We start from the raw sequence: 57,175 nt of genomic DNA, 5'->3' as shown, positions 1-57,175 counted from the left end.
GCCGCCGCCGCCGCGTGCGGCAGCGACTCCGGCAGCGGCTCCGGCAGCGAGCCGGCGGCCCAGGGCAGCGCCTCGGCCGCCGCCGGCGGCGCCGCCAAGCCGCTGGAGGGCGAGAAGATCGAGATCGCCGCGAAGTGGACCGGCGACGAGCAGGCCAACTTCGAGAAGGTGCTCAAGGCGTTCGAGGAGAAGACCGGCGCCAAGGTCACCTACGCCTCCACCGGTGAGGACACCGGCGCCTACCTCGGCCCCCGCATCCAGGGCGGCAACCCTCCGGACGTCGCCATCCTGCCGCAGCCGGGCCTGGTGCAGCAGTACGCCGACGAGAACGCGCTCAAGCCGCTGTCCGCCGAGGTGCAGGCGCAGATCGACCAGAACTACACGCCGTACTGGAAGGAGCTCGGCTCGGCCAAGGGCCAGGTGTACGGCGTGCTCGTCAAGGCGGCGCACAAGTCGCTGGTCTGGTACCGCCAGTCGGCCTTCGACGACGCCGGGGCGCAGCCCGCGGCCACCTGGGACGACCTGATCAAGAACGCCCAGACGCTGTCGGACTCCGGCGTCGCGCCGTTCGCGCTCTGCGCCGCCTCCGGCTGGACGCTGACCGACCTGTTCGAGAACGTCTATCTCTCCACCGCGGGCCCGGAGAACTACGACAAGCTCGCCAAGCACGAGATCCCGTGGACCGACGCGACGGTCAAGACGGCCCTGGAGAAGATGGCGCAGATCTTCGGCAAGAAGGAGTTCATGCTCGGCGGCTCGTCCGGCGCGCTGCAGACCGACTTCCCGACCTGCGTCACCCAGGTGTACGGCCAGAAGAAGGCCGCGATGGTCATCGAGGCCGACTTCGTCGCCGCCTCCGTCGGCCAGTCGGGCGCGAAGGTCGGCGAAGAGGCGAAGGTCATGCCGTTCCCGAAGGCGGGCGACACCGCCCCGGTCGTCCTCGGCGGCGACGTCGGCGTGGCGATGAAGGACACCAAGGGCGCGCAGGCGCTGCTGGAGTACCTGGCTTCCAAGGAGGGCGGCGAGGTCTGGGCCAAGCAGCCGGGCTACCTGTCCCCCAACCGCAACGTCTCGCCCGACAACTACCCGGACGACCTGACCAAGCAGCTCGCACAGACGATCATCTCGGCCGGTGAGTCGGTGCGGTACGACATGTCCGACCTGGCGCCCAGCGCCTTCGGCGGCACCGACGGCAAGGGCGAGTGGAAGGACCTGCAGGACTTCCTCCGCAACCCCTCCGACGTGAAGGGCGCGCAGGAGAAGCTCGAGGCGGACGCCGCCAAGGCCTTCAAGTAAAGGAAGGACGGCCGTGACCGAACGGTTGGACGGCCCGCAGGCCGCCGGCGGCGGCGACTCCGCCGCCGGGGCCTCCTCCGGCCCGCGCGAAACCCCTGCAGATCCTTCCCCCGCCCCCTCGGGCTCCTCCGCCTCCTCGATCCCCTCCGGCTCGCCGGACCCGGAGACCGCCCCCTCGGGCTCCCCCGCCGCTTCGGATTCCTCCGCCGCGGAGGACCCCGTGGCGGCCGCGGACGAGCCGCCCGCGGGTCCGGCGGCGGCCGGGTACCCGACCGCGGCCCCGCCCGGCGCGGTCGCCCCGGCGGCCGCGGCGCAGGCGCCCGTACGGCTCGGCCCGTCGCCGAGGCTGGCGGTGATGTTCCTGCTGCCCGCGGTGCTGCTGCTCGCCGCGTGGGTGATCTACCCGGTCATCTACTCGATCTGGCGCAGCCTCTACGACGCCACCGGCGACCGTTTCGTCGGACTGGGCAACTACCTGTCGATCTTCACCGACTCCGCGACGCTCACCACGATCAGGAACAACATCATCTGGGTCGTGGTGGCCCCCATCATCGTCACCGCGCTCGGTCTCATCTTCGCGGTGCTGACCGAGCGGATCCGCTGGTCCACGGCGTTCAAGCTCGTGCTGTTCATGCCGATGGCCGTCTCCCTGCTCGCCGCCGGCGTCATCTTCCGCCTCGTCTACGAGCAGGACCCCGACAAGGGCGTCGCCAACGCCATCATCACCACCGTCCACGACACCTTCTCCTCCAGCGCCGGATACCCCGGCGCCCGGCCACGCGAGAACGACCAGGCGCCCGCCGTCGTCCAGGGCGGCGCGGTGGTGACCCGGCAGCAGGCGCAGCCGGGCACCCCGGTGCTGATCCCGCTCGTCGGCCTCAGCCAGGACGTGGTGAAGGACGCCGCGCCCGCCAAGGCCGCCCCGGCCGCCGGTGGCGACGGCCTGAGCGGCACGGTCTGGCTCGACGTGGTCCGCGGCGGCGGTGGCACGCTCAACCAGATCGACCAGCAGGAGAAGGGCCTGGGCGGCATCACGGTCGAGGCGGTCTCCGGCGGCGCGGTCAAGGCGACGACCGAGACGGCCGCGGACGGCACGTTCCGCTTCTCCGGCCTCCCGGCCGGCTCCTACGTCGTACGGCTGCCGCAGGACAACTTCACGGCGCCGTTCAACGGCCTGACCTGGCTCGGCCCGTCGCTGATCACCCCTGCGATCATCGGCGCGTACATCTGGGTGTGGGCCGGGTTCGCGATGGTGCTGATCGCGGCCGGGCTGTCGGCGATCCCCCGTGACGCCCTGGAGGCAGCCCGGATCGACGGCGCGACGGAGTGGCAGGTGTTCCGCCGGATCACCGTGCCGCTGCTGTCGCCGGTGCTGCTCGTCGTCTTCGTCACCATGATCATCAACGTGCTCAAGGTCTTCGACCTGGTGTTCATCATCGCCCCCGGGTCCGTGCAGCCGAACGCCAACGTCATCGCGCTGGAGATGTGGCGCGTCTCGTTCGGCGGCGGCGGCAACCAGGGCATGGGTAGCGCGTTGTCCATCTTCCTGCTCGTCCTGGTGGTGCCGTTCATGATCTTCAACATCCGCCGGTTCAGGAGGGACGAGGGATGACGACCCTGGCCGAACCCCGGCACGCGCAGCCGGTCGCCCGCGGCCTGATCACGCGGGTGACCGACCGCCTCGGCAGCGGTGTCGTGCAGGTCTTCATGATCCTGGTCGCGCTGTTCTGGCTGCTCCCGACCCTGGGTCTGCTGATCGTGTCGCTGCGCGGCGAGACCGAGAACAACTCCTCCGGCTGGTGGACGCTGTTCACCAAGCCGGCGCAGATCACGTTCGAGAACTACTCGAACCTCCTCGCGTCGGGCTTCAGCTCGTCGTTCTGGAACACGGTGCTGATCACGGTGCCCGCGACCCTGCTGGTGATCGGCATCGCGGCCATGGCGGCGTACGCGTTCGCCTGGATCGAGTTCCCCGGCAGGGACACGGTGTTCCTCGTGGTCATCGCCCTGCTGGTCGTCCCGGTGCAGATCGCGCTGATCCCCATCGCCAAGCTGTACGGATTCCTCGGGATCTTCGGCTCGATCCTCGGGGTCGTGCTGTTCCACGTGGCGTTCGGCCTGCCGTTCGCCATCTTCCTGCTGCGCAACTTCTTCGTGGGCATCCCGCGCGAGCTGCTCGAGGCGGCGCGGATGGACGGCGCGCCGGAGTGGCGGATCTTCGCCACCGTGGTGTTCCCGCTGGCCAAGCCCGCGATCGCGTCGCTCGGCATCTTCCAGTTCCTGTGGGTGTGGAACGACCTGCTCGTCGCGCTGGTGTTCGCCGACACCGACAACCAGCCGATGACGAAGGCACTCCAATCCCAGATGCGGCAGTTCGGCACGAACGTGGACATCCTCGCGCCGGGCGCGTTCCTGTCGCTCATCATCCCGCTGGTGCTGTTCTTCGCCTTCCAGCGGTATTTCGTGCAGGGCCTGCTCGCGGGCTCCGTCAAGTGACCCGACCGGAGGCCCCGGACCATCCCGGGGCCTCCGGCATCACCCCGGTCGCCATGGGAAATGTCCCGTGTGTGGCGAACCGTGCCGAGAGGACGTCGGATGCCCGCTTCACGGGGGTAAGCGGGCATCCGATCTTTCCCCCGCCGGGCCGTACGGGGACGGAAAAGCCGATAGAGTGCGCGGACATGTCAGGACGTCCGTTGCACGAACTCGTGGAAGCCGGATGGGCCGAGGCCCTCGCACCCGTGGCCGGGCGCATCGCCGCCATGGGCGACTTCCTCAGGCAGGAGATCGCGGAAGGCCGCCAGTACCTCCCGGCGGGGGAGAACGTGCTCCGCGCGTTCAAGCAGCCGCTGAACGAGGTCCGCGTGCTGATCGTCGGCCAGGACCCCTACCCCACCCCCGGTCACCCTGTCGGCCTGAGCTTCTCCGTGGCCCCGGACGTACGGCCGCTGCCGGGAAGCCTGGTCAACATCTTCAAGGAGTACACGGCCGACCTCGGCCACCCCGCGCCGACGAACGGCGACCTCACCCCGTGGACCGAGCAGGGAGTGCTCCTGCTCAACAGGGTGCTGACGGTGATGCCGGGCAAGCCCGCCTCCCACCGGGGCAAGGGGTGGGAAGAGGTGACCGAGCAGGCCATCAAGGCGCTGGTCGCGCGGGGCGGGCCGCTCGTGGCGATCCTGTGGGGCCGTGACGCCCGCAATCTGCGGCCCATGCTGGGGGACGTGCCGTGCATCGAGTCGGCCCACCCCAGCCCGTTGTCCGCGCGCAGCGGATTCTTCGGCTCCCGTCCGTTCAGCCGGGCGAACGCCCTGCTGGAGCAGCAGGGCGCGGCGCCGGTCGAGTGGAAACTGCCATAACGGCTTGCCGATAGGATCACCACCATGAGCGATGGAACGGACACCGGTCGCTATCTGCGGCTCACCGTCGACCTGGTGGTCGAGGTCCTCGATGTCGACGCGCTGCAGGCGGCGGCGCTCGCCGAGATCCGCGACCCCCAGGCCGAGCTGGACGACGCCGAGCGGCAGGAGCAGATCGAGCTGGTCAACTCCGACAAGACGGGCGCGGCGGCCCTGCAGTGGCTGATCGAGCCCGATCACGTGCTCGGCCTCGTCGAACACGTCACCGAGGTCGAGCCGCGTGAGGCGATGCTCGGCGTCGAGCCGTCGGAGGGAGTCCTCGAGGACGAGGACGACCATGACCACGACCACGACCACCACCACGACCACGACGAGCCGGGCCACATTCACTGAGGCGTGGCCGATTCACCGCGGCCGGGTCTGCTGCGGCCGGGCCGCTGTTCACCGGCTGACGCGCATCCGCTGCGGCCGGTCTGCGAAAGGGCGTCGGGCCGGCCGGCGGGCCGGGCCGGCGTGCCCTGATCGGGCGGACTACGCCCCCCTCGCGGCGTCCCGGTCGTGCTGCAGCCGCCAGGACCGGGCGGCGCACTCACCTGATACAGCGAACGCCCGCCGGACTCGCGGGCTGGACGGCGGCCATGGCCCGTACGCCGCTGCCCGGATCGTCACCGGCGTCACACGCCCGCGCCACACCCCCGAGATGACCTCGCATGGCCGACGTCTCTCTGAGCGGCCGGTCTTCGGGGCTCACACCACCTGAAGAGGGCGGTGGGGGCCGGTCGGCGGCTCGACGCGGATCGGGTCGCCGGGCCGGACCTCGCCGCCCGCGAGGACGACGCCCATGATCCCGGCCTTGCGCACCAGGTTGCCCTCCTCGTCGCGGCCCAGCACCGCCTTCAGCAGCCCGTTGCGGAAACCGTCGATCTGCAGGCAGGGGTTGCGAAGGCCGGTCACCTCGACGACGGCCGTCTCGCCGAGGTGCAACCGCGTTCCGGTGGGCAGCGCGAGCAGATCGACGCCCCTGGTGGTGACGTTCTCCCCCATGTCCCCCGCCCGTACGGCGAAGCCCGCCTCACGCAGTTCGTCGTGCAACTCCGCGTGGATGAGGTGCACCTGGCGCAGATTCGGCTGACCGGGGTCGCGGGCGACCCGCGACCGGTGCTTCACGGTCACCCCGGCGTGGGCGTCCCCCTCGACTCCCAGGCCGGTCAGCAGCCGGATCGACTCCAGCGACGTCTTGCCGAAGGTGTGGGTCGCGCTACGGCTGACCGCCGTCACCCTGCTCGTCATGGTCCCTCCTCGTGGGCCGATGGCTCCATTCCGCGCACGAGGGCGAGGAGACGGTCAAGCAGATATTCGTCATCCGGGGCCTGCTCGCTGACGCCACGGCGCGTACCGCGCGCCCGCCGGTGACTGCGCTGAGCCGGGCGGGAGCGGTCAGGACGCGAGGACCTCCTCGCGCCGTCGGGCGAGGGACTCCTGCTGGCGGGTCAGCTCACCGCAGCGGCCGGAGATCTGGTCGACCATCGCCCCGACCCACTCGGCGACCTCGCGCACCGCCTCCCCCGTACGGGCGATCCGCTGGTGCTTGATCGCATCGGTGATGATGTTGTCGAAGAAGACGTCGGCGAACCAGCGGGTGTCCACCTTCGGCAGCTGGGGCGCCGCGCTGACGCCGATGTCGGCCAGCTCGCGGGAGAACCGGTCGAGGGCCCCCTGCGCGTGCCAGGCCGCCTCGTCGGCCTGACGCAGGTGCCCGTGTTCGACCATGTCGGCGAAACCCCCGCCGTTGCTGAACATGTCCCAGGTCGAGGCGCCGCGGGCGCTGCCCAGATGCCGCAGGACGTAGCCGACCGCCTGGCCCGCGGCGGCCCCGGCCTGCTGCGCCTCCTGGTGCTCGCGCAGGTCGGCGCTCACGTTCGACAGCCGTGCGGCGATGTCGGCGAGCTCCCGGCCGCGCGGATCTCCCGACTCGACCAGCATCCGCTCCTTGCGGGCGAGCAACACCTCCAGCTCGTGGTGCGGGTTGCCGATCTCCGCGAGCGCCTGGTCCGTGGTGCGCAGGTCGCCGGTGAGCCACTCCAGGCGGGTCCGCTGGCCGGTGACCCGCTGGCGGGCCGCCGCCGCCTCGGCCCGTTCCCGCACCAGGCGCTCCTCCTTGCCCCCGGTCAGCCCCGCCAGAAAGGCGGCGAAACCGCCCTGCTCCAGCTTGGCGACGTCGCGATCCTCCTTGGCGAGCTGCCGCTCCAGGTCCGTGAGCACGCCACGGACCTCCTCGATTTGGGTCAGGAGAGTGGCACGCTGCCGGGTGAGCTGGTCCCGGCGCCTGGCGCGCTCCCGCGCGTCCCGGATCTCGTCGTCGACAGCACCGAAGAGGGTCATACTTCACAGACGTCTGATAGATAACCAAACGTTCCCTCCCAGGTCCGCGGCCCGCCGCAGCACCGGCCCACCCGTCCAGGTGGCGCGAGGCCGCGCGCCGAGGCATCCTCCCGACGCCCGCCGGGTCACGCGACCAGCAGACCGGGGGTGTGGCGGGGGTTCCCGTCGTGACCGCCCGGCAGCCGGAGTTTGAGACAGGAGCGGGCGGCGGCGTCCGGCGTGAGGCGCACGCGCAGAAGCCCACCCACATCGTGCGGCACGCCGGACAGGGGTCCGTCCCCGATGCCGGCGACGCGACCGCTCTCCCGAGACAGCGAACCCGTCCCCGGCACCCCAGGCCGTAAGCGCTGCCCCTCCGGCATGGCGGGCAGGGACCCGAACTGGGCGCCCGGGATGCGAACGGGACCGTTCTCCAGGTCCACTTCGCCGGACAGCACGGCGTACTCCGTCCCGGCCACCCGGAGACGGCGGGCGACGCCGCGGCAGGACGACCGGAGGCCGCTGGACAGCCAGGCGAAGTGGCCCGCGAGCAGCGCCTCTGCCACGGTGCGCAGAACGGTCACCGAGCACAGGCTGTGCGCACAGGCGAGGCCGGCCAGCGTGATCTCCGGCAGGCCGAAGCGCCGCAGGCCGCGCGAGGTCGTGACGAGGCACGAGCAACCGCCGTCCCCGTCGGTCGCGGCGTCACCGGCTCCGGCAGGAGCGGCAGCGCCGAGAGCGCAGGCGGGTCCCTCCTCGGCGCACGACACCCTCCAGCCCAGCCAGTCGTCGCCGAGGTGGAAGTCCCGCCGCTCCCCCGGGCAGTCCGCGCAGTGGTAGACGGCCGCCCCGGTGAGCGGGTCGTACAACGCACCGTGGTAGGCCTCCGCGATCCCGCGCGCGGCCGCCCGGGCGACCTGGGCGGCCTCGGGTTGTTCCTCGACCGGGGCGGTACTCGTCACCACCACGTGATGACGGGCCCGTCTCACCCGTTTGAGGTCCTCGGCGCCCAGGTCCATCCGCCGCCACGGGGACCGCGCCGACCGGAAGGCCTCCAGCGTCAGCCGGGGCGTGCCGACCGCGTCCCTGGCGGCGCGCCGATGGGACGGGCCCATCCGCCAGGGGACGATCGACGAGAGATCGGTCGGCGTCCGGTCAGTGACGACGACGAAGACCGACGAGGTCTGACCGGGCACGGGATAGGTGATTCGCATGGCTCCTCCTCCGCGACGTGCTGCACGTGGAACCGCCGTAGCGGCCGCGGGAAGTGCCGCAGGAGCAGCGGGCCCCGCACCCACCACTCCTCGCACTACCGCAGGGCCACAGCCTGCGCGAATCCATAGCCGCCCGCCCCTCCCGAACGCCGCTCTGTGGAACGGCGGACGGACAGGACAGGCGAATCCGCCCGTTTCGCAGCCGCGGTCCACAGGCCGGGACGGTCACAACCCCCCGGGCTGCCCGCCTTCGCCGAGGATGAGGAGCCGATGCGACTCAAGCAGCCCTTCCGGCAGATCGTCCGGTGTGAACCACCGCGCCTCCAGAATCTCCCTGGGGTCGATCTTCATCGCGCCGCCGGCGAACTCGGCCTCGTACGCCACCTCGACCCGCAGCCGGTAGCCGCTCCTGAGCCGCACGAGCTCGCCGACGCGCACCTCCAGACCGGTCTCTTCCCGCACCTCGCGGACGACCGTGTCCTGGAAGGTCTCCCCCTTGATCGCGGATCCGGTGGGCAGCCCCCACTGCCGGCCTTCCGGCCACAACCGATGCCGGAGCAGCAGCACCCGCCCGTCCCCGTCGCGGACGATCCCGGTGACGCCGACCATGAACTTCGCCTGCGAGAGCCACAGCAGCCGCCACTGCAGCGAGCCGCCGATGCTCCGCCACAGCCGGGCGACCAGATCGTTCACGCGACTCCCCTCGTCCACGGCGACCACGGCAGCGAGAAGGACATCATCACAGCTTCCGCCGTCCGGCGGACACCGGCGGCCGTCTGTCCGGAGAGAACCTGCGACCGTCTGCCCGGAGGGCACGGCTGCCGTCCTACTCCGCCCCGCCTTCGCTCCACGTCATGTCGATCCGGCGTCCGATGACCTCGTATCCGGCCCGGAGGAACGCCCGGGCCATCGGGACGTTCCCGACGTCGGTGGCCGCGCGGATGCGCGGGACGCCCTGCCCGGCGAGGATCCGCGTCCCCTCGGCCAGCAGGTCGTCGATGTAGCCGTTGCCCCGGTGGGCCGGCAGGACCCCGATGTACGCGATCATCGGGTTGTATTCGTTACGCGCCGGGATGACGAATCCCACCGGTTCGCCCTCGGGCGACGTGGCGATCCGCCACCATTCCCGTGGGCTCCGGTAGTGGGCGAGCTCGTCGTCGTAGTGCTCGGCCGCTGCCTGCTCGGCGGGCATGCGGGCGATGTCGGCGCGGCTGTGGGCGTCGAGCGTGCCGTCCAGGACGAGGGTCATCAGGGCGACCAGTTCCTCCCTGCCGGCCACGGGCCGGAAATGCAGCCGCCCACTCGGCTCGGCGACGGGAGCACCCGGGCGCCACTCGAGCCGCAGCCGTTCGACGAGCGGTCGCGCGCCGGTGCGCTCCAGCACGGCCATGCGGTTCTCGACGGCGCGCCGCTCCTCCGCGTCGTCACGCCACCGCGGTGGGATGAACGCGTTGTATTCCGGCGGGCGTGCCCCTTCGGGCAGCACCACGGCACTCGCGGTCTGGAACAACCGGACCCCGGCGTCGAGGATCGCCGGCCCGGGCGCGGCGTCGTCGAGGTCGAGGATGTCCAGCAGCGCAGGCGGCTCGCCCGCACGCGGGGCCCACCACGCCAGCCTGGCGACGAGGCGGTCGCCGCGCAGCGCCATCCACATCCACTCGGGCCGCCGGCGGCCGGAGGCCAGGTCGTCGTCCAGCTCGTCGTTCAGCACGTACGGCAGGCGGCAGAACAGGTCGAGTTCCGAACGCCCCGCGACAGGGCGCATGATCAAGCTATCGGGGTTCACGGCACTTCCTCGGGTGAGGCGTGCCCGTTCCCCCGGGGGTCAGCGTCCGGCCGTACCCCCGGAAGGAACCGGCACGACAATCTCGGCATGCATCGGCTCGTCCCCTCCTCTCGTCGTCAAGGCGTCCGCCTGTTCTATCGGATGCGCCGATCTGCGGGCCAGTCCTTTTCCGTCCCGAAACCGGCAGGCCAATGGCTCTCGGTGGACTCGTCCGGGTCGTCCCAGACCGCCCCGCGCCGCCGGCGGCGCTCCGCGGGCTTCTCCCCGGAACGCTGCCGGGGTGCCGCCAGCGCGGCCAGCGCGGTGGTCACGGGGACGGCCGTGATGAGTCCCAGCGTGCCGACGACGCTGCGGATGATCTCCTGCGCGAGCACGGGGTTGCGCAGCACGTCATCGAGCGGCTGGTCGCCGACGCTGAACAGCAACAACAGGGGCAGCGCGGCCCCCGCGTACGCGAGGACGATCGTGTTGATGACGGAGGCGATGTGGGCCCGGCCGACGCGGGCGGCGGCCCGGTAGAGACGCCCGAAGTCGTAGCCGGGGTTGGCCGTCGCCAGCTCCCGCACGGTGGCCGCCTGGGTCACGGTGACGTCGTCGAGGACGCCGAGCGCGCCGATGATGATCCCCGCGAGCAGCAGGCCCTGCCCGTTGATCCGGTAGTTGCCGTCGAGCAGGAACGAGCTGTCGTCGGTGACGCCCGTCAGGTGCGCGGCGTCGATCGCGAAGGCGGACAGCAGACCGGTGAGGGCGAGGCTGACCAGCGTGCCCAGCACCGCCATCGACGTCGTGATCGTGAAGCCGTGGGTGAGGTACAGGACCGCGAGCATGATCGCGGCGGAGCCGGTGATCGCGACCAGGGCCGGCGGCTCGCCGGCGAGGATCGCGGGGACGACGAAGGTCAGCAGCAGGACGAAGGTCACGGCCAGCCCGATCAGCGCGGTCAGCCCGCGCCAGCGCCCGAAGGCGACGACCGCCAGGGCGAACGCGGCGACGAACAGCCACAGCGGAGAGGACCGGTCGTGGTCCGACAGCAGATACTCCGGTGCGTCGAGCGCGCCGTCCGGCACATGGACCAGCACCACGTCATCGCCGGCCGCGAACCGCTGCGCACCGGGACCGGTGGGCAGCTCGGTGGTCACGCTCCGGCCCTCGTCGGGCCCGCTGGTGATCCTGACCCGGACGTCCGCGCAGGAGCCGGGGTCCGCCGCCGGACGGGCCGCCTGCTCACCCGGTACGGCGGGGCAGGGCTTGGGGACGATCTCGGTGACCGTCCCGTCGACCTGCCGGAGCGAGGGCGAGGACGGGCCGTCCGGCCGGCCGTCGCCCGGCCACAGCCCTATCAGGGCGGCCACCGTCGCCAGGGCGACGGGGACGATGACGGCCAGCGTCGCCACCAGGGTCCGGCGCGAGGCGGGCGTGGGCGGGGCGGTCGTGCCGTGACTGTGATTGGCGCCCATCTGGACGTACGTCTCCTCGCATCGGGTCGTGCCGCACCGATGGTAGAGGTCTGTGGGGAACGGCGAGGCCGCCCGGCACCGGCCGGGCGGCCCCTGGGTCCACCGGATCGGGCCGCGGTGACGGCCTCACGGGAGTCAGCCGCAGTTGCCCCACTTCAGGCGGCCACCGCTGGCGATCTCCCCGTCGACGCGCGTGTCGGCGATCGTGCCGTAGTACTGCACGCACTTGTCCCTGGCGTTCAGCTTCACCGGGCCGGCGTAGTACTTGTACTTCTTCGCGTGGTCGATCTTCTCGGCCGTCCTCGTGCCGGACAGCCGTACCTTGAGCTGGGCGGTGGCCCTGGTGGGCGTGCCGACGTACTTCGACTTGATCGTGACGACGCAGTTCTGGGCCGTCCTGCGGTTGTAGAGCAGGTAGACGTGCCCGAAGACCTCCCCCGACCGGGTCTTCACGGCTCGGGTGCCGTCACTGACCCGGCCGAAACCGGAGCCGCACACCCCCTCCGGTGTGTAACCCGCCGAGATCGCGTATGCCGGGTTGGCGGCGAGTCCTCCGACGGCCAGCGCCGCTGCGACGACGACCGTACTCGCGGACCTGCGCATACGTTGTCCTTTCCCAACCGCCGCCCTCGGTCCGGGCGGCGTCCAGGTGATCATCCTTGCGGATCATCGACCAGGAGATGACCGAAACAGTCAAATTGGGCAAGGCCAATCATGTCGACGCCGCCGCTCGCACGGACTCGTCGGTGTGTCAGGGCAAATCTCAGGGTGATCCCGGACGACACGCTGATCGATCTGACTAGAGTCACGAAGCATTGATCGCGAAGCAGACGATCCGGCGGCTCCGGCTTCCGGGCCGCGCGATGACCCGGTCACGGCGGGCGGGACAAGTACGGAAGCCCTCGAGAACGGGATCCGGCAGTACGTGAGCATCACAACGCGCTTTGAGGAGTAAGAGTGGCCAGGCCAGAACGCGAATTCAGCCACTTCGCCAACACTCGGCACAGAAACTGGACGATCATCGGAGTCGCCGATGCGCCGGATCACAGGGAGGTGCGGTCGGTCGAGATCTTCCAGGGCCCGGACGGCAACGAACCGCGACTGGTGCTTGCCCCCGAGGAGGTGCCCCAGTTCGTCGCGGGCCTCATCGCGACGGTCATGCCCGGCGACCTGACCGCGGAAGCGGAAGAAGACTGAGCGACGTCATCGGGCCCGCCGCCGTCCCCATTCCCCGGATGCGGACTCGCCTCGTTCCTTGCGTCAGGCCGGCTCGCTCGGCCCGCACGGCCGGGGGCTCGCGATCGCTCAGGCGTTCTCGCACCACTGGTGCTGGGCCCTCACTCCGTACGGCAAGTCCGTCTGGTGCCAACTCCGCGCCTGGCCCTGACGGCGCGGTTCCGGTCCCCAGAGGCGGCCGGGCGACCAGCAGCAGATCGCGGCACGCCGGCGGACCGGCATCTCACCAGGTCACGGGTAGCCGCTCGAGACCGTGGAATGCCGTGCCGGTCCGCACCGGGACCTCGTCGGCCGCCACGGCGAGCCGCAGGCGCGGCAGGCGCGTCAGCAGCGCGGGCAGTGCCACGGTCATCTCCAGGCGGGCGAGCTGCTGCCCCAGGCACTGGTGCGGGCCATAGCCGAAGCTGAGCTGCCCGCCGGCATCGCGCCTGATGTCGAGCGTGCCGGGCGCAGGGAACCGGGCGGGGTCGCGGTTGGCCGCGGCCAGGGACAGCGTCACCGACTGGCCTGCCCCGATCAACCGGCCGTCGAGCTCCACATCCGCGCACGCCGCCCGCACCGGACCGATGCGCACAACGCTCAGGTAGCGCAGCAACTCCTCGGTGGCGCCGGCGGCGAGAGACGGGTCCGCGCGCAGCGCGGCGAGCTGATCAGGGTGCCGCAGCAGCGCGAACGTTCCCAGCGCCAGCATGTCGGCCGTGGCCTCATGCCCCGCCACGAGCAGGAACATGGCGATCGCGGCCGCCTCCTCGACGCTGAGGCGGTCCCGCTCGCCGCCGCCCGCGAGGACGCTGACGATGTCGTCGGCCGGATCGTCCCGCCGTCGAATCACCAGGTCGCGGGTGTAGGCGAGCAGGTCCCGCATCGCCTCGCGGACCTGGTCCGGCGTCGAGTCGAGGCCGAGAAGCACAGTGGCGGACCGCTCGAATCCGGAGTGATCGCGGTACGGCACCCCGAGCAGCTCGCACAGCACCAGCGCGGGGACGGGCACGGCGAACTCACGCACGATGTCGGCCGGCGGTCCGAGGCGTTGCAGCGCGTCCAGTCGTTCGGTGGTGATCTGCCTGATCCTGGGCTCCAGCCGCCTCATCCTGCGTAGGGTCAGCGGACCGGCCAGGCGTCGCCGGAAGCGGGCATGCCCGGGTGGCTGGGCGATCGTGAGCAACCCCGGGATGTCCGCCAGGACATCGTCGATGCCGCGCTCGTCCGTCGGCGGATGCAGCAGCGCCGGATCGCCGCTGAACCTCGGGTCGGCGAGGACGGTGCGGGCGGCGGCGTATCCCGTTACCAGCCATCCCACGTGGCCGTCGGCGTACCGCAGTGGCCTGACCCGGTCCCCGTCCTCCCATCGCAGATGGTCGGCGGGCGGATCGAAGGCGTTCTCGCGGCCCAGCCTGATGGTCGCGGGGTTCGGCGCGGTGTCGGTCATGGTGACTCCTCTCGCCGCGCGGGCGGGACTCCGCCGGAACGCCGGTCGGCGATGCCGCTGAGACGACTACCTGCCCGCGTTGCCTGGTCTCGGCGAAGACGAGATGTGGCCGTCGTGTGAAGGAACCGTCTTAATTGATGGAGAACGCGCGTTGAAAGCTTGCCGTCGCGAGGTCTCCAAGGGCGTACACATTCGTACGTTGGCCTTCACCGTTTCTCCCATTCTGTCCGGCGGAGGCAGGCGTGAACCGTTTCCCGTGGGAGGTAATTCTCGCGGTCCTGGGTCTTCTTGTCCCCGTCGCCGCCTTCCTGTGGGAGTTCGGCGTCGGCCGCAAACGGCTCGGCTACCGGATACAGATGGACACCACCGCCACGGACGAGGTCCCTTATCACCACCCAGGAGCACTGCAAAGGTTGCGGGACCGGAACGACAGGCCGCTGGTCCATCCGTCGTTCGTCCTGCTGCGGATCGAAAACAGCGGCCTGGCCAACATCGACACCAGCGACTACGCCGTTCCCGACGGAACGAGGGCCGGCATCCGCGTCGAGTTTCCCGGCCGCAGGGTGGCCGGGATGGCGGTGACGGAGCTCAGTGACGACTTCCTGGCTCAGTCCTTCACGGAGGAAGCCGGACTCAACGTGGAAGACGGCGTCATCGAACTCCCCAGGGTGCCCCTGAACCGCCGCCAGCACTACAAGGTCCTGGTCGCTCTCGAAGACGTACGTGACGACACGCGCGGACGCCGGGAGCGGTTCGACGATCCCAGAGTCATCGGAGGGATCAAGGGCGGCGTCCCACGCCGACGGCGCGGGAGGATCTACCAGACGCAGAGCCACACGGGCATGCCCCGCTATGGGCTCGCCATGATCGGTTTCCTCGTGGTGATCATCACAGCGCAGCTCGTCGTCTTTCTCAACGGCGGTTCCGCCGCCCCCCTCGACTGCGCCCGGGGGAGACTCACTGTCACCGGGTCCACGGCCTTCGCACCCGCGCTGAGGGAAGCGGCGGACCAGTACACGAGGATCTGCCCGGAGGCCGACTTCGCCTTCGACACCACGGGTAGCCACAACGGACTGGTCAAGCTCGACGCGGTGGGCCGAGGCGACTCCGCGAACTCCGGCACCTGGCTGGCATTCTCCGACGGCCCGAAGGAGGACGGCGAGTTTCCGCAACTGCTGCCACGTCCCATCGCGTACGTGCTCTTCACGCTCGTCGTCAACGAGGACGCGGGTGTCCTGGACCTTCCCCTGCCGCAGATCAAAGACATCTTCAAGGGGAAGTACGACACCTGGAAGCAGGTGAACGGGCATGACGTGCCGATCCGCATCGTCGACAGGAACGGCGGCTCCGGCACCCGCAACGCCTTCGAGAAGCTCGTTCTGGGCACACTGACCTCCGGCCGTAACTCCAACGACTGCCGGATGCCGCTGCCCGGCGCCTCAAAAGGCGTCGTACGGTGCGAACGGGACAGCACCGAGGCGGTGCTGGACACGATCGCGAAAACCCCCGGCGCCATCGGCTACAGCGAACTCGGAGCCGCCACCGGGCGCCAAGACCTGAAGCTCGTCCGCATCGACGGCCAGGCGGCCACGCTGGACGGAGCCGAGCATGGTGCCTATCCCTTCGGCGAAACCGAGTACGCCTACACGTACGGCGAGCCGAAGGCCGATTCCCTGGCCGCCAGCTTCCTGCGCTTCCTGACGAAGGAGATCGGCCGCGACATCGTCCACTCCCACGGCGACCGCCCCTGCGCCGACCTGCAGGACCCGGTACGCTGCCGCCCCTCCTGACTCGTACGGACGCACCGGACGTCGCACCGGCGGCTGCTACGGGGTGACCTGGCGATCCGGCAGGTCGAGCCAGACGTACTGCTCCTCGGCCGTGACCGTCAGGCCGAACCGGTCGCGCCCCGGGCTGCCCAGGCAGACCCAGCGCAGGAAGGCGGCCTCCGCCTCGTCCCACAGGTCACGCGGCCCCCGCTGACGTACGACCGCCTGCCGGTCACCGGGCATGTGGCGCACCTCCGCCTCGGAGTCGGCGGACGACAACCACAGACGGAACTCGCCGTCGTCGACCTCCCCGAAGGCCCGGTTCACGCCGGGCAGCATGCCCCCCAGAGCGAGGTCCGCGTCCCGGCCCGGACGCGCGACCCGGCGCGGGTCGAGGTCCGTCCGCGAATCCCGGTAATCCCCCTCCACCTGGCCGCCGGCGCCACGCTGGGATCGCAGGAGCATGAAACCGCAGGGGTGATGGAAGCGGCCCACGGCGGTGCCGCCGGCCGCGACCGTCAGCCTGACCATGTGCCCGCCCCAGCCGGTCATCCAGGGCAGCACGATCGTTCCGCCCGGCCGGGTCTGCGCGATCCACGCGTGCGGAACCCTCCGCACGCCGCACGTCACATGGACGTGGTCGTACGGCCCGCCCTCCGGCCACCCCTCCGTGCCGTCGCCCAGGACGAGCCGGGGCGAGTGCCCCGCGCGCTTGAGGTTCTCCGCCGCCGCCTCGTGCAGGGCCGGGTCGATCTCGACGCTGGTCACGTGCTCCGGGCCGAGCCGGTGGGCCAGCAGCGCCGCCGTCCAGCCCGTGCCCGTCCCGATCTCCAGGACCTTGTCCCCCTCGTACGGATCGAGCAGGTCCAACTCGGTCGCGACGATGCCGGGCATGGACGAGGACGAGGTGAAGTCGTGGTGCCGGTTCGCCAGGTCGGCGATGTCGGCGGCGCCGTCGTCGACCTGCGTGACGATCGGGATGTTCGAGTAGACGGCGTCCAGCCAACGCTCGGGGTCGGCGGCCTGGTCGATCACTTGCCCTCTGCTGCCCGCGCCGGACACGCACCAGGCCCTCTCGGGGATGAACAGGTGACGCGGCACCGCCCGGAAGGCGTCCCGCCACCGGTCATCGATCTCCGGCAGGCGTTCGACAAGACCGGCGTTCCGCTCGTCAGCGTTCATTGGCCGTCTTTCTTCTCGTGTTCGCCGCCGGGCCCGTCGCGCGGACGCCACCGGGGCCCGCGGCGGAGCGACCGATCCCCCGGCACGTCGCCGTCAGGGTAAGCGGTCAGCTTGGGCTCCAACCAGCCGCCGAAAGAGCCAGCCTCACGTGACCACCGGGACAGCCGCAGGGCCCGCCCGCCCCGGGTGCGAGCGGAGAAACTACTCCGCGGTGAGCGGGGGCGCCTTCCTGGCGGATCCGCGATAGGTCTCGGGGTCATACCGGCGCTCGCTGTCGTCCAGCTTGGCGTTCGCGGCCTCCGCGAGGTCGACGCCCAGCACGTCGGCCAGCCTCACCAGATACAACGTCACGTCCCCGAGCTCGGCGCGAACCCTGCGCAGGGCGTCCTCGTCCAGGGTGCGCGACTCCTCGGCCGTCAGCCACTGGAACTCGGCCACGAGCTCCCCCGCCTCACCGGCCAGGGCCATCGCCAGGTTCTTGGGCGTGTGAAACCTTTCCCAGTCCCGCACGCGGACGAACTCGCGCAGCCGGGCCGCCAGGTGCTCCAGTTCACCGCTCACGGCACCCGACCCTACTCGGCCGGTCCCACCGCGCCGTGGGTGAGACCATCGGCCATCAGCCTGACCAGGTCCTCTCCGAGCGCCGCCGCCTCGCGCAGGGCCGTCCGGAACTCGGTCAGGCGCCGGAACGCCTCGCCGTACCGGCGCTGCTCCTCCATCGGCAGCAGCGGCACCTCGGCACGCCGTACGTCCACCCGATAGCGCGACGACATGGCGCTGTAGTGACGCACATTGATGGACGCGCAGAGGAAGCCGGCGAGGAAGTCCGGGTCGAGCGCCTCGGGGTCGGGCCGCAACAGCGACAGGTACGGGCCGAGCAGCGCGTCGCCCTTCGCCAGCACCCGCGCGACCGGGATGGTCACGACCTGGGGCACCACGACGTCGCCGGGCCGCGTGACGATCCGCCTCGCCCCGGCGTGCTCCGCGGAGCCCGTCGCGGACCGGCCTTCGAGCACGTCCTCGACGGTGAGCACCGGCGCCTCCCCCGGGGGTTCCTCCCCCGGCCGGGCCGGCGTCTGCTGTTCCAGGACGAGCATGCCGCGCCGCACCAGCTCGGGCAGCGGGACCGGGGCGAGCTCCTCCGACGGCGGCCTGCCCGCCATGGGCATCAGCCCGGCGACGGCCCCGAGCAGCCCGGCGAGCCGGGAGCGTGCTCCGGCGATCCGCTCGGGTGACAGGTCGTCGGCCGCCGTGGACAGATAGCGGGCGGGGGTGAGGTCCACGTCCTCGTCGAGCAGGTCGACGAGCGGGACCGACCTGCTGACTCCCGGTTCGTCCAGCTCGCGCCCCGCGCCGAACTCGCGCCACGCCTCGACGGCCACCCGGGCGTAGTCGTCCGGCCTGCCGGAGGTGTCGACCATCAGCACGCGGCTCGGCGCACCTCCCTCGGCCGGCTGGCAGAGGATCCACAGCGTCAACCCGACCGCCACGTTGGGCACGGTGCCCTGCGGGAGCGCGATGACCGCGCGCAACGCGCCGCGGCGCAGCAACTGGGACCTGATCCGCCGGCCCGACCTGCGGCCGGCCACCGCCGGGGGCATGAGCAGCACGGCCACGCCTCCGGGCGCCAGGTGCGCGAGCGCGTGCTGCACCCAGGCCAGCTCGGGCTCCACGCGCGGCGGCAGGCCGTACTCCCAGCGGGGATCGGCCGTCAGCTCCTCGTATCCCCAGTTGCGGTCGTTGAACGGCGGGTTGCACACCACCGCGTCGACGGACTCGCCGGGGAAGGCGTCCGCGCGCAAGGAGTCTCCCGCCCTGATCCGCGCGTTGTCGCAGCGCAGCGCGAGCCGTACGGCGGTGAGCCGGGCGGCCACGGGGTCGACGTCCTGGCCGAGCAGCCGGGCCCCGGGCGAGCGCTCCAGCGCGCGGCCGAGGATGCGGCCAGAACCGCAGGCCGGATCGAGCAGGGAGCCGAACCCGTCGCCCACGAGGTCGAGCGTGAGCGAGACGACCTCGGCGGGGGTGGAGTAGACGCGCCGCGTGTGCACCTCGAAGTAGCGCTCGCGCAGGAACTCGAAGGTGTCGCGGGCGCCGCGCTCGGCGGCCAGCCGGGCGATCGAGCGGACCAGCGGCACCCGGGTCACCGCGACGGTCTCGGGAAACGCCTCCGCGCCGGCGGTCTTCGCGCACGTCGCGCGCACCCGGGCCGGGAGTTCCCGCGCGACCGTCCCGTCGTCGGCGGCCGAGAGCCCGTCCCAGTCGTCCGCCTCGTGCTGCACGTACACGAGGAAGGCCCCGAGGTCGGCGATCAGGTCGGCGAGGTCGTCGTCGTCGACGGTCGCGCGCAGGTCCTGCCAGAGCCACTCGTCCGCGGGAAGTTCCCTGTCCTCGTCGTGGCCGCGCAGCCACTCCCGGATCTCCGCGAGGGAGAACACCGGGCTGGTGGACGTGCCTCCCACGGGCTCGGGGAAGTCGTCGTGCCGGCGCCGCCAGTTGCTGACCGCCGCGCGTCCCACGCCGGCCAGGCGGGCGATGTCCGCCGCGGTGACCTGTACGTCTCGCCGCACGCCGCTCCGCCTTCCCAGTCGTCCGATCAGACCGGACCATATCCGATGCACCGGACACGGGCAACGTCCCGGCAAGGGCTGGTTGATTGCGTCAACACATGCTCTAATGGACGCCAGGAGTCGTCATGGAAGGGAGCAAGGATCGTGAGCACCCCCACCACGCGCCTCAGATCGCTGCGCCGCGGGCGCGCGGTCCATCTCCTCGACATCGAGAACCTGACCGGGACCGCCCTCCCGACGACTCACGACGTACATCGGGTCATGAACGCCTACCAGCGGACGGTGCCGGTCGGGCCGCTGGACCAGTTCATCGTGGCGGTCAACCACAACGCGCTCGTCTCCGTGGGGATCGCGCTGCGCGGGGTGCAGTTGCTGGCCCGCTCGGGACGCAACGGCGCCGATCAGGCCCTTGACGAGGCGGCCCGCACGGCGCGGGTGGACCTGCGGTTCGAGCGGGCGGTGATCGGGTCGGGTGACGGCTACTTCGCCGACCTGGCCCTCTGGCTGGCGGGCTGCGGCCTGCACGTCACCGTCGTCGCCCAGCGCGCCTGCCTGAGCTGGCGGCTTTACACCGCGGTCCCCGACACCGTCACCTTCGAGCTGCCCGTCCCCCAGGCCGCCTGAGCACATTCACCACTTACGGCAACGCGGCGACGAAATAGGGGCAGCACGGCTTTCCGCGCAACGGCTCCTGGCGATACCGGCCGCCCGAATATCACACCGCCCCAAAGCATGGCACTCCAAATCACGATACATCTGGCGAGAATGAGAGAAGAGGGCCATACTGGGCGGCGCATGCGCCAGCGGCACCGAATAGCGCGCGGATATCGACCAGGCGAGAGCGCCCATGCCGGACGACAAGACCCAGGACACCCGAGGCGAATGGGGAAGTCCAGGATCCTCGGAACTCGACAAGTACCTGTCCGAACTGGTCGGGGCGACCTTGCGTGGAGACGCCACACGGGGTGGGACCACGGCACCGATCATACTTCCCGACCCCGAGGACCTTACGGTCCGATTGGTGAGCCAGCATTCCTTGAACCGGCTCCGGGACGCCGAGTCGGATAAAGCGGTCTTCGACAACCTTTTATGGTGCCTCCTGGGCGGCTTGATCGGCTTCTTCACCAATGTCGTCACCGGCGATAGATCCGTGGACGCTCCCGGCTACGTGTTCCTGACCTTCATCGCGGTCACCACGATCGCCACGTTCACGATGCGCAGGAGGCTCGTACGCCGGCTCACCCAGGCACGGAAGAGGGTGCACCATGGCGGCGATTGAGGTCCCTGACCCGAAGGCGGACGCACGGATCGCCGCCGCGCTGCGGGAGGACGGCTACGCCGTACTGGCCCTTCCACCCGACGTCGATCCCAGTTCATCCCGCGCCCTGGCCATCCTGGAGGATCGCCTGGCCGCCGTGGGGCGTCCCATCCAGGTGTTCGGAGAGCACCCGGCATGGCGCCCCATCGGAGTCCGGTTGGATCGCGAGGCGACCCGGTCGGAGGGCGCCGGCGAGTCTCCCATCCACATGGACTTCGTCAACGCGGAGGATCCGCCGGACATCGTCATGCTCTACTGCGAACGCCCGGATTCCCTGGGCGGGGGGCACAATCTGCTGGCACCCGTGCGCACGGCCGAGCGACTTCCCGAAGATATGCGCGAGCGACTCGGCCGGCGTGTCTACGCGGACGGCCACGTGAAGGATCTCCACAACGTCGGAAGGGACATCAACCCGTTCGCCGTGATAGCCGATCACGGCAGATGGAGATTCCGCTATACCGGACGCCTGCTGTCCAATGAAGCGATCAGCGCCGAAGAGAGGGCGGCGCTGCGCGCTCTCGACCGGGCGCTGAGACACGCCGCGACCCGTCTATGTCTGACGGCGGGCCAGGCGCTCGTCCTCGATCAGCATCGGATAGCGCATTCCAGACTTCCACTCGGAAAAGAGCAACATCGAGTGCCTCCGAATCGCCGGAGATTACTCTGGCAACGCTTCGCGCGTGCTAAGGATGTCTGAACCGTCTTATCACCCACCCAGCAGGCTGGTTCACCATGAACGATTTTGAAACCGGGCTCACGCCCGAGATTCGCAAAGACGTGGAGATCCTCTGGGGCTTCCATGTCGTCGACAGTGGACCGGTCGAAGCCGACGTACTCCTGGTACTCGGGAGCCACGACCTGCGTGCCGCGGAAAGGGCGGCCGAGTTGTTCGTACGCGAACGCTGCGCTCCCGTGGTGATCACCACGGGCGGGGCGGGCAAGGTGACAGGGACCGAATGGACCCGCGCGGAGGCGGAGGTGTACGCCGAGCGCCTCGTGGCCCTCGGGGTGCCGGAGGACGCGATCCTGGTCGAACCGAGAGCGAGGAACACGGGCGACAACTTCGACCTGTCCCGCGAGCTCGCGGCGGAGAAGGGCCTGCGGGTCACATCCGGCGTCATCGTCTCCAAGCCCTACATGGCCCGGCGGTCCCTCGCCGTCGCCCTGATGAAGTGGCCGGAGCCGACCTGGTTCACCAGGCCACCCCAGATCCCGCTACGGGACTACCCGTCCGACGAGGTTCCGCTCACCCGCATGATCAACCTCATGGTCGGCGACCTCCAGCGCCTGCGCGTGTACGCCGACAGAGGCTTCCAGGCGCCGGTCGACATTCCCGGCGACGTGTGGGCCGCGTACGAGCGCCTCGTCGGCGCGGGGTACGACGAGTTTCTGATCGACTAACCGCAGAGGCAGGGAGATGACGCGCGGCACCGGTTCTGACTGGGCGTTGCCCCTGATCGCCGGTGCCGGTTTCAGGGAGAGGCTGGCGAGCGACCCGGTCTTCACCGACACGTTCTTCCTGCTCGAACACCGGCGTCTGCGCCGGTTTTACCTGGATACCGGTGCTCCCCGGCTCGTCTACCTGTGCGGAGAGGGGCTCTCGGCGCTGGCCCACGACCTCGGCCTCGCCGGTTCCGCCGGAGTGGCCGTACTCGAGGTGACCCTGGCCGAGATGCTGATCGCGGGCGGAGCCTCGCCGGCCGACCTTCGGACGGCGGAGGACCACCTCGACCGCGGCTGGAATCACCTGAGCAGATCCGCGCACGCCACCGTCACGACGCGGGTGCTGCCGCAGTGGTACCTGCTACGCGCGATCGTCCATAAGGCGAGAGGCGAAACGACCGCCTACGAGAGCATCCTGACCGATGGCGTCCGCGACGCCTGGATCAGGGACCACGCGGGCCCTGGGGACCGGGCTCCGATCGTCCGGCAGCACGTCATGATGCGGCAGGATTCGCATCAGCACCTGACCCTGCTGGTGAGCGCGCGCGGCTACCGGGACGAGCGGCCGCTCGAGTACTACCGGACGATGAAACGCGTCATCGAGTTCCTCACCAACGCCGGCCTCGTGGAGGCCGCGTCCACGCTTGAACGTGAATTCGTCGCGCCCTTCGCCCGGGTGCGCCACGGCGTACCGCTGATTGCCCGCGTCTCGTTCGCCAAGAACCTGGCGCATCTGTCGGCTCTGCGCGGAGACCGGCAGTCGGCCGCTGAAGTGCTGCGGCTCGCGGCTCGCAGCGCCGACACCGCCGGACTGCACGGTCAAGTGCGGCAACTACGGCTGCTGACGAAGGCCGTCGAGGAGAACGACGTCCGAGGTGCCCTCGAAACCTTCCGTCTCCAGCCTTGATGCCGTTCATCGGACGTCGCCCGGGCCGCTCGAGGTCTAGCCCGCCGCAGTGGCGCGGGTGAAGATGAGGGCATGATCGACTATTTGGTGATCGGGGCCGGGTCGGCCGGATGCGTCCTGGCCAACCGGCTGTCGGAGGATCCGGCCGTCCGCGTGCTGCTGGTCGAGGCGGGCGGCGCCGACCGCCACCCGCTCTACCACGTGCCCAAGGGCTTCGGGAAGCTCTTCGACGATCCGCGGAAGGTCTGGCACTACCGGACGCAGCCGTTCGGTCCGGACGGGCAGGCCGAGATATGGCCGCGCGGCCGGGTCCTCGGCGGGTCGAGCTCCATCAACGGCATGGTGTACAACCGCGGCCACCGCGCCGACTACGACGAACTCGTACGGCTCGGCAACCCCGGCTGGGGCTGGGACACGATTCTGCCGATCTTCCGGGCGATGGAGGACAACGCCCTCGGTGCCACGGCCACCCGCGGAGCGGGCGGGCCGCTGCACGTGTCCCCGCCGCGCGACCCCGATCCCCTCTGCGACGAGATGATCGCCTCCGGCGCCGCGCTCGGCCTGACCGTCATGACGGACGTCAACGAGTCCGACGACGAACGCGTCGGCCACGCCATGGCGACCATCAAGGACGGGCGGCGGTTCAGCGCGGCCAGGGCCTTCCTGCACCCCGTACGCGACCGGGCCAACCTCACCGTCGTGACCGGGACCACGGTGACCGGGCTGCTGTTCGACGGTGACAAGGTCGTCGGGGTCACCGCCCGGGACGCCGGCGGCGCCCTGGTCGAGTATCGCGCCGCCCGGGAGGTCGTCCTGTCCCTGGGCAGCCTCGGCACGCCGAAGCTGCTGCAGTCGTCCGGCATCGGCCCCGCGGAGGTGCTGCGGCCGGCCGGGGTCGAGGTCAGGCTGGACCGTCCCATGGTCGGCGCGCGCATGCGCGAGCACCGGTGCCTGGCGCTGAAGTTCCGGCTGAAGGACGACCTCGGCTACAACCGCATGCTGTCCACGCCGCTGCGGCAGGGCGTCACCGCGCTGCGATACCTGGTGAACCGCGGGGGCCCGCTCGCCGCGCCGGCCTACGACGTGATCGCCTTCCTGAAGACCCGGCCCGAGCTGGACCGGCCGGACACCCAGCTCCTGATGGGGCCGTGGTCGGTCGCGACGTACCGGGCGGGCGAGACGGTCACGGTGGAGCGGCAGCCCGGAGTCTCGGTCGTCGCCGAGATCCTCCGCCCGACCGCGGAGGGCAGCGTGGCCATCACTGCCGCCGACCCGGACGCGCCGCTGCGCATCGAGCCCGGCTACTTCGGTTCGGAGCACGACCGGCGCGTCGGCGTCGACCTGTTCCGCCGCATGCGGGAGTACTTCGCCCAGGAGCCGATCGCGGGGCGGCTCACCCACGAGACCTTCCCCGGGCCGGGCGTGGACTCCGACGAGGAGATCATCGACGCGGCGCTGGGCGGCGGCTACTGCGGCTACCACGCCATGGGCACCTGCGCCATGGGCCCGGGCGACGACGACGTGGTCGACTCGCGGCTGCGCGTACGGGGCCTGGACAACCTGCGGATCGTCGACTGCTCGGTGCTGCCCACCATGATCTCGGGCAACCTGAACGGCCCCATCATGGCGATGGCCTGGCACGCCGCCGATCTCATCCTCGACCGGGCCTGACCCTCAGACCTCCGTGACGGCCAGGGAACGGCCGGGCAGTTCCAGAGCCTCTCCGGTGAGCCGGGCGGACTCGTCGGAGGCGAGCAGGATCCGGGACGCGGCCGGCCGTACGGCGACCGGGCCGTCGGCGAAGTTGGCGACCACCCGCAGCGAGCCGCGCTCGATCACCACGACGCGCCGGTCCTCGTCCACCTCGACCCGCACCCGGTCCAGGCGGGGATCGGTGAGGTCGGGGTGGGACCGGCGCAGGGCGATCAGGTCGCGATACCAGCCCAGCAGCGAGGCGTGCTCGTCCTTCGACAGCTCCTCCCAGTCGAGCTTGGAGCGCAGGAACGTGTCCTCGTCGCCCGGCTCGGGGGCCTTCCAGTCGTAGCCGAAGCCCTCGAACTCCTTCCTCCGCCGTTCGCCCTCGCCCTCGGCCAGGTGCGGCTCGAAGTGGTCGGTGAAGAAGTAGAACGGCGTGCTCGCCCCCCACTCCTCGCCCATGAACAGCATGGGCGTGAACGGCGAGGTCAGCAGCAGCCCGGAGGCGAGGCGGAGCTGCTCGGGCCGCATCCGGTCGCCCTCGGGGCGGTTGCCGATCTGGTCGTGGTTCTGGGCGCAGCAGACGAACCGGTGGCCGGGGATCCCGGTCGCCGGCCTGCCGTGGGAGCGTCCCCGGAACGACGAGTAGGTCCCGTCGTGGAAGTACCCCCTGGTCAGCACCTTCGCCAGCGACGACAACGTCGCGAAGTCGCCGTAGTAGGCGTTGGTCTCCCCGGTGACGTTCGCGTGGATGGCGTGGTGGACGTCGTCGTTCCAGCTCGCGTGCATGCCGAGGCCGCCGGCCTCGCGCGGGGTGACCATGCGCGGGTCGTTGAGGTCCGACTCGGCGATGAGCGTGAGCGGCCGGCCCACGGCGGCGGACAGCGCGTCGACCTCGGCCGACAGCTCCTCCAGGAAGTGGACCGCCCGCTTGTCGTGCAGGGCGTGCACGGCGTCGAGACGCAGCCCGTCGACGTGGTAGTCGCGCAGCCACTGCAGGGCGTTCTCGATGAAGTAGCGCCGCACCTCGTCCGAGCCGGGCCCGTCGAGGTTGACCGCGTCGCCCCAGTAGGACCCCTTCGCGTCGTGGAAGTACGGCCCGAACTTGGCCAGGTAGTTGCCCGAAGGACCGAGGTGGTTGTAGACGACGTCGAGGATGACGCCGAGACCGGCCCGGTGGCAGGCGTCCACCAGGCTCTTCAGCCCGTCCGGTCCGCCGTACTCCTCGAAGACCGCATAGAGCTCCACACCGTCGTAGCCCCAGTTGCGCTTGCCCGGCACGGGCGGCACCGGCATGATCTCGACGAAGTCGACGCCGAGGTCCACCAGGTGCTCCAGCCGGTCGGCGACCCCCCGGAAGGTGCCCTCGGGCGAGAACGTGCCGACGTGCAGCTCGTAGATCACCGCGCCGCGCAGGTCGCGGCCGAGCCAGTCCTGGTCCCGCCACGCGAACCTGTCGTGGTGGTAGACCCGGCTCGGGCCGTTCACCCCGTGCGGCTGGCGCCGCGTCCTGGGGTCGGGGAACGGCCCGTCGCCGTCCACGTGGAAGGCGTAGTCGAGGTCGTGCTCGTCGCCGGGGGCGGTCCACCAGCCGCCCTCGCCCCGTGTCATCGGGTGGCGGGAACCGCCGTGCTCGACCTCGATCCGCTCCGCCGCCGGCGCCCAGACCTCGAACATGCCGCATCTCCCCCTATCGAACGAAGCCGTCAGCCCTCGAGAATCGCGACCGGGTACGCGGACAGCAGGTCGGCCATCCGCACCTCACCGGTGTGCTCCGCGCCGGTGAGCAGGTCGCGCCAGCGCCCCGGCGGCAGCGTGATCGTCTCGCTCCCCCAGCCGCCCTTGCGCTCCAGGCCGACCGGCAGCCGGGTCGCGACCACGACCGCGGCCGTCCCCTGCCCCGGAACGCCCCGGCTGAACGCCACCGCGTGCTCCCCCGCCTCGACCGGCGCGTACGGCGCCTCGGGGTCGAGCCGCCGCCGCAGGCCGAGCGCGGCGGCGGTGACGCGGATCTTCTGGCCGTCCCAGCTGTCGTCGGGCTCGGCCAGAAGCCGGCGGCGCCGCTCGAAGTCGACCGGCCGCCGGTTGTCCGGGTCGACCAGGGAGAAGTCGGTGATCTCGTTGCCCTGGTAGACGTCCGGGATGCCCGGCATGAGGAGCTGCACGGCCTTCTGCCCCAGCGAGTTGACCCGGGCGTACCGGTCCACGACCTCGGTGAACGCGGCGACCGAGTAGCCACAGGCGTCCATGGCCCGCCGGGCGAAGTCCCTGATCCCGTCCTCGTACGCCGGGTCGGGGTTGAGCCAGGAGATCGCCGTCTTGGCCTCGCGCGCGGCCTTGAGCAGGTAGCCGGTGAAGCGGTCGAGGGAGATCGGCCAGGCCGCCATCAGCGACTGCCAGGCGAGGTAGTCGAGCTTGGGGTCGAACGACACGGCCGCGGCCCAGGAGTCGACGGCCATCGCCCACTCCTCGGGCATCTCCGACAGCACCGCCAGGCGGGCCCGCACGTCCTCCGACCGCTTGGTGTCGTGGGTGGACAGCGTGGTCATCGTCCGCGGCGGCAGGCCCGCGCAGAACTCGTGGAACTCGGCCGCCGACACCCCGAACCTGTCGGGCTCGCCGCCCACCTCGTTGAGGCAGGCCAGCGGATACCACCGATAGAGCGCCGTGTCCTCGACGCCCTTGGCCATGACCGGCCCGCAGGTCTGCTGGAAGCGGGTGACCGCCTCCGGCGGGCCGTACAGGACGAGGTCGGCCACCTTGGCCACCGCGGCGGGGTCGGTCCGGGTGGCCGCCAGCGCGGCCGCCTCCTGGATCGTCGCCTCGGAGGCGGCGGACGGCTGCTCGCCCGGGTTCACGTACGCCCGGTAGACGGGCATCGCGGCCAGCAGCTCCACGACGGCCTCGCGCAGCGCCGGATCGCCGAGGTCGTCGGTCAGCCGGTCGACCTCTCCCGTGAAGAACAGGTCGAGGACGTGCTTCTTTGCGTCGTGACGCACGGTCTCGTAGTCGTCGCGCACGCCGGTGTGGCGGCCGAACGTCTCGATGAGCGCGTCGCGGCCGGCCGGGTCGACGAACAGCCGGGTGACCATGTTGAGCGCGTCGTAGCCGGTGGTGCCGTCGCACGGCCAGTCTTCGGGCAGCCGCTCGCCGTCGATGAGGATCTTCTCCACCCACAGCGGGCCGGGCACGTGCGGGCGCAGCCACCGCAGATAGCCGCGGGGGTCGGCCAGGCCGTCCGGGTGGTCGACGCGCAGGCCGTGGATCAGCCCCTCCTCGATGAGGCGGAAGGTGACGGCGTGGGTGGCCTCGAAGACCTCGGGGTCCTCCACGCGCAGGCCCATCAGCGACGACACGTCGAAGAAGCGCCGGTAGCCGGGGCTCTCCCGCCAGTGGGCCAGCCGGTAGTGCTGGGCCTCCAGCAGTTCCGGCAGCGGCAGGTGCTCGGTGCCGGGCCTGATCGGGAAGGCGTGGTCGTGGTAACGCAGCACCCGGCCGTCCACGCCGTCGTCCACCCGCAGCGCCTCGTCGGCGTCGTCGCCGAGCAGCGGCAGGGTGACCGGCCACTGGAAGTCGAACCACCGGGAGGCCGGCGACCCCGGCCCGTCCCGCAGCGCGGCCCACAGCTGGGCGTTGTCCGACTCCGGCACCGGCACGGTCATGTGGTTGGGAACGATGTCGGACACCAGCGGCATGCCCTCGGCCGCCAGCGCCCGCAGGCCCTCCTCCCCGCCGAACTCCTCGCGTACGCGGCCGTGGTCGGTCACGTCGTACCCGTGCTGGGAGTCCGGGCAGGCCTGGAGGATCGGCGACAGGTAGAGCCGGCCCACTCCCAGCTCGCGGAGGTAGCCGACGAGGCTCGCGGCCTGGGCGAATCCGAAGTCGGGCGTCAGCTGCACCCGATAGGTAGAGGTCACCGAACCGCCTTTCACAGCGCGTTCCCGGAGGTCGTTTCCATAGTGCCCGTCACGGGCGCGCCCCTGCCAGCACCGCGCCGCAGGGGTGTCCGCCGGGCAGGGACCCCTCTTGCCCGGCACGACGGCGACTAACCCGAATCAGCACTCTATTCGCGCGTTCTCCCTGGTCAGAACTTCGTCCAGCCGTCTCGTAACGGTCCGGCCGTCTGCGGACGATTCACCGGTAGGGGCCGGGCCTGTGCCGGAGGGGATCGCCGTGGGATGTGAACGGTCGGAACGGGCACGCGGGCGGACGGGCGTCGCGAGGATCATGGCGATCCTGCTGGCCGTCGTCGTGGGATCGGCCTCCTGCACGGTGCTGAACCTCGACGACGCGGACCCCGCCCGCAATGCCGCGCCGACCGGCGCGGCCGCCGCCGTCGACGCGCTGACGGCCGCGGGTGCGGGGGTGTACGACGGCCCGGCGGACGCCCGGCCGGTCAAGAAGCCACGGCACCCGGGACCGCTGCGGCTGCTGCGCTCCCAGGTGGCGAACCTGGCCCGCGACGCCGACGCGGGCGGCGGGATCGACGCCGGACGGATCGACGCGCTGCTGCCCATGCCGAAGGGCTCGGTGCCCATCTCCTTCCTGCTCGCGGGGTATGTCGCGGCGGGACGGACGCAGGGCGCCAAGTACGCCCGCACGCTGATGGCGGGGCAGAACCTCAACCAGCCGCGCACCCTGCTGTTCCCCACGCTCGTGCTCGCGCTGTTCACGGCCGACGTGACGGCGAACGCGGCCAAGCGCCCGCCCGCAGGCCCCTCCGGCGCCGGCGCCGTCGGTACCGCCGGCACCGGCACCGGTGACGCCGGAATCGCCGCGATCGAGGCCGGCGGCGCGGTGACCCGGGTGCGGCTGGCCGCCGCGAGCCCGTGCGGCGACCTGTCCGCGTTCTTCAGGAACACCCTGCAGGCCGTCGCGGGGGCGATCGTCGGCGTCCTGCCGGACATCCCGTTCCTCAAGCCGATCATCGCCTGGGCGCTCACGAAGGGCCTGCAGTACGGGCTGGACGGAGCGGCGGCCGTCATCGAGCGGATCCCGTTCATCCAGGCCCTCCGCTCGGCGGTCGGCGGTCTCGCCCTCGCGGTCACGGTCGTCGCGGCGCTGCGCGACTGGACGGTCTCGGTCACGGCCGAGCCGCCCAGAGCGCACTACGCCACCGGGGCCGGATTCAGCGGGGCGAAGGCGATCGCCACGGTGAACGACGGTCCCGGCGACGTCTTCTCCCCCGAGGTGCGCCAGTGCGCCTCGGCTCTCGGCATCACCCTGGCCAAGGGCGGCGCCCCGGGCTCGGCCGCCACCTGGGACGTCGTGGCGGGCAAGCAGCACGCCACCCCCGTGGGCACCCGGAACGCGGCGGTCGGCGACGACAAGCGGACCACCCTCGCCCTGACGATGAGCAGGGAATCGGACGACGCCCACCGCCACGGCCGCATCGCCAACGGGCTGGTCGTGCTGCGCGTGACCGTCAAGCGGCAGGACGTGCAGCAGGTGCGGCGGTTCGTCGAGCAGGCCATCACGGGCGCCCTGCCCGCGCCCGTCTACGCCGCGCTGACCGCGACTCTCGGCGACCCGCTCGGCAAGATCGCGGCGATGACCGACGTGACCGGCCAGGGCCGGCTGGTCGCCGAGTATCACCTGGCCGCGACACCCACCCCCTCGTCCGTCCCGTCCGGGGAGCCCACGCGGGGGCGGGCGGTGCGGGTGTCCCTCGACCGCCCGGCCGCAAGCACCATCAGAGGCGGCAGGATCGTCGACTTCGTCTCCTGCGACGGGCCCTACGGCACGTGGAAGGGCAAGTTCCGCGTCGGCGCCTACCACTCCCTGGTGCCGTGGTACGACATCCCGGCCACCTTCACCGTGGGCGGGTCGGGCACCCGCAAACTCACCGTGCCGCTCAAGGTCGTCACGATCAAGGTCGGGCTCGGGCCCGGCGTGCGGACAGACCCCTCCGTGGACGTGACCGTGACCGCGAAGTCCATGACGTTCTCCCAGCTCCCCGATGGAGACCCGGCGCCGTTCACGCTGCCGATCAAACCGGCGCCGGGCGCCGCCTGCCCGTGACCCGTACGCCGGGAAGGACACATCCACCCCGGCGTACGGGCGGGCACGGGAACGTCAGACGCGGCGCAGCACCCGCACCGACCGGCCGCTCACCGGCACGGCCTCGCCGGCCCGGCACACGCGCGACTCGCTCAGCACCGGCATCGCCGTGTCCAGCTCGGTCGCCCACAGCTCGCCGTAGTCGTCGGGGATCGTGAATTTGATCACCTCGTGGTGAGCGTTGAACAGCAGCAGGAACGAGTCGTCGCTGATCCGCCGGCCGCGCCGGTCTGGTTCGGTGATGGCGTCGCCGTTCAGGAACACCGCCAGCGCCTTCGCGTAGCCGTTCGTCCAGTCGGCGTCGGTCATCTCCGTGCCGGACGGCGTGAGCCAGGCGATGTCGCTCAGCTGGTCGTGCGAACCGCGTACGGGCCGGCCGTAGAAGAAACGGCGGCGGCGGAAGACCGGGTGGTCACGGCGCAGCCGGGCCAGGCGCCGGGTGAAGTCGAGCAGCTGACGCTTCTCCCTGGTGCCCGCGTCGTCCCCGGTGGTGGAGTTCCGGGCGCCGGCCTCCAGGATCGTGCCCCAGTCGACCCAGCTGATCTCGTTGTCCTGGCAGTAGGAGTTGTTGTTGCCCTGCTGGGTGCGGCCGATCTCGTCGCCGTGCGACAGCATCGGCACGCCCTGCGACAGGAACAGCGTGGCCAGGAAGTTGCGCTTCTGCCGCTCGCGCAGCTGCGCGACCGGGCCGGTGGCCGGGCCCTCGACCCCGCAGTTCCAGGAGCGGTTGTCGTCCGCGCCGTCGCGGTTGTCCTCGCCGTTGGCCTCGTTGTGCTTGTCGTTGTACGACACGAGGTCCTGGAGCGTGAACCCGTCGTGGCAGGTGACGAAGTTGATCGACGCGGCCGGGCGGCGGCTGTCGTCCTGGTAGAGGTCGCTCGACCCGGTGAGGCGGCTGGCGAACTCCGGCAGCGCGGCGGGCTCGCCCCGCCACAGGTCGCGGATCGTGTCGCGGTAGCGGCCGTTCCACTCGGTCCAGCGGGCCGGGAAGTTGCCGACCTGGTAGCCGCCGGGGCCGACGTCCCACGGCTCGGCGATGAGCTTGACCTGCGACAGCACCGGGTCCTGCTGGACGAGGTCGAAGAACGCGCTCAGCCGGTCGACCTCGTGCAGCTCGCGGGCGAGAGAGGCCGCGAGGTCGAAGCGGAAGCCGTCCACGTGCATGTCGCGCACCCAGTAGCGCAGCGAATCCATGATCAGCTGCAGCGCGTGCGGGCTGCGCATCAGCAGGCTGTTGCCGGTGCCGGTGGTGTCCATGTAGTAGCGCCGGTCGTCCTCGACCAGGCGGTAGTAGTTGGCGTTGTCGATGCCCCGCATGGACAGGGTCGGGCCCAGGTGGTTGCCCTCCGCCGTGTGGTTGTAGACGACGTCGAGAATCACCTCGATGCCCGCCTCGTGCAGAGCCTTCACCATCGCCTTGAACTCCAGCACCTGCCCGCCGCGCTGCCCCGAGCTGGAGTACGCGTTGTGCGGCGCGAAGAAGCCGATCGTGTTGTAGCCCCAGTAGTTGGACAGCCCCCGCTTCTCCAACATGTGGTCGGTCACGAACTGGTGGACCGGCATGAGCTCGATCGCCGTGACCCCGAGCGAGGTCAGGTGATCGATGATCTCGGGGTGGCCCAGGGCGGCGTACGTGCCCCGGATCCGCTCGGGGATCTTCGGGTGGCTGATCGTCAGGCCCCGCACGTGGGCCTCGTAGATCACGGTGTCGTGGTACGGCGTGGCCGGCGGCCGGTCGTGCCCCCAGCCGAAGAACGGGTTGACGACGACCGACCTCGGCACGTACGGCGCCGAGTCGCTGTCGTCCCGGCTGTCCGGCTCGCCGAAGCGGTAGCCGTACACCGCCTGGTCCCACTGCACCGAGCCCTCCACCGCCTTGGCGTACGGGTCCAGCAGCAGCTTGTTGGGGTTGCAGCGCAGGCCGTCCCCGGGCGAGTACGGCCCGTGGACGCGGTAGCCGTACCGCTGGCCCGGCCCCACCCCGGGCAGGTAGCAGTGCCAGACGAAGCCGTCCACCTCGCTCAGCGTGACGCGCTCCTCGTTGCCGTCGTCGTCGAACAGGCACAGCTCGACCCGCTCGGCCACCTCGGAGAAGAGCGCGAAGTTGGTGCCCGCGCCGTCGTATGTCGCTCCGAGCGGATAGGAATCCCCCGGCCAGATCTCCCTCACTGGACCTCCTCGCCCGCCGGCTCGGCGGTCATGCCGGGACGGCCCCGGAGCCCACCGGCTCTATGGTCGCGCTCGCCCGCGGTCCGTGCCCTGCCCGGAACCCCGCGCGCGAGATCGTGGTGCTGAGTGTCGTTCACAAGACATCGTGCCTGCCCAGAAAAGGCTCCGACAGTCCCGCCACGTTAACTGCGTGTATGGCAACGGGTTGAACCGGCCATCAGTGAGCAAAGCGCCGGTGACCTGGCCCGACTCGGGAGCGCGGGGGCGGCCGGCCCGGCGTGCGGCCGCCCCTCGCCCGCCGGGGAGCGCGGCCGCCTCAGCGCGCCGGATTCGCGGCGGGACCGGGCGCCCCGGCGAGGCCGCGTACGGCGTCGATCACCCGGGCGACGCGGTCCCCGGTCGCGGTCGGCCCGTGGGCCGAGGCGATCGCGATGATCTCCATGGCCGCGAGCCGGTCGACGTGCCGGCCGAAGGCCCCCGGGTCGAGCCAGCGGTGCCATGGGCTGAGCTCGGCGCCGAACCCGCGGACGGCCTCCAGGTAGTCCTCGAGCGGGAGGTCCCCGGCGTCCGCCGTCGCCACCGGCGCCTCGGCGCCGAAGCAGTCGGCCGCCCAGTAGACGCCGCTGCGGTCGTCGTACAGGCCGCGGGTCGCCGGCGCGTCGTAGAGCGGGGGCCGCACCGCGGTCAGCCGCCGGTCGCCCGCGTCGAACGACTCGTCGTCGGCGATCCGTTGCGTGCGGCCCGGCGGCGGCGTGAAGCCGCGTCCGGGACGTGGCGGCGAGCCGGTGACCAGCGTGGCGTCCGGGCACATCTCCAGGGCGACCTCCAGGTTGCCCGCGTGGTCGGGGTCGTCGTGGCTCAGGAAGATCCACCGCACGTCGCGCGGCTCCACGACCGAGAAGACGTCCTCGGTCCAGCGGTCGCGGTGCCCGGCCGCGCCGGTGTCCACGATCACCGGCTCGCGGCCGGTGATGACCATCGAGTTGGTGTGGGCGTATCCCGCCGCGACCGGTTCGATCAACGGGAGGAGCACCACGTCGGGCGCGATCCGCCAGGGACCTGTCAGCTGTGTGTCCATGCTTACAGGCTCTGCGGACGGTCTTGTTCCGAACTTGGCGCGGGCTTGCCCGCCTCAGCGCGCCTCATGGCGTTCCCGTGCGGCGACGACCTCGGGCATGCGCTCCTCCGTCCAGGCGATGAGGGGGAGCAGGCGTTCGGCGGCCTCGCGGCCGAGCGGCGTGAGGCTGTATTCGACCCGGGGCGGGATCGTGTGCTCGGCCTCCCGCAGCACCATGCCGTCGCGTTCGAGCGCCTGGAGGGTCTGCGACAGCATCTTCTCGCTCACCCCGTCGACCCGGCGGCGCAGCGCGTTGAACCGGTAGGGCCCTTCGTACAGGGCCGCCAGCGCCAGGATCGCCCACCGGCCGGTGATGGTCTCCAGCACCGTGCGCGAGGTGCACTTGCGCGAGAAGACGTCGGCGACGAGGTCCTCGAACTCCTCCATGCCCGCCAGCTTACGCTCTTTAAGTACTTTCTGATAGAAAGCACTAACCAACAGAAAGCACTGTAGAGGAGAAACCATGATCGTCGTGACCGGGGCGACCGGGCATCTGGGCCGTCTGGTGATCGAAGAGCTCGCCGCGCGCGTCCCCGCCGCGCGGATCGTCGCGGCGGTGCGCAGCCCGGAGAGGGCGGCCGACCTGGCCGGGCGCGGCATCCAGGTGCGCGAGGCCGACTACGACCGTCCCGCCACGCTGGGGCCGGCCTTCGCGGGCGCCGCCAAGGTCCTGCTCATCTCCGGCAGCGAGCCCGGCCGGCGGCTCGCCCAGCACCAGGCCGTGGTCGACGCGGCGAAGGCGGCCGGGGTGGACTCGGTCGCCTACACGAGCATCCTGCACGCCGACACCACTCCGCTGGGCCTCGCGCCCGAGCACCGGGCGACCGAGGAGTACATCCGCGCGAGCGGGCTGTCCTTCACCTTCCTGCGCAACGGCTGGTACCACGAGAACTACGTCGCGGCTGCCCGGCAGGGCGCGCAGCACGGCGTCATCGCGGGCAGCGCCCGCGACGGCCGCGTCGCCTCGGCGGCGCGCGCCGACTTCGCCGCCGCGGCGGCGGCCGTCCTCACCGGAGAGGGACACCGGGGCGCCGTGTACGAACTGTCGGGCGACGCCGCCTGGAGCATGCCCGAGCTGGCCGCCCTGGTCGCCGAGCTGTCCGGCGCCCCGGTCGAGTATCGGGACCTGCCCGTCGCCGAGTACGCCAAGGTGCTGGAGGCGGCCGGCCTGCCCGGGCCGGTCGCGGCGATGTTCGCCCAGACCGACGCCGACATCGCCGACGGCTGGCTCGGCGACACCCCCGGCGACCTGTCCCGCCTCATCGGCCGCCCCACCACGCCGCTGCGCGACACCCTCGCCGAAGCGCTGAAGAACGGCTGATCACACGCGGGCGAGCAGGGCCAGGATCGGCTTCTCGTACAGGGTGACCCCGGAGCGGCGGACGAGGGCGAGCGCGTCGCGCAGGTGGCGCCGCGCGGTGTCGCCGTCGTCGCGGACGAGCGCCAGCCGGGCCAGGCACAGGTCGGTCACCGACCAGCCGAGCAGGCGGCCCCGATGCGGCAGGAGCAGATCGTGCAGCACCGGCGCCGCGGCCGTGTCGCGCAGCGCCAGGCACGCCTCGCTCAGCAGGTCGGGGATGAACCGGTAGGCGAGGTCACCCCGCATGCGGGCGAAGCCGTCGGCGGCCAGACCGGCGAAGACCTCCAGGGCCTCGTCCCTCCTGCCGAGGTCGAGCAGAACGGCGCAGCGCAGCACCCGCCATCCGGGCTCGCCGGGCCGCCGCGCCGGCGCCTCCTCCGCCAGCGCCAGCGCCGCCGCCGCGTCACCCCGCGCACGCGCGGCCAGACAGCGGAAGACGGCGGCGCGGCTCTCGGCGTGGTCGCGGCCCATAGCGCCCTCCGGATGGAGCCGGGCCGACTCCTCCGCCTCCGCCAGGGCGCGGCCGGTGTCACCGCGGAGGTGGGCGTGGATCGCCGACAACCAGGCGGTGAGGCTGAGCAGGGCGGGCTGGCGGATCCTGCGGGCGGTGTCCGACAGCCACGTCAGCAGCCGGGCCGCCCGCTCCAGCTCGCCCTGTTTGACCAGCTCGACGTGCTCGGCCTCCCGGGCCAGCCACTCCGCCACCAGGTCGCCCGTCCGGCGGGCCACCTCGGTCATCTCGTCGATGGCCGCCTGCCGCCCGGCCTGGCCGGCGACCCCCCGCGAGAGGATCTCGTACGCGCTCAGCGCCCGCAGCAGCGGTCCGTCGTCGCCCCGCCCGCGGGCCTCCCGTACGGCCTCGGCCGCCAGCGCGACACTCTCCTCGACCGGCCGGGTGAACGACCCCGTGATGGCGAAGGCCGCCAGGAGCTGGGACCGCCACGGCGAGCCCTCCCCCTGGCCGCGCAGCGCCCGCTCGATGCGCCCGGTCAGCGCCCCGCCCGCGGCCCATTCCTCGTACATCGCCCACGACAGCGGGTCGGAGAACCCGAGCGCGGCGCGGGCCAGGCGGTCGTCGTCCCCGAGCGCGTCGGCGATCTCGGCCGCCTCCTCCAGCGTGGCGTGGACCTGCGTGCTCATCCCCGCCGCCGACTGCGCCTCGGCGAGCTCGAGCAGCAGGTCGCACCGCAGCTCCCGGTCGGTCACCGGAAGCTGGGCGGTGAGGGCGACGGCGTGCCTCAGGTGCTCGGCCGCGTCCTCGTAGGCGAACTGGGCCATGGCGTGGGCGGCCGCCTGCCGGGCGTACTCGATCGCCTTGGCCGCCATGCCGGAGATGACCAGGCCCTCGCGGTAGTGGTGCGCCAGCTCGGCCAGGTGCGTGCCGCGCCGTTCCAGCACGGCCGCGATGCCGGCGTGCAGACGGCGCCTGCGCAGCGGGGCGAGGCCGTCGCGCAGCACGTCGCGGACGATGTCGTGGGCGAACCGGTAGACGAGGTCGTGCTCGGTGAGCAGGCGCGCCCGGACGGCCGCGTCGAGCACGTCGAGCACCTCGTCGCGTGGCACGTCCATCACGTCCCGCACCACGTCGAGCAGGACGTCCAGCGGGGCGTCGCGGCCCAGCAGCGCCGCCGCCGACAGGACGCCGGACGCGCCCGGCGGCATCGCCGCCATCCTGCCGCGCAGCACGTCGGCGACCGCGCCCGGCGCCTCGCCGCCGTCGAGATGGACGAGCTCGCCCAGGAAGAAGGGGTTTCCGCCGGTCCGCCTGGCCACCTCGGCCGCCCGCGTGGCGTCCGCGCCCGCCCGCCGCAGATACTCGGCGATGGCCTCCTCGCCCAGGCCGTCCAGCGTGATCCGCTCGACGTGCGGGAGCCGTACGAGGGTGGCGAGCGTACGGGCCAGCGGCCCGCCGACCTCCGTGTCGCGGTAGGTCGCGATCACGGTCAGGTCCGGGCACGCCCGCGTGGTGGCGAGGAACTCCAGCAACCGCAGGGACGAGGCGTCGGCCCACTGGAGGTCGTCGAGGACGACGAGCACCCTGCCCTTCACCCTGCCGTGCGCGGCCGCGTGCTCCGCGACGAGCCGGGCGAACGCGTCGTACAGCGCGAACTCCCCGGTCGCGCCGAGCATCTCGGCCAGTTCCCCGTGCCGCCCGGTGAGGTGGCGCACGGCCTGGGCCCAGGGCCAGAACGGCGGCGCGCCCGTGCCGTCCCAGCAGCGGCCGAACACCGCCACCGGCGCGTGCGCCGCGGCGTCCTCCGCCAGGCTGGTCTTGCCGATGCCCGGCTCGCCCGCGACGAGCACGACGCGCGTGCCGTCCGCGGCGACGGCGCGGCGCAGCGCGGCCGATTCGGCCGCCCGGCCGATGAGGGCTCCCTCCGGCCGTCCGGGCTCCTCCCGCGGTCCGGAATCCGGGTCCGCCTCGGCCGCCGGCGCGGCGGGGCTCACGACGGCCGCCGGGGCGGGGGCATGAGGAGCCGCGGGCGGAGGCGTCAGCGCGGGGTCCTGCGCCAGGATCCGCTGCTCCAGTTCACGGGACCCCGGGTCGGGGTCCAGGCCCAGTTCGCCGACGAGCAGGCGGCGCCCCTCGGAGAGCAGGGCGAGCGCGTCGGCCTGACGGCCGGCCTGGTAGAGGGCGTGCGCGCCGAGCCTGCGCAGCCGCTCGCGCAGGGGGTGCGCCGTCACCAGCCTCGTCAGCTCGGGCACCAGCGCCCGTCCGAGCCCGAGCGCGAGCTCGGCCTGGGCCACGTCCTCGACGATCGCAAGCCGCAGCTCGGCCAGATGCGCGATCTCGTCCCGCGCCCAGGGCTCCTCCTCGAACCCCGCCAGCGGCTCGCCCCGCCACTCCGCCAGAGCCAGGCGGAGCCGCCCGGCGGCTCCCGCGTGGTCGCCCGCCTCCAGCAGCCGGCGTCCGGCCGCGACGGCGGCCTGGGCGCGGCCGAGGTCGAAGCTCTCCGGCGGCAACTCGACGGCGTACCCACCCGGCCTGCTCACCAGCACCGACGGCTTCGCCCTGCGCACCCGGCCGGGTTCGAGCACGCGCCGCAGCTTCGACACGTACGCCTGCACGGTGTTGACCGCCCCCGGCGGCGGCTCCTGCTCCCAGAGCGCGTCCACGATCCTGGCCGTGCTCACCGGGCGCGGCGCCGCCAGCACGCACAGGGCCAGCACCGCCCGCTGCTGGGACGGCCCGATGTCGAGCGGCGTCCCCCCGTCGCCGAGCACGACGACCGGGCCGAGCACGCGGAACTCCACCGTGATCTCCTCTGATTGCGGTCCCCCGAAATGTATCCCGGCCAAGTCGGCCTTTTCGGACAATTTGCCGGACGATCCGCGACAAAGGGTCAGTGACGGGACCCTCGGGCGCGGGTACGCGGCAGCAGGCGGCGGCGTGGGCCGGGTGCCCGGCCGTCGGTGCGCAGCCACACGTTGACGCCGGTCCCCCCGAGTGCCGAGTCCTCGATGCGCACCCCGCCGCCCGTCGACTCGGCCAGGCGCCGGGCGATGTCGAGGCCGAGCCCGGTGGAGCCCGCCCCGCTGTTGCCCCGGCGCAGCGCCCTTTCCGGATCGGGGATGCCCGGGCCCGCGTCCGCGACGAGGATGCCCACCATGCCGCTCCCCCGGTGCAGGGTGACGCGGAAGGCCGTGCCCTGCGGCGTGTGGCGGAAGACGTTGCCGAGCAGCGCGTCGACCACCGCGCCGAGGTCGGCCGCGGCGACCGGCACCGGGCTGGGCTCGTCCGCGCCGACGAGCTGCCACGGCCGCGCCTGGTCCTCGGCCAGCGCCGACCAGAAGGCGAGCCGTTCCCGCAGCACGAGCGCCGCGTCGCAGCCGGCCGGCGCGGCCCGGGACGGCCGCCGGGCCGCTTCGATGATCTCGTCCACGGCCTGTTCGAGCCGGTCGACGGCGAGCCTGCGCTGCTCGGCCTCGGGGCCGGGGCCGCCGATGTTCAGCCGCAGCGCGGTCAGCGGGGTGCGCAGCCGGTGCGACAGGTCGGCGGCGAGCTCGCGCTCGGCCGCGAGCAGCACCGCCACCTGGTCGGCCATGGTGTTGAAGGCCCGCCCTGCGGCCACCAGCTCCGGCGGGCCGTCCGGGACGATGCGCACGGTCAGGTCGCCCGCCCCGAGCGCGGCCGCCGCCTGCCCGAGCCGCCGCGCCGCCCGGACCACCCGGGCCCCGAGCCGGTCGGCCACCACCACCGACCCCACTACAAGGGTGACCGCGACGCCGGTCAGCACGGCCCAGGAGGTGGACACGCCCTTGCTCGCGTCCGCCTCCGGCGCGTACACCTCGATGACGGCTCGCCGCCCGCCACCCAGCGCGACCGGCCTGAGCAGCACGTATCCCTTGCTCACCGGCACGGTCCTGGCTCTTTCCGCCGCGCCCGCGACGTCGGCGGGCGCGACCCGGGAGCGGCCCACCGTGCGCCCGTCCGGGAGGTGGACGGCCAGCCGCGAGGTCCCCGCCGGGGTGCTGGCCAGCGCGCGCTCCAGCGCCGCCGCGTCGTCGGTCACGACGAGGGCGGGCACGATCGTGGCGGCCTGACGCTCGGCGTCCGCGAGCGCGCGGCTCTCGGCGATCTCCTTGACCGCCACGGCCAGCGGGATGAGGAAGGCCAGCGCGACCATCGCCGTCACGGCCACCGCCACCAGGGCCAGGCTCCGTCTCACCGCGGCTCCCGCTCCGGACCTCGTACCGTCATCGCGGTTCCCGCCGGGGGCTCAGCCCTCTGCGGGAGGGCTGAGCCGGACGCCGACTCCCCGCACCGTGTGCAGATATCGGGGGCGGGACGCGCTCTCACCGAGCTTGCGCCGCAGCCAGGACAGATGGACGTCGATCGTCTGGTCGTCCCCGTACGACTGCCGCCACACCTCGGCCAGCAGTTCCCTGCGCGAGATCACACGGCCGGGCCGCGCGGCGAGGTAGGCCAGCAGGTCGAACTCCCGGCGGGTGAGGTCGAGCGGCACGCCGTCGAGGCGGGCCTCCCTGCGGTCGGCGTCGACGACCAGGCCGCCGACCCGCGCGACCGACGACGGCGTCCCGGGTCGGGCCCGGCGCAGCACGGCCTCGAGGCGGGCGTTGAGGTGGTCGCCGGAGAACGGCTTGACCAGGTAGTCGTCGGCGCCGCCGCGCAGCAGGCGGACGATCTCCGCCTCGTCGTCCCGCGCGGTGGCCACGATGACCGGTACGTCGGAGATCGCCCGGAGCATCTTCAGCGCCTCCGCGCCGTCGAGGTCGGGCAGTCCGAGGTCGAGGACCACCACGTCGGGGGCGGCGTGGGCGATCTCCCGCAGGGCGTCGAGCGCGCGGCCCGCGCTGCGGACCGCGTGGCTGCGCCCGGTCAGGTCGCGGATGATCGCGGACCGGACGAACTCGTCGTCCTCAACCACCAGAACGGTCGCCATGGGGCAGAAACGTACACGCCCACTCCACACGGCGTCCCGGGAAGAGCGATCCGAAACGTGCGGATTCGCCGTGATTTAAGGCAGGCAAAAACCGTAGAGGGCGACCGAAAGGTATCGAGCGGCATTTACTACGACACGGGATAGAGTGAGCGCCCCATGAGAAGGGCCACGGGTTACTTGATCGCCTGGTGCGGGGCGACCGCGCTCGCCGTCGGCGTGTCCTGGCTCGGCGTGCGCGACGTGCTGCGCAGCGCGATCCTGGACGACGCGCCCCTGGCTCCGGTGGTGGCCGTCGCCGCGCCGCTCTCCACCTCGCCGGGCACCCTCGCCCCCTCTCCGCAGGACACCCCTGACGACAGTCCGTCCGGCGAGCCGTCGGGACGGCCGTCCTCCGCCCCGTCCGGCCGCCCGTCCCCCTCCCGCGCCCCGGTCACCGCCACGCCGACGCGGACGCGGACCTCTCCGGCGCCGCGGCCGGCCCGCTCCACCCAGCCGGCCGGGCCGGCCGGATCCGCGGACCCCTCGCCCGCCGCCCGGCCGCGCAGGACCTCCGGCGGGGAGAGCCTGCACACCTTCACCCTGAAGGGCGGCCGGGCGACGATCGCGGTGACCTCCAGGGACTGCCGCGTGGTGACGGCGACCCCGAACGACGGCTACGAGGTCAAGGTCTGGGAGACCGACCAGTGGCTGCGGATCGCCTTCCTCCGGGACGTCCACGAGTCGTCGGCGTTCTGCACGTGGAACGCCCTGCCGCCCCGGCTCGACACGTACGAGAACTGACGGGGCGGCGGGCCCACGGCAGTGCTCAGTCGAGCAGCGCGCGGTACTTCTTCAGCTCCTTGACCTCGGCGCCCAGGGCGGTCGTGGTGGCGACGGCCAGCGCCTTGGCCCCCTCGAACGCGCCCTTGGACTGCTCGGCCCGGGCCAGCTTGATCGCGCCGTTGTCGTGCTCGATCATCAGCGTCACGTACTTCCGGTCGAACTGCGGGCCGTTGAGCTTGGCGAGCGCCTCGATCTCGGCCCGCGTCTGCGTGCCCGGCATCGCGTGGTCGCGCGGCAGCGGCTCGGCGCCCCACATGTCGAGCCAGCCCCTGAACGTACGCATGTCGGTGTCGCGGGCCGTGGCGACCCTGGCCGCGAACTCCCTGACCCACGGGTCGCCCGCGCGGGTCTCCGCGAGCCTGGCCATCTCCAGGGCCTGGAGGTGGTGCGGGATCATCTGCCGGGCGAACGTCACGTCGGCGGCGTTCCCGCCGCCGGCAGGCTCCGCCGCACCGTTCTCATCCGCGCCGGTCTCATCTGCGCCGGTCTCATCTGGGCCGGTCTCATCCGGACCGGCGGTGAGCGGGGACTCCGTGGCCGCGCCGGAAGTGGCGGCCGGCGAGGCGGCCGCCGGAACCGCAGGAGACGGCGACGCGGCCTGGTTCGCCCGGTCCGGCGTGCCGCACCCGGCGAGCAGGACCGTGGCGAGCACGCCTGTTAACGCACCCGTCACACGAGCCGTCACGACGGGGAGCCGGCGGATAGTGGTCGTCACTGGAGGCCTTTCCGGTTCTGGCTCGGGGACGGCCGCCACCACCCCCGGGGGGCCGGGCGCGGTCGGTCCGTCCGTGATCCCTCTGCGGCAGGACCCTACCGCCGGGAGCAGGTTGCGGCCGCCCTACATGGCATTTCGGCATATTTACGGTGATTATCGGACAAGCTGGTCAATACGTGTCAAAATTCCCATTCCCTTCCCTGGAGCACTGCCGTGCTCTAGCCTCCAACTGTGCCAAACGGGAGCGAAACTCTACGAAAGGTTTCACACCGAGGAAACCTCTGTTGACACGAGCGAAACAGTGATACTTTCGCTTGGGAGCGCTCCCAAGCCGTGTGAACCTTCGGGCCGAGGAGACCGGATGGCCGATCTTCCCACCCTCGCAGAGGTAGCCGCCGCAGCCGGCGTCTCCCCGGCAACAGCTTCCCGGGTCTTGACCGGCTCGGTACGCGTGACCACGTCGACCCGCCGACAAGTTCACGACGCGATGTCGCGTCTGGGCTATGTACGGCGCCGCGCCCCCAGGGGATCCGCGGGCAGGCGGGCCGAGCAGATCATCGCCGCCGTCGTCTGCGAGCACAGTCCACGCCTTTTCACCGAGCCGTTCTACGCCAGGCTCCTGTCCGCCTGCGAGGAGGTGCTGACGACGCACGGGGTCCCCATGGTCGTGATGACCGCGACCCCGGCGACCGCCTCCATCGCCGCGCCACCGCTGGTCGCGGGCTCCGTCGACGGAGTCCTTCTGATCGGCGCACGCGCGCGGCACCCCCTCGCGGTAACGCTGGCGGCCTCGGGCGTCCCGGTGCGCTGTGCCGGGCGGCCGCCAGACGGCATCGACCTCCCGTTCGTCGACATGGACAACCGTGACGGCGGACGGCAGGCGGCCGAGCACCTGCTGCTCAACAACCGCAAGCACATCGCCACGATCGCCGGGCCGCCGACCCTGCCGGCCGCCCGCGACCGGCTGGAGGGCTTCCGGCAGACGCTCCGCGACGCCGGTGTGCTCGACATGCCCGTGGCGTACGGCGACTTCACCCACGCGTCCGGCGCGCACGCGATGCAATGGCTGCTGCAACGGGCGCCGCACATCGACGCCGTGTTCGCGGCGTCGGACGTGATGGCGGCCGGGGCGATGCAGACGCTGCGCCGCGCCGGGCGGAAGGTGCCCGACGACGTGGCCGTCATCGGATACGACGATGCGCCCGTGGCCAGGCACACCTCGCCGGCGCTGACCACCGTGCGGCAGCCCGTCGAGGAAATGGCCACGCTCGCCGCACGACTGCTTCTCATGACACTCGGGGACGGGGACAATCCCAAGGGCAATCCGGTGCTGCCCACGGAACTGGTGGTTCGTGAATCGGCCTGAGCTTCGAGAAGGCGACGTCCTGACCCGTCGCTATCTGCTCCAGGAGCGGATAGCGACGGGCGGGATGTCGGTCATCTGGCGTGCCTTCGACCAGTCACTTCAGCGCATGGTCGCCATCAAGGTGCTGGACGGCTCGCTCGACGACGACAGTCCCGGACGGGAACTGATGCGCCGGGAGGCCAGGGCCACCGCCCGGCTGATCCACCCCGACGCGATCGAGGTCTACGACTACGGCGAGACGGTCACGAACGGTGGCAGGCTCGCGTCCTTCGTGGTCATGCGCCTGCTGGAGGGCCGGTCGCTGGCCGACCGGATCATCGAGGGCCCGCTGCCCTGGGCCGAGGCGACGGATATCGCCGCCGGGCTGGCGAAGGTGCTGGCGGCGGCGCACGACCGGGGCATCGTCCATCGCGACGTCACCCCCGAGAACGTGCTGCTCGCCGACGACGGGCCCAAGCTCCTCGACTTCGGGATCGCCGCGTTCATCGGCGAGGCCGACGACCAGCTCGTCGCCGACTTCGGCACGCCGCCGTACGTCGCGCCGGAGCGGTTGAAGGGCACGACGGCCGACCCGGCCGTGGACGTCTACGCGCTCGGCGTGCTGCTGTTCGAGATGCTCACGGGCGCGCTGCCGTACCCCGAGAAGACCTGGGAGGCGATCGAGGCGGCACGGCGGGAGGGACCGCCGCCGGTACCCGAAGGGGTGCCGGGCCTGCCGCAGGAGGTCGCCGACCTGTGCCGGCGCTGCCTGTGTCCCGACCCCGTGGACCGGCCGAGCGCGCGGGCGGTCGCCGCCGCCCTGAGCGCGGTGAAGAAGCCGCCCGGCCCACGCGGGGCCGGCTGGGGCGCCGCCGCCGTCGGAGCCGCCGCCCTGGGCGGCATTCTCTGGTTCACCCAGACGAGCGGCCCCGAGGTCGGAGCCGTGGCCGTCCTGCCCAGCCCGTCGGTGGCGTACGCGCAGGCCAGCGTCTCGCCGCCGCCGCAGGGCGAAGCCGTCGCCGGTCCCGTCGACCGGCCGCGGCACACGGTCGCGCCCGTCGCGGACCCCGTACGCACGGCCGGGCCTGCCCGGCACCGCCCCTCCCCCACGAGCACCGTGAAGGTCGTCAAGAAGGACCGGGACGCGGGAGACACCGTCAGGCGGCCGAAGACCTCGGCCACCGGCAAGTCCGATGTCGCACCCCTGCCCCTGGCCACGACGGCCGCGCCCATGGGGGTCGACACCGCGGTCCGGCAGTTCAACCTGCTGGTGGACGGAGCCGAGGCCACCCACGACATCGACGACGACGTCGCCCTGGACCTCAAACAGGTGCTGCGCAACGCCGTCGACAGCGGTCAGGGGCTGGCCGTCGTCCGCGAGAAGATCGAGGTCCGGTATCGCGAGGGACGGCTGCCCGCCGTGTTGAAGGGGGAGCTGCTGGCCGCGCTCGACCGGGTCGAAGCCGCTTCGGCCCAGGCCAGCGATACCTGAAATGGGAGCGCTCCCAGAACAACCGTCTGTTGAGTTCGGTCAGGACCGCAAGTCGGGTCGCGTCCGATAACCGTCCACATCGCGACCGAAACAATCGTCCAGTGCCGTACGGGCCGGCCGACGCCGCCCAGCCCTCCGGCATCTAGGCCCGCTTCACCGTCGCGAGCCAGGCCGGCGCCCCGTCGTCGTGGTACCGCGTCCGGATCCGCTCCGGCTCGATGGCCACCACCCTCCAGCCGTCGGCGAGGTCGAACGCCGCCCGTAGATCCTCCCGGCCGACGGGGTGCGGGCCCGTGCCGGAGCCGCCGTCGCCGAAGCACAGTACGTACAGCGTGCCGCCGTGCTCGGTCACCGACGCGAGACTCGTCACGTAGGCGGACCGCTCCGCGGCGTCGAAGGTGTGGAACAGCCCGCAGTCCAGCACCGTGTCGAACCTGCGCCCGAGACGCTCCAGGCGCAGAGCGTCGGCCGCGGCGAACTCGACCTCCACGCCCCGATCGCCGGCCTTCGCCCGGGCGATGGCCAGGGCCGTCTCCGCCACGTCGACACCCAGGACGGGCAAGCCCAGCGAGGCGACGTGGAGAGCGTTCTCCCCGCTCCCGCAGCCCGCGTCGAGAACCGTCCCGGTGAACCCGCCTTCGGCGGCGAGGCGCACTACCGCCGGCTGCGGCCGGCCGATGTCCCACGGCGCGGGGCCCTCGTGGTACGACGCGTCCCAGGGCAGGCCCGTCAGCCGCTCATGACTGGTCGGACGCCGGCCGGTGAGGGGATCGTCGGCATCGCCGGTGGAACGTCCCGATCGGTCCTGCAACGCCCTCCCCTTTCCTCGGCCGGTTCTCCACCTCATCGTGGCACGCCTGGGAGTGACTTCGACCGAGTCAACCCCTTGCATGGGAAAGGCAAAACCGGATAGCTCGTTTCCCATGAGCGGATTCAAGAAGTTCCTCTTGCGGGGCAACCTGGTGGAGCTCGCCGTCGCCGTCGTCGTGGGCGCGACCTTCAGCGGGCTCATCCAGGCCCTCGTACAGGACCTGATCACCCCCCTGATCGCGGCCATCACCGGCGGCAAACAGCCCGACTTCTCCAGCTACAAGTTCACCGTCAACGGCGCGGTGTTCAAGTACGGCGACTTCATCAACCACCTGCTGACGTTCCTGATCGTCGCGGCCGTCGTCTACTGGCTGGTCGTCATGCCCATGACCCGTTTCCTGAGCCTCTTCGACCGGGACAAGGAGGCCACGGAGAAGAAGTGTCCCGAGTGCCTGTCGGACATCCCCGTCGACGCCCGGCGCTGCGCGTTCTGCACGGTCGAACTGTCCGCCGTCGCGGCTGCCGAGAAGCCCCCTGCCTGACTTCTCCCCCTATCCCCCGTCAGGGCCTGAAGCGCGTCAGCGTCCGCTCCTCACCGGTCTCCGCGGGCTCCCGGGAAGCGGGGCGGCCGGAGTGCCGCACCACGTCCACGATGACGAGTGACGTCCGGTGCGGGTCCCTGGTGATCCGCACCTCGCGGGCCAGCCAGCACGCGGCGGCGATCATGTCGCGGGCCCGTTCGAGGTCTCCCGGACTGGTCCCCGCCCTGCACCACACCCACAGGCGCTCGCCGAACGGCTCCGGCCTCGTACGGAGGATGACCGGCAGTTTGCCCCGCCGGCTGACGATCAACGCTTCGGCGCAGGCCTTCCGTACACGGTGGGGCGTCACCACGCACCAGAACCGGCCCGCCACCTCCCGCCTGGCCTGCGGCCAGACCAGGACCAGCAGGCAGACCAGGGAGCCGGCGACGATCGTGACGGCCGGGCCCGCCGCGCGTACCGCGAGGACGACGACCGCAGGCCCTCCCCCCAGCAGTGCCGTCTCGTAACGCCATCTCCACAGGACCACCAGCGGTCCGGGCCGTGCTACGGGAGAGGTCTCCCGTTCGATGAACCGCAGGACCAGATGCGTGTTGCGCCGGACCGGGTGCCTCATGCCCGTCCGCCCGACGGGTGCTCGGGCCTGCGGGAGGCCGGGGTTTCGAGCACGTTCACGCGTCCGGTCCCCCGGCAGCGACGGCACGGCAGGCCGGTCGGGCACCGCCCCTTCGCCGAGCAGACCCGGCATGGGGTGAGGGCGTCGAACCTCGGGTCACGGTAGGTGTGGGTGTGCCAGGTGCGCCGGATCTCCCAGCGCTGCACCCACGCGAACGCGTCGATCTCGGCGAACGCCTCCTCGCCCACCCTCCAGAGGAGGGCGACGATGCGCATCCGTAACCACATGAGGGAAGGAGCGCGCATGTTCCTGTTGTTGAAGTGCACGGGATCATCCCCTTGCTGAGCAGGTAGGTCGGATGGTCGTCTGCGCTGGGTCGATGTGCCACCATCGGCCCAGCGGCGCATTTCAGGGGGAGGGCCGCAAGGCGAGCCCTCAGGTCGCATCGCCTCCTTCCGGGAACCGGCTGGTCCAGCCGCCACGTTGAGGCTTATGTCCTAGCTTTACCCCACTATTGCCGTTGGCAACCTTCATTTGGCAATTGCCATTGGCAATTGCCATTGGCCATTGCCATGCCTGCCATCAGCGTGTCGAGAGGGCGCATGAAGCTGGACCGCGAAAGTACCGCCGACATGCCGGGAGGGCGTTGTGCCTGGAGATGGGGTACCGCCCGCTCACGCCTGACCGACATAGGGCCGCTCCTCCGGCGTATGCTCGGGCGAGGAGACCGAAGCGACGCGGGCGCACGTCAGGGCTGTGCATTACACCAGGGTGGGCAGTCCGCCGTTCAGTTCTTTGACAATGGCATGTGCCACCAGTGCTAGGCTTTCCTTTTCGGCCACAGCACACGTAGAGGGTGACCGTTGATGGCCCGCACCAATCCGACTCTTCGCCGGCGTCAACTTGCGAGCCGCTTGCGAGAGATGCGCCGCTCATCCGGCATGACCGTCGAGCAGGTGGCACAGGAACTGTTGTGCAGCCCCGCGAAGATCAGCCGAATGGAGACAGGTCAGCGCGGCGCCAGCCAACGGGACGTGCGCGACCTGTGCCGTATCTATGGCGTCACGGGTGAACGAACCATCTCTGAGCTCATGACATTGGCACGGGAAGCCCGCATGCCGGGGTTGCGACAGGAGTACGGCGACCTCGGCGGCAATCTGAACACGTACCTGGACTTCGAAGACGCAGCCGCCAAGATCTACGAATTTCAGACGGCCTTCATCCCGTCCCTGTTGCAGACCGAAGAGTATGCCCGAGCACTCATCCGGGGCATGCGTCCACTGATCTCCTCGGAGATGCTCGATCGACGAGTCGACGCCCGCATCAAGCGACAGGGCAAACTCCTGGAGAGCGAACCGCCCACCTACTGGGCCCTCATGGACGAAGCAGCCCTACTACGCAGAGTGGGCACTGCGGAGACGATGCGGGCGCAGCTGGACCGAGTGCTCGAACTGGCCGACCTACCGCATGTGACGGTTCAGGTGATCCCCTTTAGGGGCGGAGCATACATGTGCTCAGACAACCCCTTTGTCTTCCTTCAGACCCGCGACCCCACGGCGCCCCGTGTGGTCTACCTGGAACTACTCACCCGTGGAGAGTACCTGGAAAAGCCCGAAGAACTCACCGTCTACGAAGAGGCGCTCGATCGGATCAGGGCCGCCGCGCTATCGCCGCAGGAATCGACCGACCGCATCACCCTCGCAAGAGATGACTTCGCCAATCAGGTCACAGGAAGAACTTGAGTCGCGCCTGAAACTCTATCCTAGTGACAGGAAACAGATGGAACTCGAATCCGAAACGTTCGGTAACGAACTTGAATGGCGAAGCGCCTCTCGCTGCGGGGGAGGCAACTGCGTTCAGGTGGCCCTCATCGGTGATCGGGTCGCGCTGCGGGACTCGAAGCACCCAGACCACGGCATGATCGTCTGCTCTCGTCAGGAGTGGCGCGACTTCGTCGCGGCTATCAAGGCGGGCAGTCACGCCGTGACGCAATAAAGCCCTGACCCCGCTCGTCGAACGCGGAGGGATATACCCCCGTAAATAGGCATCTACTAACATAGATGTACTATCCCCGCGGGCCAAAGGAGAGCGCATGGCGGAGCGCCCATCGTTTATTGGTGCGACCTGGAAACGTGCGTGCACCGGAGGTGACTGCGTGGAAGTGGCATTCCAGGATGGGCGCGTCGGCGTGCGCGACGGGAAGCAGGGAGACGACGCTACCGTGCTCACCTTCACTCACGAGGAGTGGCAACGGTTTGTCGAAGCGGTCAAGATTGGGATGTTCGACGTGCCCTGATGCCATCGGGCGACAGCAGTGCACCACAAGGGCTTCCTGCGAAGCCGCGGAAGCCCTTGTGGTGAGATCGACTCTGCGCCACTCGGGACGTGTAACGACGGTCAGCTGGGGATGACGTTCCGCGTCACCAGGGGGACGGCGGGGGTGGGGGGACGACGGGCGGGCGGTCGTCGCAGGTGATGGTGTTGGGCAGCATCCAGGAAGCGAGCCAGCCGCCGTCGTTGCCGCCGAGGTCGGTAAGGGAGAACTCCGAACCGGTGGGCGGGAAGTTGAAGGCACCGCAGTTGTTGACCCCGACCGCGCCGACGTTGCGGGCGTCCACGTTCTCGAAGGACGCCGAGCCCTTCACGCGGGCGCTGACCACGGAGGTGCCCGTGCCGTCGACCCGGATGTCCGTGAAGCGGACCTTCGGGATCGCGTACAGGTCCTTCACCGACCACTCGCTGACGAGCATGATCGCGTTGTACGTGCTGTCCAGGTAGTGGTCGCCGCTGACCTCGATGTCCGCGTCGATGTCCTTCTCCAGGGCGTAGAACCAGATGGCCCCCAGGCCGATCTTCCAGTTCAGCTCGAAGGTGCCGGCGCGTACGGTGGTGTTGCCGGTGATGCGGAGCCTGCCCGCGAACGGCTCCGCGCCGAACCGGGAGCCGACCTGGATGGCGCTGCCCTCCCTGATCGGGTCGGCGATCAGATTGCTCGCGACCGTGGTGTCCGTGCCGCCGTAGATCGCGATGCCGTTGGCCAGCACGGGCGTCTGCACGGTGTTGTGGTCGATCGTGTTACGCGCGTCCGCGGTCTTGTCGGACCACAGGGCGAGGGCGTCGTCGCCGGTGTTGCGGAAGAAGTTGCCCGACACGACGGAGTCGGTGACGCCGGTGTGGAAGTTCAGCCCGTCCGCGATCTGGTCGACGATCACGTTATTGGTGATCCTGATGTTCCGCATCGGGCCGTCGAACCACATGCCGACCTTGGTGTGGCGGATGTGGAGCCCGTCGATCGTCGAGTCGCTCATCGCGCCGCCGACCCCGTTGACCTGGTCGGTGTCGATCCGCTCCCGTACGTCGCCCTCGATGGCGAAGCCGGACAGGTGGACGTTGCGGCTGCCGCCGGCCGCGGCGTCCTTGCCGTAGAACCCGACGCCGGTGTGCACCGAGCCGTCCGGAGCCGGGGTGGCCAGGTCGGTCTGACGGCCCTTGATGATCGTGTACCAGTTTCCGGCGCCGGTGATCGTCACGTCGTCCACGAGGATGTGCCGGTTCACCTGGTAGGTGCCCGGCGGTATGTAGACCTTCAGCCGCGTGCGCTTGGCGAAGGCGATCGCCTTGTCGATCGCCCCCGCGGAGTCGCGCCTGCCGGTGGGGTCGGCGCCGAAGGCCAGCACGTTCGCCGCGAGGACCTCCACCCGCGGCGGGCCGACGAGGTGCGAGTCGAGCAGGTCGACGACGGTCCACGCGGCGCCGCTCCGGGCCGGGACCGTCAGCCGCACGGTGTCACCCGCCCGGTACGTCCGGCCCAGCAGGAGGCGCTGCTCGTCGTAGAAGTGGTTCGGGCGGAACGGCTTGGCGATCTCCGGGGTGGGGGTGGTGGCGGCCGGCACGCAGGAGCACTCGGTGATCCACCAGTCGGGGTGCAGCAGCCCGGCGCCCGGGTCGTTGGTGAACGGATACTGGTTGTAGAGCCAGGCGTACTGCGACGTGAGCGTCATGGTGGCCTGCTTGCGGCCGTTCACCGCGACGTCGAGCGGCGCGGTGATGCCGCCGCCCCCGGGAGCGTCCGGGACGCTGTAGCGCACGGTGATCGCGTTGGCCGCCTTGGGCAGCGTGAACTCGACGTACTGCCCGGGGGTCAGCCGCACCGCCTTGCGGCCCGACGCCTCCGCCGGCAGCGTGTACGCGTCGCGGCCGGGGCCGATGACCGTGCCGTTCGTGGCCGCGTTCTCCGCCTCCTGCTCGGCGAAGTCGACGTCGGCCCCGCGCCCGGCGACGAGAGCCGGGTCGAGGGCGGCCCGTGTCACGACGGGCGGCTTCGCCGAGGCGGACGCCGGAGCCTGGACCGCCACGAGCCCGGTGACGGCGACGGCCGCCGCCAGCAGGATTCTCATCGGGCCTCCAGGATCCAGACAGCGGTGTCGGACGGGAGCAGGTCGCCGTCGATCGGGCCGCTGGCCAGCAGCGCCGAGCCCCGGACGGGGAACGGAACGGGCTCGGCGCCGAGGTTGACGACGCAGACCAGCCCGGAGTCGCGCCGGAACGCGATCACGTCGTCCGTGGCCGGCAGCCAGGTCAGCGTGCCGTCGCCGAGCAGCTCGCGCCGCAGGCGCAGGGCCGAGCGGTAGAGGCACAGCATCGAGTCGGGGTCGGCCTGCTGGGCCTCCACGGTGAGGCCGCGCCAGCCCGCCGGCTGGGGCAGCCAGGGCTCGCCCGTGCTGTAGCCGAACGGCGGCTCCTCCCCCGACCACGGCAGCGGCACCCGGCAGCCGTCGCGGCCGCGGACGGTGTGGCCGGAACGCTCCCACATCGGGTCGTCGATGAGCTCCTCGGGAATGTCCTCGACCTCGTTCAGGCCGAGCTCCTCGCCCTGGTAGACGTAGACGCTGCCGGGCAGGGCCATCGCCAGCAACGCCGCCGCCCTCGCCCGGCGCCGGCCGAGCTCCAGGTCGGACGGCATGCCGTCCCGGCGGTCGGCGTTGTCCCAGGACGTGACGGCCCGGCCGTACCGGGTGACGGGACGGGCGACGTCGTGGTTGGACAGCACCCAGGTCGCGGGCGCGCCGATGGGCACGTGCGTGGCGAGGGTCAGGTCGATGCTGTGGCGCAGCGCGGCCGGCTCCCACGCGCTCGACAGGAAGTCGAAGTTGAACGCCGTGTGCAGCTCGTCCGGGCGCAGGTAGTTCGCGAACCGCTCCTGGTCGGGCAGCCACACCTCCCCGATGAGGATCCGCCCGCCGTAGGAGTCGGACACCCGCCGCCACTCGCGGTAGATCTCGTGGACGCCGTCGTGGTCGGTGTACGACTCCTCCACGCTGTCGAGGTCCTTGACGAGGACGGCCGCCGAGTCGATGCGGACGCCGTCCACGCCCCGGTCGAACCAGAACCGCAGCACGTCCAGGAACTCCTGGCGTACGTCCGGGTTGTTCCAGTTGAAGTCGGGCTGCTCGGGGGCGAACAGGTGGAGGTACCACTCGCCGTCCGGCACCCGCGTCCAGGCCGGGCCGCCGAAGATCGACTGCCAGCCGTTCGGCGGGCCGTCGCCGGCGCCGGGGCGGAACCAGAACCGCTCCCGGGCCTCCGAACCGGGACCGGCCGCAAGGGCCTCCCGGAACCAGGCGTGCTGGTCGGACGCGTGGTTGGGGACGACGTCCACGATCGTACGGATGCCCAGGTCGTGGGCTTCCTCGATGAGCTTCTCCGCCTCGGCGAGGGTGCCGAAGACCGGCTCGATGCTGCGGTAGTCCGCGACGTCGTAGCCGCCGTCGGCCATGGGCGAGGGATACCACGGGTTCAGCCAGATCGCGTCGACGCCGAGGTCCGCCAGGTACGGCAGGCGCGACCGCAGCCCCGCCAGGTCGCCCGTCCCGTCGCCGTTCCCGTCGGCGAAGCTGCGCAGGTAGACCTGGTAGATCGCGGCCCCGCGCCACCAATCGGGGGTCGAGGTGTTGCCGGGCATGCTGAATACAACTCCTTACGGGGTGACGGCGGCAGGGGTGGGGTCGATCAGCCCTTGAGGCTGCCGGCGGTGAGACCGGCCATGATGTGCCGCTGGAACAGGAAGAAGACGACGATGGTCGGGATGCTCGCGATCACCAGGGAGGCGACCAGCACGTTCTGCGGCATCTGCGAGGACAGCGAGGCGATGCCGATGCTCACCGACATCTTGTCGCTGTCCGGCAGGACCAGGAGGGGCCAGACGAAGTCGCGCCAGACGTTGACGACGGTGAGGATGGAGACCACGCCGAGGATGGGCCGGGAGATCGGTATCACCACCGACCACAGGATGCGGCCGGGCGACGCGCCGTCGATCTCGGCGGCTTCGAGCAGCTCCCGGGGGATCGAGTCGAAGAAGCGCTTGAGCAGGAAGACGTTGAAGCCGTTGGCCGCGGCCGGCAGCCAGATCGCCCACGGGGTGTTGAGCAGGTTCCAGCCGAAGATCGGCACTTCCTTCACCGTCAGGTACGCCGGGAGCATGATGACCATGGGCGGGATCATCAGCGTCGACAGCATCAGCGCCAGCACGACCTTGCCGAGCGCCGGGCGGAGCTTCGACAGGGCGTAGGCCGCCGAGACGTCCACCGCGAGCGTCAGCAGCCAGGCGCCGCCGGCGTAGAGCGCGGTGTTGCCGAGCAGCGTGCCGAGGTCCAGCAGATCCCACGCCTCCAGATAGCCGTCGAGCGAGAAGTGCGACGGCAGGAAGGTCGGCGGGATGGAGTTGAGCTCCTCGGTGGACTTCATCGCACCGGTGACCATCCAGTAGAGCGGGAAGACGAACGCGGCGGTGAAGCTCACCACCACGATCGTCAGCACGATCCAGTAGATGATCCGGCCGCGGGTCGTGTTGAGCTGGTGTGGCGAGACGGCGGTGCGGAACTGCGTGTTCATCGGCTTGCGGGGCCGCCGCTGCCCACGGCGGTCGTCCCGGGCAGGGGCGGCGGGCGTTCCGGCCGGGCTGTCGGGCATCACGGTGACGTCGGTCATGGTCGCTCCCCCCCTCACACCGTGTTGTCGCGCGAGACGCGCAGGTAGATCGCGGAGAACACCATGAGAACGATCATGAGCATCAGGCCGAGCGCGTTGCCGGCGTTGAGATTGCCGAAGTTGAAGGCGTACTGGTACATGAGGTAGACGACGCTGACCGTGGCGTTCTCGGGGCCGCCGCCGGTGAGCAGGTAGGGCTCGATGAAGACCTGCATGGTCGCCACGATCTGCAGGAGCAGCATCACCAGCAGGATCAGCTTGGTCTGCGGGATCGTGACGTGCCGGATCCGCTTGAACAGGCCGGCCCCGTCGAGCTCGGCGGCCTCGTACAGCTCGCTCGGGATGGTCTGCAGGGCGGCGAGGTAGATCAGGGTGCCGCTGCCCATGTTCATCCAGGTGGAGACGATGACCAGCGAGATCAGCGCGGTGCTCGTCGAGTTGAGCCACTGCAGGCCCGGCAGGTGGACCAGGCCGAGGGCCTGGTTGAACAGCCCGTAGTCGGGGTTGTAGAACCACTGGAACAGCAGGACGCTCACCGCGGGCGGCAGCATGACCGGCAGGTAGACCACGAAGCGCAGGTACGCCCTCGCGTGCCGCAGCTCGTTCAGCACGATCGCGGTGACGAACGGGATCCCGTAGCCGCACAGCAGGGCGAGCAGGGTGAACACCGCCGTGTTCACCCAGGCCGGCCCGAAGGCGGGGTCGTTGATCACGGTACGGAAGTTCTCCAGCCCCACCCATCGGGGCGGGTCCACGAAGTTGGTCCTCTGAAAGCTGAGGATGACCTCGCGGACCATCGGATACCAGGAGAAGAACGCGAAACAGATCAGAGCGCCGCACAGGAAGCCGTAGGCGGTCACGTTGCGCCGCACGGCGCGCCGCAGTTTGGTCGGCTGCCGCCCTCTGCCGCTCGCTGCCGGGATGCTCGCTGTGGTCATCGTTGTGGATCCGATCTCGACGTGATTGCCCTGCACACGATTCGCCCTGCACGATTCGCCGGGGCGCCGGCCGCGCGTGGGTCACGGCCACGGGCGGCGCCCCGGATTATCGGGGCGGTCAGCCCTTCGAGGCCAGCAGGGAGTTGACCTTCGACTCGGCGTCGGCCAGGAGCTGGTCGATGTTCGCGTCCTTGCGGGTCAGCACGGCCGACATCGGAGTGTCGAGGATCTTGTAGATCTCCTGGGCGTACGGCCCGGGCTCGGCCTTCGGCGGGATGCCCTTGGAGCCCTCCACCCAGCCGGCGAACTGCGCGGCGTCGATGTTCGCGTTCTGCGTGCGCAGGTCGTTCACGGCCTGGCCGGACGGCGTGTCCGCACGGTACAGGTCGGGGTAGGGCTGGCCGACGGTCAGGTTCGCGCCCTTGGCCCGCACGTAGTCGAACTGGCCCTTGCCCGGGGTGAGGAACTTGTACTCGATCCACTTTAGGCCGGCCTTGATCTGCTCCGGCGTGGCCTTCGGGTTGATCATGTAACCGGCGCCGCCGTTGAACAGCGCCTTGGCTTCGGGCTGGGCGGTGATGGCGTAGTTCTCGAACTTGCCGCCGAAGTCGTTGCGCAGCGAGATGAGCACGTCGGGCGCGCCCAGCATCATGCCCATCTTGCCGCCTGCCATGGCCTTCATCAGGGCCGGCCAGTCGATGTACAGCTGGGAGCCCATGCTGTTGTCGGTCCACCGCATCTGGTGCAGGTTCTCCAGCACGGCCTTGCCCTCGGGCGTGTTGAAGGCGGCCTTCTTGCCGTCGTCGGTGATGACCGACCCGCCGCGGCCGTAGATGGACGCGGTGAAGTGCCAGCCGCCGACGTTGTTGCCGCTGTACTCGCCGTACCCGACGTAACCGGGACCGAGTCCGGCGATCTTCTTCGCGGCGGCCTGCACCTCGGCCCACGTCTTCGGCGGGCTGCTCGGGTCGAGACCGGCCTTGGTGAAGACCTCCTTGTTGTAGACGAGGCCCATGCCGTAGCCGTCGGTCGGCAGGCCGTAGACCTTGCCGTCCTTCTTGAACAGGTCGATGGAGCTGTTGTAGTCCTGGAACGTCTTGATCTCGTTGACGTACGGCGTGATGTCGGCGGCCTGCCCGCTCTCGATGAGGCGGCCCACGTTGGGGAAGTTGACGTAGAACACCGTCTCGAGCTCACCGCTGGCCAGCTTCGGCTCGAAGGTGCGCGGGTCGTAGCAGGGGAACGCGTCGGTGACCTTCGAGACCTTGATGGTGGGGTTCAGCTGCTGGAAGGCCGCCAGGTCTTCCTCGAACGTCGCGCGCTCCGCCTTGTTCGTCTTCGGCGGCTCACAGTTGACCGAGATCGACACCGGTCCGGCGCCCGCGGGCGCCGCACTCGCCTTGGCACCGCTGCCGCCGCTGTCGTCGGTGCCGCACGCCGCGGCCGCTGCAATGGCAAGTCCCGAGACCAGCAGTATCGAGAGCTTGTGGGATTTCATCCTCGTTCCCTTCTGGAACCGCGTACCACGACCCGTCGAGGCACGCGGCTCGGGGCCGACCTGGAGCGCCCCGATCCGCTCGATTGCGAGAAACATACAGAGGCATGCAGGACTGAGCAATAGTCCGGCAGTAACTCTGCAAAAAAGTGACAGTTACCAACGGTCCGAGCGACGCGGCGGCCTGGGGAACAGAGCCGAGCACTGGATGTGCTCAAGAGCCCGGGTTGGCTTCCTTGCCGCTCGGCGCTTGAAAGCCCGGGGCTTGGCTCGGTTCCGCTGG

General features: G+C 71.1%; 50 protein-coding genes (1 of these 50 cut by a window edge). 22 read left to right on the top strand and 28 right to left on the bottom strand.

What is annotated here, in order from left to right:
• The 5 genes from AAH991_RS13475 to AAH991_RS13455 form a co-directional block, all read left to right on the top strand.
• Positions 1-1,296: the 3' portion of an ABC transporter substrate-binding protein gene (locus tag AAH991_RS13475; protein WP_346226129.1), read on the top strand. It extends 42 nt beyond the left edge of the window; only the last 1,296 of its 1,338 coding nucleotides appear in the window; its start codon lies off the left edge, out of view; the stop codon is at positions 1,294-1,296.
• A gap of 220 nt (positions 1,297-1,516) precedes the next feature.
• Complete coding sequence (locus AAH991_RS13470; protein WP_428833986.1) at positions 1,517-2,908, top strand: ABC transporter permease; 1,392 nt, start codon at positions 1,517-1,519, stop codon at positions 2,906-2,908.
• Positions 2,905-3,792: a carbohydrate ABC transporter permease gene (locus AAH991_RS13465; protein ID WP_346226127.1), complete on the top strand. Its 888-nt coding sequence runs from the start codon at positions 2,905-2,907 to the stop codon at positions 3,790-3,792. Before AAH991_RS13470 ends, AAH991_RS13465 begins: the two co-directional genes overlap by 4 nt.
• A 185-nt stretch (positions 3,793-3,977) precedes the next feature.
• Positions 3,978-4,655, top strand: coding sequence for a uracil-DNA glycosylase (locus AAH991_RS13460; protein WP_346226126.1), 678 nt, complete (start codon positions 3,978-3,980; stop codon positions 4,653-4,655).
• A 24-nt stretch (positions 4,656-4,679) separates the two neighbouring features.
• Positions 4,680-5,048, top strand: a complete 369-nt coding sequence (locus AAH991_RS13455) for a hypothetical protein (protein ID WP_346226125.1) — start codon at positions 4,680-4,682, stop codon at positions 5,046-5,048.
• 354 nt (positions 5,049-5,402) lie between these two features.
• On the opposite strand, the gene AAH991_RS13450 is transcribed toward AAH991_RS13455, so the two are convergent.
• The 7 genes from AAH991_RS13450 to AAH991_RS13420 all read right to left on the bottom strand — a co-directional run bounded on the left by AAH991_RS13450 (position 5,403) and on the right by AAH991_RS13420 (position 12,076).
• Positions 5,403-5,945 (bottom strand): MOSC domain-containing protein, encoded by a 543-nt coding sequence (locus AAH991_RS13450; protein ID WP_346226124.1) that lies wholly within the window; start codon positions 5,943-5,945, stop codon positions 5,403-5,405.
• Positions 5,946-6,092: 147 nt separating this feature from the next.
• A complete protein-coding gene (locus AAH991_RS13445) occupies positions 6,093-7,037 on the bottom strand; it encodes a hypothetical protein (RefSeq protein ID WP_346226123.1) in 945 nt (314 codons plus the stop codon).
• A 125-nt stretch (positions 7,038-7,162) separates the two neighbouring features.
• Positions 7,163-8,230: a hypothetical protein gene (locus AAH991_RS13440; protein ID WP_346226122.1), complete on the bottom strand. Its 1,068-nt coding sequence runs from the start codon at positions 8,228-8,230 to the stop codon at positions 7,163-7,165.
• A gap of 225 nt (positions 8,231-8,455) precedes the next feature.
• Positions 8,456-8,923 (bottom strand): NUDIX domain-containing protein, encoded by a 468-nt coding sequence (locus AAH991_RS13435; protein WP_346226121.1) that lies wholly within the window; start codon positions 8,921-8,923, stop codon positions 8,456-8,458.
• Positions 8,924-9,056: 133 nt separating this feature from the next.
• Positions 9,057-9,995, bottom strand: coding sequence for a GNAT family N-acetyltransferase (locus tag AAH991_RS13430; RefSeq protein ID WP_346226120.1), 939 nt, complete (start codon positions 9,993-9,995; stop codon positions 9,057-9,059).
• Positions 9,996-10,150: 155 nt separating this feature from the next.
• Positions 10,151-11,473: a YibE/F family protein gene (locus AAH991_RS13425; RefSeq protein ID WP_346226119.1), complete on the bottom strand. Its 1,323-nt coding sequence runs from the start codon at positions 11,471-11,473 to the stop codon at positions 10,151-10,153.
• A gap of 135 nt (positions 11,474-11,608) precedes the next feature.
• Positions 11,609-12,076: a hypothetical protein gene (locus AAH991_RS13420; RefSeq protein WP_346226118.1), complete on the bottom strand. Its 468-nt coding sequence runs from the start codon at positions 12,074-12,076 to the stop codon at positions 11,609-11,611.
• A gap of 354 nt (positions 12,077-12,430) precedes the next feature.
• Here AAH991_RS13420 and AAH991_RS13415 point away from each other — a divergent pair, with 354 nt between their 5' ends.
• Positions 12,431-12,670 carry a hypothetical protein gene (locus tag AAH991_RS13415; protein ID WP_346226117.1) on the top strand — a complete coding sequence of 80 codons (240 nt, stop codon included), beginning with the start codon at positions 12,431-12,433 and terminating at the stop codon, positions 12,668-12,670.
• Between the two features lie 262 nt (positions 12,671-12,932).
• On the opposite strand, the gene AAH991_RS13410 is transcribed toward AAH991_RS13415, so the two are convergent.
• Positions 12,933-14,138 carry a cytochrome P450 gene (locus tag AAH991_RS13410; RefSeq protein WP_346226116.1) on the bottom strand — a complete coding sequence of 402 codons (1,206 nt, stop codon included), beginning with the start codon at positions 14,136-14,138 and terminating at the stop codon, positions 12,933-12,935.
• A 242-nt stretch (positions 14,139-14,380) separates the two neighbouring features.
• On the opposite strand from AAH991_RS13410, the gene AAH991_RS13405 reads away from it, so the two are divergent.
• Entirely contained in the window at positions 14,381-15,928 is a 1,548-nt protein-coding gene (locus AAH991_RS13405; RefSeq protein ID WP_346226115.1) for a PstS family phosphate ABC transporter substrate-binding protein, read from the top strand.
• A gap of 36 nt (positions 15,929-15,964) precedes the next feature.
• Here AAH991_RS13405 and AAH991_RS13400 read toward each other — a convergent pair whose 3' ends face one another.
• From AAH991_RS13400 to AAH991_RS13390, 3 genes are all read right to left on the bottom strand, one after another.
• Positions 15,965-17,089: a methyltransferase domain-containing protein gene (locus AAH991_RS13400; protein WP_346226114.1), complete on the bottom strand. Its 1,125-nt coding sequence runs from the start codon at positions 17,087-17,089 to the stop codon at positions 15,965-15,967.
• A gap of 201 nt (positions 17,090-17,290) precedes the next feature.
• Positions 17,291-17,650, bottom strand: a complete 360-nt coding sequence (locus AAH991_RS13395) for a nucleotide pyrophosphohydrolase (RefSeq protein ID WP_346226113.1) — start codon at positions 17,648-17,650, stop codon at positions 17,291-17,293.
• Positions 17,651-17,661: 11 nt separating this feature from the next.
• Positions 17,662-19,656 carry an N-6 DNA methylase gene (locus AAH991_RS13390; RefSeq protein WP_346226112.1) on the bottom strand — a complete coding sequence of 665 codons (1,995 nt, stop codon included), beginning with the start codon at positions 19,654-19,656 and terminating at the stop codon, positions 17,662-17,664.
• A 144-nt stretch (positions 19,657-19,800) separates the two neighbouring features.
• On the opposite strand from AAH991_RS13390, the gene AAH991_RS13385 reads away from it, so the two are divergent.
• The 6 genes from AAH991_RS13385 to AAH991_RS13360 all read left to right on the top strand — a co-directional run bounded on the left by AAH991_RS13385 (position 19,801) and on the right by AAH991_RS13360 (position 24,995).
• Entirely contained in the window at positions 19,801-20,280 is a 480-nt protein-coding gene (locus tag AAH991_RS13385) for an NYN domain-containing protein (RefSeq protein ID WP_346226111.1), read from the top strand.
• Between the two features lie 397 nt (positions 20,281-20,677).
• Positions 20,678-20,935, top strand: a complete 258-nt coding sequence (locus AAH991_RS13380) for a hypothetical protein (RefSeq protein ID WP_346226110.1) — start codon at positions 20,678-20,680, stop codon at positions 20,933-20,935.
• Positions 20,922-21,671 (top strand): TauD/TfdA family dioxygenase, encoded by a 750-nt coding sequence (locus AAH991_RS13375; RefSeq protein ID WP_346226109.1) that lies wholly within the window; start codon positions 20,922-20,924, stop codon positions 21,669-21,671. The genes AAH991_RS13380 and AAH991_RS13375 overlap by 14 nt, the downstream gene beginning before the upstream one ends.
• Before the next feature lie 35 nt (positions 21,672-21,706).
• Positions 21,707-22,375: a YdcF family protein gene (locus tag AAH991_RS13370; protein WP_346226108.1), complete on the top strand. Its 669-nt coding sequence runs from the start codon at positions 21,707-21,709 to the stop codon at positions 22,373-22,375.
• A gap of 16 nt (positions 22,376-22,391) precedes the next feature.
• A complete protein-coding gene (locus AAH991_RS13365) occupies positions 22,392-23,324 on the top strand; it encodes a hypothetical protein (protein WP_346226107.1) in 933 nt (310 codons plus the stop codon).
• Positions 23,325-23,396: 72 nt separating this feature from the next.
• Positions 23,397-24,995, top strand: a complete 1,599-nt coding sequence (locus AAH991_RS13360) for a GMC family oxidoreductase (RefSeq protein WP_346226106.1) — start codon at positions 23,397-23,399, stop codon at positions 24,993-24,995.
• Positions 24,996-24,998: 3 nt separating this feature from the next.
• Here the strand turns inward: AAH991_RS13360 and treZ are convergent, their stop codons facing one another.
• Complete coding sequence (treZ, locus tag AAH991_RS13355; protein WP_346226105.1) at positions 24,999-26,696, bottom strand: malto-oligosyltrehalose trehalohydrolase; 1,698 nt, start codon at positions 26,694-26,696, stop codon at positions 24,999-25,001.
• A 29-nt stretch (positions 26,697-26,725) separates the two neighbouring features.
• Positions 26,726-28,936: a malto-oligosyltrehalose synthase gene (gene treY, locus AAH991_RS13350; protein ID WP_346226104.1), complete on the bottom strand. Its 2,211-nt coding sequence runs from the start codon at positions 28,934-28,936 to the stop codon at positions 26,726-26,728.
• Positions 28,937-29,246: 310 nt separating this feature from the next.
• On the opposite strand from treY, the gene AAH991_RS13345 reads away from it, so the two are divergent.
• Complete coding sequence (locus tag AAH991_RS13345; RefSeq protein WP_346226103.1) at positions 29,247-31,040, top strand: hypothetical protein; 1,794 nt, start codon at positions 29,247-29,249, stop codon at positions 31,038-31,040.
• 54 nt (positions 31,041-31,094) lie between these two features.
• Here the strand turns inward: AAH991_RS13345 and glgX are convergent, their stop codons facing one another.
• From glgX to AAH991_RS13330, 3 genes are all read right to left on the bottom strand, one after another.
• A complete protein-coding gene (gene glgX, locus AAH991_RS13340) occupies positions 31,095-33,248 on the bottom strand; it encodes a glycogen debranching protein GlgX (protein WP_346226102.1) in 2,154 nt (717 codons plus the stop codon).
• 316 nt (positions 33,249-33,564) lie between these two features.
• A complete protein-coding gene (locus AAH991_RS13335) occupies positions 33,565-34,326 on the bottom strand; it encodes an oxygen-binding di-iron domain-containing protein (RefSeq protein WP_346226101.1) in 762 nt (253 codons plus the stop codon).
• Positions 34,327-34,380: 54 nt separating this feature from the next.
• The gene (locus AAH991_RS13330) at positions 34,381-34,752 is read right to left on the bottom strand and encodes a winged helix-turn-helix transcriptional regulator (RefSeq protein WP_346226100.1); all 372 of its coding nucleotides are present in this window, start codon (positions 34,750-34,752) and stop codon (positions 34,381-34,383) included.
• A 76-nt stretch (positions 34,753-34,828) separates the two neighbouring features.
• Between AAH991_RS13330 and AAH991_RS13325 the strand changes: the two genes are divergently transcribed.
• Positions 34,829-35,686 (top strand): SDR family oxidoreductase, encoded by an 858-nt coding sequence (locus tag AAH991_RS13325; RefSeq protein WP_346226099.1) that lies wholly within the window; start codon positions 34,829-34,831, stop codon positions 35,684-35,686.
• Here AAH991_RS13325 and AAH991_RS13320 read toward each other — a convergent pair whose 3' ends face one another.
• The 3 genes from AAH991_RS13320 to AAH991_RS13310 all read right to left on the bottom strand — a co-directional run bounded on the left by AAH991_RS13320 (position 35,687) and on the right by AAH991_RS13310 (position 41,130).
• Positions 35,687-38,980: an ATP-binding protein gene (locus AAH991_RS13320; RefSeq protein WP_346226098.1), complete on the bottom strand. Its 3,294-nt coding sequence runs from the start codon at positions 38,978-38,980 to the stop codon at positions 35,687-35,689.
• An 89-nt stretch (positions 38,981-39,069) separates the two neighbouring features.
• The gene (locus AAH991_RS13315; RefSeq protein WP_346226097.1) at positions 39,070-40,395 is read right to left on the bottom strand and encodes a sensor histidine kinase; all 1,326 of its coding nucleotides are present in this window, start codon (positions 40,393-40,395) and stop codon (positions 39,070-39,072) included.
• A 51-nt stretch (positions 40,396-40,446) separates the two neighbouring features.
• Positions 40,447-41,130 (bottom strand): response regulator transcription factor, encoded by a 684-nt coding sequence (locus AAH991_RS13310; RefSeq protein WP_346226096.1) that lies wholly within the window; start codon positions 41,128-41,130, stop codon positions 40,447-40,449.
• A gap of 156 nt (positions 41,131-41,286) precedes the next feature.
• Between AAH991_RS13310 and AAH991_RS13305 the strand changes: the two genes are divergently transcribed.
• Positions 41,287-41,910, top strand: coding sequence for a hypothetical protein (locus AAH991_RS13305; protein ID WP_346226095.1), 624 nt, complete (start codon positions 41,287-41,289; stop codon positions 41,908-41,910).
• A gap of 25 nt (positions 41,911-41,935) precedes the next feature.
• On the opposite strand, the gene AAH991_RS13300 is transcribed toward AAH991_RS13305, so the two are convergent.
• Entirely contained in the window at positions 41,936-42,604 is a 669-nt protein-coding gene (locus AAH991_RS13300; protein ID WP_346226094.1) for a DUF305 domain-containing protein, read from the bottom strand.
• A gap of 424 nt (positions 42,605-43,028) precedes the next feature.
• Here AAH991_RS13300 and AAH991_RS13295 point away from each other — a divergent pair, with 424 nt between their 5' ends.
• Together AAH991_RS13295 and AAH991_RS13290 are read left to right on the top strand one after the other, a co-directional pair.
• Positions 43,029-44,033: a LacI family DNA-binding transcriptional regulator gene (locus tag AAH991_RS13295; protein WP_169982092.1), complete on the top strand. Its 1,005-nt coding sequence runs from the start codon at positions 43,029-43,031 to the stop codon at positions 44,031-44,033.
• Positions 44,020-45,504 (top strand): serine/threonine-protein kinase, encoded by a 1,485-nt coding sequence (locus tag AAH991_RS13290; RefSeq protein WP_346226093.1) that lies wholly within the window; start codon positions 44,020-44,022, stop codon positions 45,502-45,504. Before AAH991_RS13295 ends, AAH991_RS13290 begins: the two co-directional genes overlap by 14 nt.
• Before the next feature lie 142 nt (positions 45,505-45,646).
• Here AAH991_RS13290 and AAH991_RS13285 read toward each other — a convergent pair whose 3' ends face one another.
• The gene (locus AAH991_RS13285) at positions 45,647-46,315 is read right to left on the bottom strand and encodes a class I SAM-dependent methyltransferase (protein ID WP_346226092.1); all 669 of its coding nucleotides are present in this window, start codon (positions 46,313-46,315) and stop codon (positions 45,647-45,649) included.
• Between the two features lie 112 nt (positions 46,316-46,427).
• Here AAH991_RS13285 and mscL point away from each other — a divergent pair, with 112 nt between their 5' ends.
• On the top strand, positions 46,428-46,856 hold the full coding sequence (mscL, locus tag AAH991_RS13280) for a large conductance mechanosensitive channel protein MscL (RefSeq protein WP_346226091.1): 429 nt from the start codon (positions 46,428-46,430) through the stop codon (positions 46,854-46,856).
• A 19-nt stretch (positions 46,857-46,875) separates the two neighbouring features.
• Here the strand turns inward: mscL and AAH991_RS13275 are convergent, their stop codons facing one another.
• Positions 46,876-47,472, bottom strand: a complete 597-nt coding sequence (locus AAH991_RS13275) for a hypothetical protein (RefSeq protein ID WP_346226090.1) — start codon at positions 47,470-47,472, stop codon at positions 46,876-46,878.
• Complete coding sequence (locus AAH991_RS13270) at positions 47,469-47,777, bottom strand: hypothetical protein (protein WP_346226089.1); 309 nt, start codon at positions 47,775-47,777, stop codon at positions 47,469-47,471. The genes AAH991_RS13275 and AAH991_RS13270 overlap by 4 nt, the downstream gene beginning before the upstream one ends.
• Before the next feature lie 561 nt (positions 47,778-48,338).
• Here AAH991_RS13270 and AAH991_RS13265 point away from each other — a divergent pair.
• The 3 genes from AAH991_RS13265 to AAH991_RS13255 all read left to right on the top strand — a co-directional run bounded on the left by AAH991_RS13265 (position 48,339) and on the right by AAH991_RS13255 (position 49,768).
• Positions 48,339-49,214 (top strand): helix-turn-helix domain-containing protein, encoded by an 876-nt coding sequence (locus tag AAH991_RS13265; RefSeq protein ID WP_346226088.1) that lies wholly within the window; start codon positions 48,339-48,341, stop codon positions 49,212-49,214.
• Positions 49,215-49,251: 37 nt separating this feature from the next.
• Positions 49,252-49,467 carry a DUF397 domain-containing protein gene (locus AAH991_RS13260; protein WP_346226087.1) on the top strand — a complete coding sequence of 72 codons (216 nt, stop codon included), beginning with the start codon at positions 49,252-49,254 and terminating at the stop codon, positions 49,465-49,467.
• 97 nt (positions 49,468-49,564) lie between these two features.
• Complete coding sequence (locus AAH991_RS13255; protein ID WP_346226086.1) at positions 49,565-49,768, top strand: DUF397 domain-containing protein; 204 nt, start codon at positions 49,565-49,567, stop codon at positions 49,766-49,768.
• Between the two features lie 124 nt (positions 49,769-49,892).
• On the opposite strand, the gene AAH991_RS13250 is transcribed toward AAH991_RS13255, so the two are convergent.
• From AAH991_RS13250 to AAH991_RS13230, 5 genes are all read right to left on the bottom strand, one after another.
• Complete coding sequence (locus AAH991_RS13250; protein ID WP_346226085.1) at positions 49,893-51,869, bottom strand: glycosyl hydrolase family 28-related protein; 1,977 nt, start codon at positions 51,867-51,869, stop codon at positions 49,893-49,895.
• Complete coding sequence (locus tag AAH991_RS13245) at positions 51,866-53,434, bottom strand: glycoside hydrolase family 13 protein (RefSeq protein ID WP_346226084.1); 1,569 nt, start codon at positions 53,432-53,434, stop codon at positions 51,866-51,868. The genes AAH991_RS13250 and AAH991_RS13245 overlap by 4 nt, the downstream gene beginning before the upstream one ends.
• A gap of 47 nt (positions 53,435-53,481) precedes the next feature.
• Complete coding sequence (locus AAH991_RS13240) at positions 53,482-54,459, bottom strand: carbohydrate ABC transporter permease (protein ID WP_346226083.1); 978 nt, start codon at positions 54,457-54,459, stop codon at positions 53,482-53,484.
• Between the two features lie 14 nt (positions 54,460-54,473).
• Positions 54,474-55,397: a carbohydrate ABC transporter permease gene (locus tag AAH991_RS13235; protein WP_346226082.1), complete on the bottom strand. Its 924-nt coding sequence runs from the start codon at positions 55,395-55,397 to the stop codon at positions 54,474-54,476.
• Positions 55,398-55,515: 118 nt separating this feature from the next.
• Positions 55,516-56,895, bottom strand: coding sequence for an extracellular solute-binding protein (locus tag AAH991_RS13230; RefSeq protein ID WP_346226081.1), 1,380 nt, complete (start codon positions 56,893-56,895; stop codon positions 55,516-55,518).
• Positions 56,896-57,175: the final 280 nt, after the last annotated feature.

It is taken from the genome of Microbispora sp. ZYX-F-249, from assembly GCF_039649665.1.
Taxonomy (GTDB): domain Bacteria; phylum Actinomycetota; class Actinomycetes; order Streptosporangiales; family Streptosporangiaceae; genus Microbispora; species Microbispora maris.
Note: the sequence above shows the minus strand (reverse complement) of the source record. Positions and strands in the feature narration are given on the sequence as shown.

Coding starts and splice junctions, on each gene's coding strand:
- AAH991_RS13360 (WP_346226106.1), top strand. CDS start 23,397: ATGATCGACTATTTGGTGATCGGGGCCGGGTCGGCCGGATGCGTCCTG.
- AAH991_RS13245 (WP_346226084.1), bottom strand. CDS start 53,434: ATGCCCGGCAACACCTCGACCCCCGATTGGTGGCGCGGGGCCGCGATC.
- AAH991_RS13325 (WP_346226099.1), top strand. CDS start 34,829: ATGATCGTCGTGACCGGGGCGACCGGGCATCTGGGCCGTCTGGTGATC.
- AAH991_RS13410 (WP_346226116.1), bottom strand. CDS start 14,138: ATGACCGACACCGCGCCGAACCCCGCGACCATCAGGCTGGGCCGCGAG.
- AAH991_RS13365 (WP_346226107.1), top strand. CDS start 22,392: ATGACGCGCGGCACCGGTTCTGACTGGGCGTTGCCCCTGATCGCCGGT.
- AAH991_RS13375 (WP_346226109.1), top strand. CDS start 20,922: ATGGCGGCGATTGAGGTCCCTGACCCGAAGGCGGACGCACGGATCGCC.
- AAH991_RS13400 (WP_346226114.1), bottom strand. CDS start 17,089: ATGAACGCTGACGAGCGGAACGCCGGTCTTGTCGAACGCCTGCCGGAG.
- AAH991_RS13345 (WP_346226103.1), top strand. CDS start 29,247: ATGGCGATCCTGCTGGCCGTCGTCGTGGGATCGGCCTCCTGCACGGTG.
- AAH991_RS13230 (WP_346226081.1), bottom strand. CDS start 56,895: ATGAAATCCCACAAGCTCTCGATACTGCTGGTCTCGGGACTTGCCATT.
- AAH991_RS13265 (WP_346226088.1), top strand. CDS start 48,339: ATGGCCCGCACCAATCCGACTCTTCGCCGGCGTCAACTTGCGAGCCGC.
- AAH991_RS13450 (WP_346226124.1), bottom strand. CDS start 5,945: ATGACGAGCAGGGTGACGGCGGTCAGCCGTAGCGCGACCCACACCTTC.
- AAH991_RS13240 (WP_346226083.1), bottom strand. CDS start 54,459: ATGACCGACGTCACCGTGATGCCCGACAGCCCGGCCGGAACGCCCGCC.
- AAH991_RS13335 (WP_346226101.1), bottom strand. CDS start 34,326: ATGGACACACAGCTGACAGGTCCCTGGCGGATCGCGCCCGACGTGGTG.
- AAH991_RS13260 (WP_346226087.1), top strand. CDS start 49,252: ATGGAACTCGAATCCGAAACGTTCGGTAACGAACTTGAATGGCGAAGC.
- AAH991_RS13330 (WP_346226100.1), bottom strand. CDS start 34,752: ATGGAGGAGTTCGAGGACCTCGTCGCCGACGTCTTCTCGCGCAAGTGC.
- AAH991_RS13460 (WP_346226126.1), top strand. CDS start 3,978: ATGTCAGGACGTCCGTTGCACGAACTCGTGGAAGCCGGATGGGCCGAG.
- AAH991_RS13295 (WP_169982092.1), top strand. CDS start 43,029: ATGGCCGATCTTCCCACCCTCGCAGAGGTAGCCGCCGCAGCCGGCGTC.
- mscL (WP_346226091.1), top strand. CDS start 46,428: ATGAGCGGATTCAAGAAGTTCCTCTTGCGGGGCAACCTGGTGGAGCTC.
- AAH991_RS13425 (WP_346226119.1), bottom strand. CDS start 11,473: ATGGGCGCCAATCACAGTCACGGCACGACCGCCCCGCCCACGCCCGCC.
- AAH991_RS13270 (WP_346226089.1), bottom strand. CDS start 47,777: ATGCGCGCTCCTTCCCTCATGTGGTTACGGATGCGCATCGTCGCCCTC.
- AAH991_RS13445 (WP_346226123.1), bottom strand. CDS start 7,037: ATGACCCTCTTCGGTGCTGTCGACGACGAGATCCGGGACGCGCGGGAG.
- AAH991_RS13420 (WP_346226118.1), bottom strand. CDS start 12,076: ATGCGCAGGTCCGCGAGTACGGTCGTCGTCGCAGCGGCGCTGGCCGTC.
- AAH991_RS13310 (WP_346226096.1), bottom strand. CDS start 41,130: ATGGCGACCGTTCTGGTGGTTGAGGACGACGAGTTCGTCCGGTCCGCG.
- AAH991_RS13455 (WP_346226125.1), top strand. CDS start 4,680: ATGAGCGATGGAACGGACACCGGTCGCTATCTGCGGCTCACCGTCGAC.
- AAH991_RS13235 (WP_346226082.1), bottom strand. CDS start 55,397: ATGACCACAGCGAGCATCCCGGCAGCGAGCGGCAGAGGGCGGCAGCCG.
- AAH991_RS13370 (WP_346226108.1), top strand. CDS start 21,707: ATGAACGATTTTGAAACCGGGCTCACGCCCGAGATTCGCAAAGACGTG.
- AAH991_RS13465 (WP_346226127.1), top strand. CDS start 2,905: ATGACGACCCTGGCCGAACCCCGGCACGCGCAGCCGGTCGCCCGCGGC.
- AAH991_RS13305 (WP_346226095.1), top strand. CDS start 41,287: ATGAGAAGGGCCACGGGTTACTTGATCGCCTGGTGCGGGGCGACCGCG.
- treZ (WP_346226105.1), bottom strand. CDS start 26,696: ATGTTCGAGGTCTGGGCGCCGGCGGCGGAGCGGATCGAGGTCGAGCAC.
- AAH991_RS13440 (WP_346226122.1), bottom strand. CDS start 8,230: ATGCGAATCACCTATCCCGTGCCCGGTCAGACCTCGTCGGTCTTCGTC.
- AAH991_RS13430 (WP_346226120.1), bottom strand. CDS start 9,995: ATGCGCCCTGTCGCGGGGCGTTCGGAACTCGACCTGTTCTGCCGCCTG.
- AAH991_RS13275 (WP_346226090.1), bottom strand. CDS start 47,472: ATGAGGCACCCGGTCCGGCGCAACACGCATCTGGTCCTGCGGTTCATC.
- AAH991_RS13250 (WP_346226085.1), bottom strand. CDS start 51,869: ATGAGAATCCTGCTGGCGGCGGCCGTCGCCGTCACCGGGCTCGTGGCG.
- AAH991_RS13255 (WP_346226086.1), top strand. CDS start 49,565: ATGGCGGAGCGCCCATCGTTTATTGGTGCGACCTGGAAACGTGCGTGC.